The following is a 52615-nucleotide window of genomic DNA, read 5'->3' on the forward strand; positions in this document are numbered from 1 at the left end:
ACAGGCGCTTCGCGGCATTCAGGCCCAGCCGCGATACATAGCGCTCCATGCCGCCTCGGTAGAAATGCAGGCCCAGGCGGGCGGCCGGCATGAACATGTCGCAGTCCGGCACGCCGACGCGGAAATCGCAAGCCAGGCAGAGGTCGGTGGCGCCGCCGTAGACGCCGCCCTGGATCGCGGCGATGGTGACGGGACGCGCGGCCTCGATGGCGTCGATCACGTCGCCAAAGCTGGTCGCGCCTTCCTCGGCCTTGCCGCCCAGCGACCCGATGTCGTAGCCGCTGCAGAAGTACTTGCCGTCGGCGGCAAACCGCAGCACCAGAACGTCGGGCATGGCGTTCACGGTGGCCACGTGGTCGCGCAGCGCCAGCAGGTCGGTGGGCGCCAGCCGGTTTGCCACCTTGGGCCGGCGCAGCGTTATCGTGGCAACGCGGCCTTCGATAGTCAGCGAGGGTGAGGTATCATCCATTTCGTTATATCTGTTTGCCGTTTTAATATATCAAAAAAGGCTACAGATATTTTTATAAGGAAAGTAGAGGGTATACCCGTGCAATCGCTACAAGACCGCATTCGCGAAAGCGTGATTGCCGCCATTCAGGCGGGAGAACTCAGGCCCGGCGCGCAGATCGACGAGAAGCAGCTTGCCGAGCGTTTCGACAGTTCGCGCACGCCGGTGAGAGAGGCGCTGCTGATGCTGGCGGCGCAGGGGCTGGTGTCGATCGCGCCGCGCGCCGGCATGTTCGTGCACAAGCCCAGCGCGGCCGAGCTGGTGGCCATGTTCGAGACACTGGCGGAGATGGAGGGGGTGGTGGCGCGGCTGGCCACGCGGCGCATTTCGGCGGCGGGGCGCCAGGCCCTGGCCGACGCGCACGAAGCAGCCGGCGTGCCGGCGCGGGTGCGCGACGCGATGGCCTACGCCGAGGCCAACCGAACGTTCCACGAGGTGTTGTACCAGGCGGCGGCCAACCCGTTCCTGTCCGAGCAGATCGTCCAGCTAAGGCGCCGGCTGGCGATCTACTGGCAGCGCAAGGACTTGATCAACGAAGCGCGCGTCGCGACGTCGTACCGCGAGCACGGACACGTGGTCGAGGCCATCCTGGCGGGCCAGGCCGATGCAGCGGCCGAAGCCATGCGCACGCATATCTCGGCTGGCGGCAGGGCGCTGGCCGACCTGGTGCTGCTGGCCGATGCCTCGTCGGAATAGCGGAAGAAGGGTGTAGTAACCGGGCGCCGGGGCGCCCGGAAGACTAGCGTGGCGCGGGGACGGTGCCCTTGTCGCGTGCCAAGTTCAGGCGGCCTTCATAGGCCACCTCGCCGGTCTGGCCGTCGGCGTCGAAGCTGCGCTCGACGTAGTCGAAGCTGCCGTCGTGCCGGACGCGCAGCACGGTGCTGGCGCGTGTGCCGTAGCTCGGTGAGCGGATGAACGCCGACGACAGCAGCTTCTCCCATTCGGGTGCCACGCCGGTGCTCGGCAGTTCCCAGTCGGGCGCCTGCTTTTCATCGGCCAGCAACTGCAGGTAGGGCTCCGCGCTCGATCCGAGTTGTCCGCGATCGGCGGCCAGTACTTCGCACATGGCGCCCACGCGGCTGCGTACCTTTGTCCAGGGCGTGTCGAGCAATGCGTTCGACAGGCCGTACAGACCCGGCTTTAGCTTCTGCGGCTGGCGCGACTTCGAGCGATTGCTGTACCACCAGAGGTCGTGCAGGTCGCTGGCCAGTAGGTTGAAGCCGTTATAGGCGCCGTGCGCGCGGGCCAGGTCGTGCACGTATTCGTCGGGCGTCTGGTTGCCACGCAGGAAGCGCGACACCAGCTCGCCGCGCGAGCGCGCATCGGTACGTTTTTCGGAAGGGGCGCGGTAGTTCGTCAGCGCGGCAAAGCGCGCGCGCGAATCGTCGGGCCATTCGGGGGATTCGGCATTGGCCACGCCCATCCAAGTGCCGGCATCGCCAATCACCTCGGCCAGGTCGCGGCCGCCCAGCACTTCGGGGGCATCGTGCCACCAGTGCGCGGCTGCCGCCGGGCGGGCATAGAATTCGTCGCGGTTGCCGGCCACCACCAGGGCATAGTCCGGGTGCGATTGCCAGGCCACCAATATCAGGCACATGGGGGCTTCCTTTACTGCTTTGTCACGTCTGGCGAGCTACATCTCGCGTCACAGCACGTCCAGGTCGACGAACCGTTCGCTCATCCGATCGCCACTGATCCACTGCGCCAGCCCGCTCTGGCGCCACAGTCCGTCGAGCGTGGCATCGAAGGCGGGCGGCGCATCGGCGTAACACTCCATCCACGTCTGCAGGCCCGCGCGGGTCTCGGGTCTGCGCATCAGCGTACCACCAATCCCGGTCGCCTCGGCGACCGTTTCCATCCAGCGGTGCCAGTGCGGCAGGGCCTCGGCCGCATGCGCATCGGGCACCTTGAAGTAGACGTAGAGATGATCGCTCATGTCGAAGTTCCCGTGGCGTTCAGCCTGCCGCTTCGGCCTCGTTTGGCAGCGGTACTGCGTACGGCAGCGCACGCGTGGCCAGTGCCGATCCATTGGCGGCACCCAGGTGCAGGGCGCCGGCGGCGGCGTCGATCTTCAGTTCGGCCAGGCCATCCCAGCCGCCCAGCGGCGACGCGGCGGCGTTGACCACCATGCCGCACGGCTGCTCGGGGTCTTCGGGGCGGAAAATCTCGGTGGCGGCGGCCGGTACGGCGCCTTCGCCATGCACGCGCCACATGCGGCGCTTGAGCGTGCCGCGATACTGGCTGCGCGCCACCACTTCCTGGCCGGGATAGCAGCCCTTGCGGAAGTTGACGCCGCCAATCAGCTCGAAGTTGATCATCTGCGGCACGAACTGTTCCTGCGTGGCGGCGGCGATGCGCGGAATGCCGGCGCCGATGTCGAGCCAGTCCCAGAAGGCCGGCGCCACCGGGGTCAACGTGGCCGCAAGCGCCTGCTGCAGCGAATCGGCGCGTTCGGCGGCCGCAACGACCTGCCAGCGCGGCTCGCCTTCGGCGTCGGGCAGGCGGATCACGCTCACGCCATCGGCATGCGCGGTGGCCAGCGGGCCTTGCGGCACCGGCACGCCGGCCTGGCGCAGCGCGGTTTCCGCGCCGGCGCCAGCCACGCCCAGCACGCGGTGCGTGGCTGTCAGGTCCGTCAGCTTGGCCTTGGCGCGCAGCACGAACATGCTCAGGCGCTTCTGGATCGGCGGCTGGATATCGGCGGACAGTTGCAGCACGATGCCGTCGGCGTCGCGCCACATCAGGAAGCTGGCCATCAGCCGACCCTTGGGCGAGCAGTAGCCGGCCAGCCGCGCGGTGTCGGCGGTCAGGTCTTCCACGGCATTGGTCAGCTGGCTGTGCAGGAAGGTGGCGGCATCGTCGCCAGCCACGCGGATCAGGCCCAGGCCGGCGGGCGCGGTGACGATACCGGCGGCGGGCAGGGCGGCGAAGCTTTCAGCGAGAGACGGGAAATCGGAGGCGGACATGCAGACGGTCCTGGAAGGCAATCGGTACGGGTGAATGTGTGGCGCAACCGCGTGGGTGCAAGGCTGCAAGTAACGCTCGGTGACACATGGGCCACAAGGCTCCCGGTATTATATGGGCCTGTCGCCATTCCGGCCGGCCGCCCCAATGATCCCGACCCGCCGGCGGGGACATGGCGGCTGGTGCTCATTCCTACTCCATGAAACGTCTGTTCCTGCGCCTGGTCGGTGTCTTGCTGGTCTTCGCCATGGCCGCCGCCGGCGGCTTTGCCTGGTGGGCCAACCAGCCCCTGGGCCTGTCCGCATCCCCAGTCGAAATCATCGTCAAGCCCAATTCCGGCGTGGCCAGCGTCGGCCGCCAGATCCAGCGCGGCGGCGTAGCCATGGACCCGCGCCTGTTCCAGCTGCTGGCGCGCATCACGGGTCACGGCGCCGACCTCAAGGCCGGCGGCTACCAGTTCGAAACCGGCGTGACGCCGCTGGACGTGATCGAAAAGCTGGCGAAGGGCGAGGTCACGCACTACGTGGTCACCGTGATCGAGGGCTGGGAATTCCGCAAGATGCGCGCCGCCGTGGACGCCAGCGCCGCGCTCAAGCACGACACCCAGAACATGACCGATGCCGAACTGATGAAGGCCATCGGCGCGCCGGAGCCGTCGCCCGAAGGCATGTTCTTTCCGGACACCTACCTGTTCGCGCGCGGCAGCAGCGATATCGAGCTGTACCGCCACGCCTACCGCGCCATGCAGAAGCGGCTGAACGACGCCTGGAACGCGCGCTCGCCCGACCTGCCGTACAAGACGCCGTACGAGGCGCTGGTCATGGCGTCGATCGTCGAGAAAGAAACGGGCCAGGCGTCCGAGCGGCCGATGATTGCCGCCGTGTTCGTGAACCGGCTGCGCAAGAACATGATGCTGCAGACGGACCCGACCGTGATCTACGGCATCGGGCCGACCTTCGACGGCAACCTGCGCAAGAAGGATTTGCTGACCGACACCCCGTACAATACGTACACCCGGACCGGCCTGCCGCCGACCCCGATCGCGTTGCCAGGTCTGGCCTCGCTGGCCGCGGCCACCACGCCGGCGCCCACCGATGCGCTGTACTTCGTGGCCCGTGGCGACGGCAGCAGCCATTTTTCCAGCTCACTCCCCGAACACAATCGCGCGGTCGACAAGTACCAGCGCGGAAAGCCCTGATTTCATGCGCGGCAGATTCATTACTTTCGAAGGCATCGACGGCGCTGGCAAGAGCACCCATATCGAATGGGTGGCCGAGCGCCTGCGCGCACGCGCAACCGTGGTAACCACCCGCGAGCCCGGGGGCACGCCGCTGGGCGAAGACCTGCGCGGCTTGCTGCTGCACCGCAAGATGGACCTGGAGACCGAGGCGCTGCTGATGTTCGCAGCCCGTCGCGAGCATATCGCCGAAGTCATCGAGCCGGCGCTGTCGCGCGGCGACTGGGTCATCTCCGACCGTTTCACCGATGCGACCTTCGCCTACCAGGGCGGCGGCCGTGGCCTGCCGCGCGCGCGGCTGGAGGCGCTGGAGCAGTGGGTGCAGGGCGGCTTGCAGCCAGACCTGACACTGTTGTTCGATGTGCCGCTGGAAACCGCGGCCCAACGCCTGGCGAACGCCCGCGAGCCGGACAAGTTCGAGGCCGAATCGCGCGCGTTCTTCGAGCGGACCCGCGCCGAATACCTGCGCCGCGCCGCCGAGGCCCCGCAGCGTTTTCGCGTGATCGACGCCACGCGGTCGATCGAAGAGATTCGCGTGACGCTTGAGGAAATCCTCTCAAGCCTTTGATTCATTGTGTATATATGGTGGCGATGATGAGGCCGGGCGCCGCTCGGACAATACATGAAGCCATCGCGCTAACTGACTGATCCGGCATGCTTTATCCCTGGCAACGAGAAGACTGGCAACGGCTGGCCGCGCTGCGCGACCGGCTGCCGCACGCGCTGCTGCTGAATGGCCAGCAAGGCATTGGCAAGCGCGACCTGGCGCTGCATTTCGCCCAGGGCCTGCTGTGTGAAGCCGCGCTGCCCGACGGCCAGCCGTGCAATACCTGCAAGGCCTGCCACTGGTTCAGCCAGGGCAACCATCCCGACTTCACCGTGGTGCGGCCCGAGGCGCTGGAAGCCGGCGCGGGCGAGGCCGACGGCGATGCCGAAGGCGGCAGCAGCAAGAAGAAGGCGCCGAGCAAGATCATCCGCATGGAGCAGGTGCGGGCGCTGATCGAAGCCGTGGGCGTGGGTACCCATCGCGCCGGGCTGCGCGTGGTGGTGGTGTATCCGCTCGATGCGTTGCAGACCGAGGGCGCCAATGCGCTGCTCAAGACTCTGGAAGAGCCGCCACCGTCGACCGTGTTCCTGCTGGTGACCGACCGCCTGGACCGCGTGCTGCCCACCATCCTGTCGCGCTGCCGCCAGTTCGCGGTGACGCGCCCCACGGGGGCCGCCGCGCTGGACTGGCTGCGCAGCCAGGGCGTGGCCGACGTCGAGGCGCAACTGGCCCTGTCGGGCGGCGCGCCGCTGACCGCGCTGCACGCCGCCGAGGCCGAGGAGCAGCCGCTGCAGCGCTGGCTGGTAGGCCAGCTTGGCGGTGGCGCGGCGTTCGATGCGCTGGCGGCGGCCGAGCAGTTGCAGAAGCTGCCGGTGCCGGCCGTGCTGGGCGTGCTGCAGCGCTGGACCTACGACCTGCTGGCGATATGTGTGGGCACGGGCGCCGTGCGCTATTTCCCGAAGGAGCAGGCCGCGCTGGGACGTTGCGCTGCCGCCACCGACGCCCATCGGCTGCAGGGGTTTGCCGCGCGGCTGGTCAACCACCGCCGCAGCGAGAACCACCCGCTGGCCGCCCGGCTGGTGATGGAATCCGTTTTTCTCGATTACCGGCAGCTGTTTCGCTGAGGTTCCGCGGACGTTCCGCTGAAAGCCACAGCCGGCCGCAAAAACATAGGCATCGATGGGCACACGTGGTAAAAGTCGAGCCACGCTGTTCCCATATTCAATAGCCCGCACAAAGCGGGCAAAACCCAGGGGTCGAACATGAATGCACCAGTCACGATGCCGCCGCGTCCAGCGACGGCCGCGCCCGGACAACCTGCCGCACCCGCGTCCGCCACAGGCGGCGCGCCGCAGCGTCCGAACGTGTTGTCGCTGTCGATCAAGGATCAGGCCGGGCTCTATAGCGCCTACATGCCTTTCCTGTCGCGCGGCGGTATTTTCGTGCCGTCGAACCGGCCGTTCCGGCTGGGCGAACAGGTCTTCCTGGTGCTTTCATTGCTCGATCGGCCGCAGAAGTACCAGGTGCAGGGCACCGTGGCATGGATCACCCCGGCCGGCACGCCGCTGAAGACGCCCGGCGTGGGCGTGCATCTGCCGGACGACGACAATGGCCGCTCGCTGAAGCGCGCGGTCGAGGAGCTGCTGGGCAAGGCCATCGAATCGGGGCGGCCCACGCAGACCATCTAACCTCACGAAAAACGCGAAGCAAGCTTCGCAAGTTATTGGTTTTATGAGCAATATTGGCTTCACGGTGCGTCTGGCGACGCGCGACGACCTGCCCGGCATCGTCGAGATCTATAACAGTACGGTGGCGTCGCGCATGGTGACGGCCGATACGGAACCGGTGTCGGTGGCATCGCGCGAAGCGTGGTTCGAGGCGCACCGGCCCGAGCGCCGCCCGCTGTGGGTGTGCGATTCGGCCGATGGCCGCATGGCCGGCTGGGTGAGTTTTTCGGATTTCTACGGCCGCCCGGCCTACGGTGCCACGGCCGAAGTCTCGATCTATCTGCACGAGGGCTTCCGTGGCCAGGGGCTGGGCCGGTTCCTGCTTGAAGAGGCAATTGCCCATGCGCCCAAGGTCGGCGTGAACACGTTGCTGGGCTTTATCTTTGGCCACAATGCGCCGAGCCTGGCGCTGTTCGAGCGCCATGGCTTCTCGCGCTGGGGTGACCTGCCGCGTGTGGCCGTGCTGGATGGCATCGAGCGCGACCTGGTCATCCTGGGCCGCCGCCTCGACTGAGCGCGAGGTAAAAAACACACCATGTTTGTCGACTCCCATTGCCATATCGATTTTCCGGAACTGGCGCAGCGCCTGCCCCAGTTGCTGGAAAACATGAAGAACAACCAGGTCACCCATGCGCTGTGCATCTCGGTGACGCTGGAAGATTTTCCGCGCGTGCTGGCGCTGGCCGAGCAGCACCCGAACCTCTACGCGTCGGTGGGCGTGCATCCCGACTACGAGGAAGACGCCGAGGAACCGACGCTGGAACGCCTGGTGACGCTGTCCGCGCACCCGCGCGTGGTCGGCACCGGCGAGACCGGGCTGGACTACTACCGCCTGAACGGCCGCAGCGTGGCCGACATGGAATGGCAGCGCGAGCGTTTTCGCACCCATATCCGTGCCGCGCGCCAGACCGGCAAGCCGCTGATCATCCATACGCGGTCGTCGGCGGACGACACGATCCGCCTGATGCGCGAGGAAAACGCGCGCGAGGCCGGCGGCGTGATGCATTGCTTCACCGAAACCTGGGACATCGCCAGGCAGGCGCTGGACGAGGGCTTTTATATCTCGTTCTCGGGCATCGTCACGTTCAAGAGCGCCGCCGACCTGCAGGAAACCGCGAAGAAGGTGCCGCTGGATCGCATGCTGATCGAAACCGATTCGCCGTACCTGGCGCCGGTGCCGTATCGCGGCAAGACCAACGAACCGGCCTGGGTGCGCCATGTGGGCGAGTTCATCGCCCAGCTACGCGGGGTGCCAGTGGAAGCGGTTGCGGAACAGACGACCGAAAACTTCTTCCGGCTTTTCAAGCACATAGACAGGAATGCTCATGCTTGATATGAAGATTCGGCGGCTCGCCTCGGCAATGTCGCTGGTAGGCATGGTGGCCATGACCGGCTGCGCACTGGTGCAGGCCGCGCCGGCCGACGACATGCGCAAGGCCGTGGAATTCGACGACGGCAATACCGTGACGAAGCTGCTGTCCCGTGGCGTGGACCCGAACCTCGTGGACAACCGCGGCAATCCGATGCTGGTGGTGGCGCTGCGTGAGAAGTCGACCAAGGCGGCCACGGCGCTGATCAAGGCCAAGAACATCGACTTCGACAAGACCAATTCGGCCGGCGAGAACGCGCTGATGATGGCGGCGCTGAACGGCCAGCTCGACATGATCAAGCTGATGGTCGACGGCGAGGAAGCCGAGGTCAACAAGAAGGGCTGGGCGCCGCTGCACTATGCCGCGACCAATGGCCACAACGACGTGGTCAAGTACCTGGTGGATCACGCCGCCTATATCGACGCCGAGAGCCCGAACGGCACCACGCCGCTGATGATGGCCGCGCGGGGCGGGCATATCGATACGGTCAAGCTGCTGCTGGACGAAGGTGCGGACATGCGCCTGAAGAACCAGCAGGGCATGACGGTGATCGACTTCGCGGAGCAGTACAACCAGAAGGAAATCGCCACCGGCCTGAAGTCGCGCTGGCAAAAACTCTACGGCACCGTGCCGGCCGCCGCGCCGCAGCCCAAGCCGTACGTGCCGCCCAACGGGCAGCCGCAGCCCAAGCCGTACTAAGCGGCGACTGGCAGCACGGGAAACCTCAAGGAAACTCGCGTTCGGAGATCGTTACCGAGCGCGAGGTGCCGCCCGGCACCGCGTAGAGCTTGAAGACATTGCGGTTGGCGCTGGTGCCGGCCAGTTCCCGGACTTCGCTCAGGTCGAAGCGCTCGGAGCGGAAGATCTCGCCGGAGTCCAGGCTCTGGTAGCGCAGGTCGTAGGCGCCGGGCGAAATATTCTCCATCGTGAACGCCGACCCGCTGCGCACGAAGCTCGTGCGCACGGGCAGCGGGGCGTTGCCATCCACGGCCACCAGCTTCAGCAGCACGTCCGAGGCGCTGCCCGAATTGTCGACCGTCAGCGTCGACAGTCCATTCCCATTCAAGACCGGATAGCCGGGCAGGTAGCCCGAATGATCGGGCCATGGCGTGCCGCGCGGCGTCATGGATGGCCGCGCGTACTTGCGGTCGGTGCTGGCGGTGCTCGGCGCCAGCGACCGGGCCAGCGTCTGGGCGGTGCCTGTCGGGGTACTTGCCGGGGCGGTGGCTGCGGCCGGCCGGCTGCCGTCGCTGGCGGATGCCTCGCTGGTGGCCGACCAGTCGCCCAGCATGATCACGATGATGGCGCCAATCGCCGCGTAAAGGGCGAACGATCCGTACCGGGGCAGCGGAGTGGCCGGGCCGTCGGCGGCGCGGTTGCGGGTGGCGCGATCGGCGCGGGTCCGGCGCGGCTTGCGTGGGCGGGCGGGCGGCCCATCGACGTCGTCGGTATCGGTGGCCGGCGGTTCCGCCGCCTGGCGCGCGGCGGCGGCCTGGCGGGCGGCCTGCTGGCGTTGCGCGGCCTGGCGCTGCGCCTGGGCGGCCGCGGTGGCCGAGCGCTGCGCGTAAGCCTGGCGCTGCTTCTTGTCGGCTTCGCGCTTTTCCTCGGCGACGATCCACTGGTCGTGCTCTGCACGCCGCTCGGGATCGCGCAGCACGTCGTAGGCGGCATTCAGCAGCCGCATGACGCGGTTGGCTTCCTCGCTGTCGGCGTGCCGGTCGGGATGGTATTTCTGGCTCAAGGACTTGTACGCGGCCCGAATCACTTCGGCCGGCGCGTCGCGTGAAACCTTGAGGTTGTCGTAGTGGGTGTGCATCAAGCGGAAAGACGCATTGGCGGTGGTCGACAACAGATAACGGCAATCCGCCGCCATTTTCAAGTCAAAGCGGCAACTGACTGGGCTGCGCACCCAAGTTTCATGCAAATGGGGGATCTTTGTCTGCGGGGTGGCGAACAAAGCGCCGGGCGGCACAGGACGTGCCGCCAGCAGGGAGGTGCCAGGAGGGAGGCGCCAGGGCCGACCTGGCGCAAGCTTACAACGCCGTTGCCAGTCGCGCGAGGCCCGCGCGGATGCCATCCACGCCGATGCCGCCATAGCCGAACAGGATGCCGGGCCGCACCGGATGCGCGCCATACATCGCCGTCATGCCCGTCACACCCACGCCGGCCTGCGCGGCGCGTGCCACGACCTGGGCTTCATCCACGCCATCGGCCAGCGCTGCCGCCATATGCAGGCCGGCCGCCGACGGCAGCGGCGTCAGCCACGGCGACAGGTTGCGGTGCAGGCCGGCCAGCAGCGCCGCGCGCCGTGCCGCGTACTCCTTGTGCACCCGGCGCAGGTGCTTGCCGAAGTAGCCGTCGAGCATGAACTTGGCCAGCGCGGTCTGCGTCATTGTGCAGCTATGCCAGTCCACCACCTGCTTGGCCTTGCACAGCGCGCCGGCCAGCGGGCGGGGCGGAATCACGTAGCCGACGCGCAGCTCCGGGAAGATCGTCTTCGAGAACGTGCCCACGTAGGCCACCACATCGGCGTTGTCCAGGCCCTTGAGCGATTCCATCGGGCGTCCCTCGAAGCGGAACTCGCCGTCGTAGTCGTCCTCGATCACCAGCGCGCCCTGGCGCTGGGCCCAGTCGAGCAACGCCAGGCGCCGTTCCAGTGCCATCGGCATGCCCAGCGGAAACTGGTGGGCCGGCGTGACGTAGATCAGCCGGGCATTGGCCGGCAGCGCATCGACGACCAGGCCGTCGGCATCCACCGGCACCGAGACCACGCGGGCACCCAGCGCCGCGAAGATCGCGCGGGCGCGGGGGTAGCCGGGGTTCTCCATGGCCACCACGTCGCCCGGGCGCAGCACGGCGCGGGCCAGCAGGTTGATGGCCTGCTGCGCGCCCTGGGTGATGATCACTTCCTGCCAGGAACTCACTACCGCGCGGCTGAACGACAGGTAGCGCGACACCGCCATGCGCAGGTCCTGCTCGCCGGCGGGGTCGTGGTACACGCCACGGCCGCGCGCCTGCACGCGCAACGCGTGGTTGACGCAGCGGCGCCACTGGTCGAACGGGAACAACTGCTTGTCGATGGCGCCGCCGGCAAAGTCGAACTCCAAGGCGGGCGCGGCATGGGGGTTGGGCAGCGCATCGGGCAGCAGGTCCCAGACCGGGTTGGCCACCGGCTGCGCCGGCATGAGCGGCGGCGCGGGGGATAGCCGCGTCATCTCGTCGGCCACGAAGGTGCCGTCGCCGGTACGGGTGCGCAGGTAGCCCTCGGCAATCAGGCGCTCGAACACATCGAGCGTGGTCTTGCGCGAGACACCGAGCTGGGAGGCCAGTTCGCGCGTGGAGGGCAGCCGCTCGCCCGGCGCCAGCCGGCCCTCGACCACGCCGGCGCGTAGCTGGCGGTAGATCTGGCCGGCCAGGCCGTTGCGGCCTTCAAGGGTCAAGTGCACGTTCATGGATGGGGGCGTCTTCCGGGCAGGTGCGCGCGTGAGGGCAGGGATCGGATTCCGGGGGTACCGGTGCTTTCGGGTGGTTCCCGCAATCGCCGGCGATGCGCTGAATTCTAGTAACCGGCCCGGCGGCTGACAGTTGTACCTAAGGATGATTGCCGCGATTTTATTTAAGTTGTATCTGAAATGCAATTTTTAGGTGGTCACCAGAAATTCCGGAAAAGTGGCTATGTGCCGCACGCCGGCTTCCGCCTTAATCTCCGCACCAAACGCACGTTCGGTCACTCGCTGGCTGCTGCGTCCAAATGTCGTTCCGCCCCCGATGCCTGTCTCGCTCGCGAGCCTGCCATGAACACCGTTGCCATCCTGCTGTCAGCCTTCCTGCTCTCCGTCTTCGCCCTTGGGGCGTTCATCTGGTGCATGCAGAAGGGCCTTTTCGATACGTCTCCAGCCGCCGCGCGGGTGATCTTCAGTGAAGCCGAAACCGGCCACCCCGAAGACCCGGCCGCCGCGCAGGCGGGCCTGGCCGATCCGTCGCGCGAGGCCGCCGACCGGTCTTCGGCGCCCGTGGTCTTCCTGTTCCTGTGCTGCGCCATGGTGTGGCTGGTGGTGGCCTCGGCCGCCGGGCTGACCGCGTCGGTCAAGCTCCACGAGCCCGACCTGTTCGCGTCGGTGCCGTGGCTGACGTTCGGCCGCATCCGCACCATCCACCTGAACGCCGTGGCCTATGGCTGGGCGCCGATGGCAGGGCTGGGCATCGCCATCTTCATGCTGCCCCGGCTGCTCAAGACCGAACTGGTGGGCGCGCGCTGGGCGGTGCTGGGCGCGGCGCTGTGGAACGCCGGGCTGATCGCGGGCATCGGCAGCATCGGCGCCGGCATTTCCGATGGGCTGGAGTGGCTGGAAATTCCGTGGCAGGTGGACATCCTGTTCGTGATCGGCGGCGCGTTCGTCGGCTTTCCGCTGGTGCTGACGCTGGTGAACCGCAAGGTCGACCACCTCTACGTGTCGGTCTGGTACATGGGCTGCGCGCTGTTCTGGTTCCCGGTGCTGTTCCTGGTGGCCAACTTCCCCGGTCTGCATTTCGGCGTGGAGCAGGCCACCATGAACTGGTGGTTCGGCCATAACGTGCTGGGGCTGTTCTATACGCCGCTGGCGCTGGCGTCGATCTACTACTTCCTGCCCAAGGTCATTGGCCAGCCGGTGCGGTCGTACGGGTTGTCGCTGCTGGGCTTCTGGGCGCTGGCGTTCTTCTACGGCCAGGTGGGCGGGCACCACCTGGTGGGCGGGCCGGTGCCGGGCTGGCTGATCACGCTGTCGGTAGTGCAGAGCATGATGATGCTGATTCCGGTGATCGCATTCTCGATCAACCAGCACCAGACGCTGCGCGGCAACTTCCGCCGGCTGATCGATTCGCCGACGCTGCGCTTTGTCACCTTCGGCGGCATGATGTACACGCTGAGTTCGATCCAGGGGTCGTTCGAGGCGCTGCGCGTGGTCAACCGCGTGGCGCACTTCACGCACTACACCGTGGCGCATGCCCACCTGGGGCTCTACGCGTTCGTCAGCTTCGCGTTCTTTGGCGCCATCTACTTCATCGTGCCGCGCATCACGGGCCGCGAATGGCCGTACCGCTGGCTGATCTACCTGCATTTCTGGCTGGCCGTGGGCGGCATCGGCGTCTACTTCGTGAGCCTGACCATCGGCGGCTGGCTGCAGGGCCTGGCCATGCTGGACGCTGCACGCCCGTTCATGGATTCAGTGCTGCTGACCGTGCCTTACCTGAAGGCGCGCTCGCTGGGCGGCCTGATGATGCTGACCAGCCATCTGTGCTTCGCAGCCAATTTCGTCTGCGTGATCGTGGGCCTGGGGCCCAATCGCGACCGCCCGGCCATGTTCCACCAGGGCCGCAAGCCTGCACAGGGAGTTTGAACCGTGAACAACGAAAGCGTCCTGTTGGCGGGCGGCATGACCATGCTGGCGCTGGCGACCAGCGCGCTGGTGGTGGTGCCGTACCTGCAACTGCACGATGTCAAGCCGACCGAGGGCGTGAAGCCCTATACGGCGGCGCAACTGCGCGGCCGCGAGGTGTATATCGCCAATGGCTGCATCTACTGCCATTCGCAGCAGCCGCGCGACAGCAGCTTTGCCCCCGACGCCAAGCGCGGCTGGGGCCGCGCGGCAGTGGCTGGCGACTACTACTACGACAAGCCGCACCTGCTGGGCACCATGCGCACCGGCCCCGACCTGATGAACATCGGCGTGCGCCAGCCCAGCGCGGACTGGCACCTGGGCCACCTGTACCAGCCGCGTGCCTACGTGAGCGGCAGCATCATGCCCAGCTACCCGTACCTGTTCGACGTCAAGGACGCGCCCGAGCCCGGCGAGAAGGCCGTGCCGCTGCCGCCCGGCTATGCGCCGATTGGCAAGGTAGTGGTGCCCACGGGCGCTGCGCTGGACCTGGTGGCCTATCTGCAATCGCTGAACCGTACCGGGGCCGTGCTGCCCGCGCCGGACGGCGTGGCCCAGCGCTAGGCGGGCGGAGACCGACATGAGCGATAACAACGATCCGCGCGGCAACAAGACGCCCGAGGTACCGGAGGCTGGCGACGCGCGCCAGGCCACCGCGGCCCGCGCCCGCGAGTACGAGGACCCGCACGAAAACCGCATACCGATTCCGCGCTACGTGCTGGTCATGATCGCGGTGCTGGTGGCTTGGGGCGCGTGGTACATCGCCACGGCCCCCATCGACCAGCCTTCCGCGTTGGGCGACCGCCGCACCGTGGCTGACCTGCAAGGCCAGCCGAAGGGCGCCGGCGGCGCCGTGGATGGCGCCGCCGTGTACCAGAGCCGCTGCGTGGCGTGCCATCAGGCAACGGGCCAGGGTTTGCCGGGCGTGTTCCCGCCGCTGGCCGGATCGGAATGGGTGGCGGGCCCCGACACCAAGGTCGCCAGGATCGTGCTGCGCGGCGTGTCCGGCAAGCTGACCGTCAAGGGCACCGCCTATAACGGCGCCATGCCGGCCTTTGCCGATCAGCTCAACGACGCGGAAATCGCCGCCGTGCTGACCCATGTGCGCAGCCAGTGGGGCAACACCGCGCCGCCGGTCAAGCCCGAGACCGTGGCGGCAGCCCGCGCCGACACGGCCGCCATGACGGGGCCATTCGATGGCGACGCCGCACTCGGCACGCCGGGTAGCTGATCTCGGACCCTGGATCGCACTGGTCGCCGCGCTGCTGGTGGGCGCGGCGGCTATCCACGCGCTGACCTACGGGCTGTCCGCCTGGACACTCGACCAGCGGCGCGAAGTCCGTATCGCCCGCCAATCGCTGCACCTGCCGGCCATCGACGTGCACAGCCAGGACGGCCAGCGGGTGCGGCTCTTCGGTGGGCAGGGCGGGCAAGCCGGGCAGGGCAACCAGCCCGCCGTCTACATCGTCGATTTCATCTACACGCGGTGCCCCACGGTCTGCCGCGCGCTGGGCGCCGAGTTCGACCAGTTGTCGCGCCAGATCGATGCCGACGGCATGGCCGGCCGCATCGGGCTGGTGTCGCTGTCATTCGACCCACGCGATACCGCTAGCGACCTGCGCGGCTATGCCACCACGTTCCACGCCCGCGCGCCGGGCTGGCTGGTGGCGTCGGCCGAATCTCCCGTCGACATGAACCGCCTGCTGGCCGACGCCGACGTGATCGCGCTGCCCGACGGGCTGGGCGGGTTCGAACACAACGGCGGGCTCCATATCGTCGATGCGCAGGGGCGGGTGCTAGCAGTGCGTGCACTGGAAGATTTTCGCGACGCCTACGCGCTGGCACTGGCCCACGCACGCGGGAGCCAGCCATGACCGGCGGGCGCTTTCAACGCGTGGCGCGACTGGCCTGCCTGTTGTGCCTGTTGCCGGCATTGCCGCCGCTGCGCAGCTTTTTCGAAGCCTCGATGGCCATGTTGATGCTGGGTCTTCTGCCGTGCCTGTTCGCGGCGGGCTGCCTGCTGCCTGCCTGGTTCCCGGCGCGGCGCCGTGCGCGTGTGCTGGTGCGGCTGCGTCCCTATGCGCTGGCGCTGCTGGTGGCGGCATCGCTGGCCTACGGCGTCTGGATGCTGCCGATCGCCATCGACCTGTCCCGCATGTCCTGGCAGCTCGGCTTGATGCGCGACGTGTCGGCCGGCCTGGCGGGACTGGCCGCCGTGGCGGCCGTGCGCGTGGCGCCGTGGCCGCTGGTGTTGTTTTTTGGCGGCAACATGGTCTGGATGGGCCTGACTTTTGGCATGCTGTTCGTCGATGCGCAAACGCGACTTTGCGCCAATTACCTGCTGGGGGATCAGCGCCTGGCCGGCGCCGGGCTGATGGCCTGGTCGCTGGGGCTGGGCACGTGGCTGCTGGTCTGGGCGGCCCGGCGGGCGGAGGCGATTCCCACCGCTTCCAGAAAAACAAAAAAGAGGATCGGACTAAAGAATGTCGGCGGCCTGCCGATAAACGCGGCCAACGACGGGCATCGAAGTATCGATCCTGACAAGCATAAAAAAGGGGCCTGAACAGAGCCCCGTTTGACCGGTCACGCGCGGCACGGGCTGTGCGGGCCATTTGATAGGGGCGAGTGTGCTGAGAAGAATCAAGGCGGAACAGCTGCAGATTGGCATGTTCGTGGCAAGGCTGGGCGGGCCGTGGATCAACCACCCGTTCTGGCGGTCGCGCTTCCTGGTCACCAGCGACGAGCAGGTGGAACAGATCCAGGGCGCCAGCGTGCAGGACGTCTGGATCGACATCCTCAAGGGCAAGAACCTGCCAACGCCGGCCGCGCCCGAGGCGCTGGAGGCCGAGGCCGCCGACACGCCGGAGTCGAGCTTCGAGGACGAACTCGAACGCGCGCGCGAGCTGATCAAGACCGGCCGCGTGCTGATCGGCAACCTGTTCAACGACGTGCGCATGGGCCGCGCGCTGGAAACCAACGGCGCGCTGCTGCTGGTGGATTCGGCGTCCACGTCGCTGTCACGCCATTCGCAGGCGCTGCTGGCCATGGCGCGGCTCAAGGTCAAGGACGACTACACCTACCTGCATTCCTTCTCGGTCTGCGCGCTGATGATCGCGGTGGGCCGCAACCTGAAGCTGCCCGACGGCGAGGTGCGCGAGCTGGGGCTGGCGGGGCTGGTGCACGACATCGGCAAGCTGACGCTGCCCGAGTCGATGCTGATGAAGAGTGGCGATCTGTCTCCGGCGGAAGAGGAGCAGATGCGGCGCCACCCGTCGGCCGGCTACCGCATCCTGAACGAGGCGCGGCTTTACACCAACATCCCGCTCGACGTCTGCGTGCACCACCATGAGCGCGTGGACGGACGCGGCTATCCGTTCGGGCTGCTGGAGCACGAGATCAGCGTGCACGCCAAGATTGCCGCCATCTGCGACACCTACGATTCGCTGACCTCGCCGCGCCCGAACCACCAGGCGTGGTCGCCGGCGCGCGCCATGGAATACATCGCGGTGCGCGTCGACACGCTGTTCGACCGCCGCGTGTTCAAGGCGTTTACGCGCACCATCGGCATCTACCCGCTGGGCACCGTGCTGCGGCTGCGCTCGGGCCGGCTGGCCGTGGTGTGCGGGCAGAACGACGGCGAACCGCTGCAGCCACGCGTGATGGTGTTCTACTCGGTGCCCGATTCCCGGGCGCTGCCGCCCGAGGTGCTGGACCTGCGGCAGGGCGAGGACAGCGTGATCGCGTTCGAAGATGCCCGCCAGTGGGGCTTCAGCGACGAGCAGCTCATGGCGATGTACGCGCCCCACGCGCAATAGCCGCAAGCCCGGGGAATCGTCTGAATTTGTCGTTGGCGGCAATGGTTTGGTGGCGGCGGGGCGCATGGCTAGTAGACTTGTGGTCTGTCCGTCCCCGCACCATTGCATTACCTTCATGACATTTGACGCCCTGCTGGACCTGTTCCAGCAACGTATTCCCGCCCATCCCTGGGCCCAGATCTCGCTGTATGTACTGGCGCTGGTGGTGATCGCCGTGCTGGCCCAGTGGCTGGTGGCCCGCGTGGTGGGCCGGGTGGTCTATCGCGTGCTGAGCCTTTCGGGCAACCGCGAATGGGCCGCCGCGCTGATGCGCCATCGCACCTACCGCCGGCTCGGCTATGCGGTCTTCCTGGCCGTGATCGCGGTCGGTATCAGCCAGGTGCCCGACCTGGGCAAATTCTCGATCCTGATCGAACGGCTGGCGCATGCCGGCACCTGGGTCAGCGTCTTCCTGATGCTGTCCGGCGTGCTGGCGGCCTGGCAAAGCGTGTTCGCCAACAGCCGGCGCGCGCAGACGCGGTCGATCAAGGGCTATGTGCAGATCGCACAACTGGCGCTGTGGCTGGTCTGCGGCGTGCTGGTGCTGTCGATCCTGATCGACCGCTCGCCGCTATGGATGCTGTCAGGTATCGGCGCGTTGTCGGCGGTGCTGCTGCTGGTGTTCAAGGACACGCTGCTGTCGCTGGTGGCCAGCACGCAGCTCACGTCGAACGACATGCTGCGCATCGGCGACTGGATCGAGATGCCGCAGTCCAACGCCGACGGCTTCGTGATGGACATCGCGCTGCATACGGTCAAGGTCAAGAACTGGGACAACACCGTGACCACGGTGCCCACGTACAAGCTGTTTTCCGAGAGCTACCGCAACTACCGGCATATGTTCGAGTCGGGCGCGCGCCGTATCAAGCGCACGCTGCGCATCGACGCGTCGACGGTGCGGTTTCTCGATGACGAAGAGGTGAGGGCGCTGATGCGCTTCCGGCTGCTGCACGACTACCTGGAGGTCAAGCAACAGGAAGTGGAGCAGACCAACCGCGTGCTGCTGGGCGAGAACACCGACCCCGTGAACCGCCGCCGGCTGACCAACCTGGGCACATTCCGCGCCTACGGCATCGCGTTCCTGCGCGCGCATCCCGATATCCACCAGGACCTGCTGCTGAACCTGCGCATGATGGAGCCCGACTCGCAGGGCATTCCGATCGAGGTCTACTGCTTCAGCAACCGTACTGGCTGGACGGACTACGAGCGCATCCAGGGCGACATCTTCGACCACCTGTTTGCGATCCTGCCGGAGTTGGGTCTCAGGCTGTACCAGGCGCCATCGGGCGCGGATCTGGCGGGGGTGCGGGAGAATTCGATGCGCGGCGCACAGGCGGCGCTGGCTGCGGCGGCGATGGATTCGGGGGCGCGGGAACCGACGCAGGTGCAGACGGATCGGGCGGATCGGATTGCTTGAGGCTTTCCCGCTTCGCTTGTTTTGATTTTCTCCCCTCTCCCGCAAGGCGGGAGAGGGGCAGGGGGTGAGGGCACGGCAGTTCAAATTGCCGGTATCGCGTCTTGAGGCGCTGGCCCTCACCCCCAACCCCTCTCCCACGACGTGGGAGAGGGGAGCAAACAATCAGTTGGCAAGCAACGATTTACGCCTTGCGCGGCTTCACCTTCCCAGCCGATTCCTTTGCGCGGGCACGCGCCGTATCCACATCCGCCGCATACGCCAGTGCCACACCCATGCGGCGCTTGGTGAACGACTCGGGCTTGCCGAACAGGCGCAGCTCGGTTTGCGGCACGCGCAGCGCTTCGTCCACGCCGTCGAACACGATGCCTTCGGCGTCCACACCACCGTAGATCACGGCGCTGGCGCCGGGGGCGCGCAGGCTGGTGTCCACCGGCAGGCCCAGGATGGCGCGGGCGTGCAGTTCGAATTCGTTCTGCCACTGCGTGATCATCGTCACCATGCCGGTGTCGTGCGGACGCGGGCTGACTTCGCTGAACCAGACCTGCTCGCCCTTGACGAACAGTTCCACGCCAAACAGGCCCTGGCCGCCCAGGTCGGCCGTGACGGCGCGGGCGATGTGCTGGGCGGTTTCCAGCGCCTTCGGGTGCATCGGATGCGGCTGCCAGCTTTCCACGTAGTCACCAGCCACCTGCACGTGGCCAATCGGCTCGCAGAATTGCGTGCCGACCTGGCCATCGGCGCCCATCGCGCGCACGGTCAGCAGCGTGATTTCATAGTCGAAATCGATGAAGCCTTCCACGATGATGCGGCCATGGCTGACCCGGCCGCCAGCCATTGCGTAGTCCCAGGCTGCCTTGACGCCCTCGGGGCCGTCGATCTTGCTCTGGCCCTTGCCCGAGCTGCTCATGACGGGCTTGACCACGCACGGATAGCCGATGCCGCCGTCGATGGCGGCCTGCAGCTCTTCGAGCGAATCGCAGAACTTGTACGGGCTGGTGGGCAGGCCCAGCGTCTCGGCGGCCAGGCGGCGGATGCCTTCGCGGTCCATCGTCAGGCGGGCGGCGCGGGCGGTCGGGATCACGCGGACCACGCCAGCGGCTTCCAGCGCTTCGAGCATCGGCGTGGCGATGGCTTCGATCTCGGGCACCACCAGGTCGGGGCGTTCGGCCTCGATCAGCGCCTTGAGCTGTTCACCGTCGCTCATCGTGATGGTGCGCGCGTGATGGGCCACCTGTTGGCCGGGCGCATTCTCGTAGCGGTCCACGGCGATGGTTTCCACACCCAGGCGCTGCAGCGCGATCAGCACTTCCTTGCCAAGCTCGCCCGAGCCCAGCAGCATCACTTTGGTGGCGGACGGAGAAAGAGGGGTTCCAAGGGTGGTCATGGCGGGGGCTCGCGGCAGGAAGAAAAGACGCGATTGTAGCAAGGAGCCCGGCCAGTTTTGTCGGTTGCTCCCCTCTCCCGCAAGGCGGGAGAGGGGCGGGGGTGAGGGCGCGGCGGTTCAAATTGCGATCGTCGCGTCTTGATGCGCTGGCCCTCACCCCCAGCCCCTCTCCCGGAGGGAGAGGGGAGAACTACAAACAGCGATCAAACGATCAAACGATCAATACGAGATCTTCGCGCTCAGGCTGATGGCACGCGGGTCGGCCGGCTGGATGTAGTTTTCGTACTGGAAGCCCCAGTAGCGCTTGTTGGTCAGGTTGGTCAGCGCCGCGCGCAGCGTCAGTTCCTTGCCGGCCACGCGGGTGTTGTACGTGGCGCCCAGGTTGAACACCGTGTAGCCGCCCAGCGTCAGGTCGCCTGCCGCGCGGGCCTTGGTGGTGCCGGTGTACTTGCCGTCGACGCCAACCTTCAGGCCCGGCACGTAGGGCACGCGGTAGGCCAGGCGGCCGGTCATGATGAAGTTCGGTGCGCCAGCCACGCGGTTGCCGATGTTCTCGGCGCCCTTGCTGTACTCGCTGTCCAGGTACATCGCGCTGCCGCCCACTTCCCACTGCGAACCGAAGCGCGTGGAGCCTGCCACTTCCAGGCCCTGGTAGATCGACTGGCCGTCCTGCACGAACGTCGGCAGGGCGTTGGCGCCGTTCGACTGGCTGAACTCGCTGCGGCGTTCGATGCGGAACAGGGCGGCCGTGGCGTTCCACTGGCCCTGGTCGGTCTTCACGCCCACTTCGTACTGGCGGCTCTTGGCCGGCGTCAGGCCCTGGCCCGCGTTGGCGTACGACGTGCCGACGATGCCGCCGCCGTCGAACGACTCCACGTAGCTGGTGTAGAACGTGGTGGTGGCCCACGGCTTGTACATCAGCGCGGCGGTGGGGGTCAGCAGGCCGTTCTTGGTGTAGCTGGTGTCGCCCACGCCGCCAACGGTGTAGCTGTTCTGCTCGAAGTTCGTCACGCGCAGGCCAGCCAGCACCGACCACTGGTCGTTGAAGTGCATCGTGTCGCTGACGAAGGCGGCCTTCTGCGTGGTGTCGCCGGCGCGGTACTTGGTGAAGCCGGTCTGGCTCCAGTACAGGTTGGTGTACGGCGCGTTGATGTTGCCGTCGGCCAGTTGCGTGTAGACCGAGTTGGTGCTGTAGCGGTCGATCTGCTTCTGCCAGCTCAGGCCAGCCACCAGCTCATGGCGGAACGGGCCGGTGCGGAACTTGCCCTCGACCATCGTCGTCCAGTTGCTGAACTGCTGGCTCTCGGCGCCGTCGTAGCGGAAGTCGGTGTAGTCGCCGGCCGCATTGGACAGGAACAGCGTGGTCTCGTTACGGCTGCGCGACTGCTTGCTGAAGCTGTAGATCGTGCTGACCGTCCAGTCCTGGTTCAGGTTGTAGCGCAGACCGGTCTGGTAGACCTGCAGGTTCGAATAGAAATGCGCGTCGTTGTTGGCCAGCAGGCCGCCACGGCCGTTGATCACGCCGGGGATCTGGCCGTTGGTGGGCAGGCCACCAACGTAGAACGACGGCGTGGCGCCCCAGGTATTGCGGTCCTGGTAGATGCCGTCGAACGTCCAGGTCAGGTCGCGCGTGATGCGTGCATCCAGGCCCAGCGACACCGAATTGCGGTTGATGCCCACGGCGTTGGCCGGCTTGCCTTCTTCGTGCGTCACGTTCAGGCGGTAGCCGAACATGTTGTCGGGGCCGGCACGGCCGCCCAGGTCGACGTGCTCGGTCCAGACGTGCGAGCTGCGATAGCCCAGTTCCACGCTGGCTGTGAACTGGTCTGTCGGCTTCTTGGTGACGTAGTTGATGGTGCCGCCGGGGTTGCCAAAGCCGTACATGAAGCCCGACGCGCCCTTGAGCAGTTCCACCTGTTCAAGCTGGTCGTACGGCAGGGTCAGGCCGTAGCTGATGAACGGCATGCCGTTGATCTTGTACGCGTTGCGCCAGTCCAGTTGCAGGCCGCGCACCGTGGTGTAGGCCGCCCAGGCATTGTTGCCGTTGCTGTTGTCCGAGACCGAGGCGTCGTTGAAGAACACGTCGCCGATCTTGGTCACCTGGCGGTCGGCCAGGTCTTCGCCGCTGACCACGACGGTGGAAAACGGCGTGTCGAGCTGCGACTTGCTGCCCAGCGCGCCGCCCGATGCCTTTTTCTGCAGTTGCGGGCCGATATCCACGTCCTGCTTGGCGCTCACGGTCACCGAGGGCAGCGACTGGTCCGCAGGGGCGGTCTGGGCCAGGACGGTTCCGCACAGCGGAAAACCGGCCAGGACGGCCATGCGGGCAAAGGCGGCGAGGGGACGGACGCGCGAAGGCGCGTGTTGCCGGCGGGATGCCGGCGACTGGCAGGACGTCATGATGCGGATTGGCTCGTAAATAAGAATGTAAACAGTAATGCGAACTACTCGCATTACTGTTCGAAGGGCGAATGATGCGAGCCAGCCCTTATGCCGTCAAGGGCTCAGGCCGCCAATTGGCAGGAAATCCGGGGTTTCTTGTCATATTTCCAACATGTATCCGAATGTCTGCCAACCGGACAAAGTTGGACGCCGGGGTGGGCGCCGAGGTGGGCAGCTAGCGCAGGCCGAGCAGGGTTTCCAGCGTGCGCGCCAGCGTGACCAAGCGCGGTGCGACGCGTTGCTGGGCCGCCGGAAAGGTGCCGGGCCGCGCGCGTACGCCGCTGTTGACCACGAACCATTGCCCGTCCACGGGCTTGCACAGCGGAACGGCGAACGCAAAGACGTCATGCCGCCACTCGGCGCGATTCGAGCAGTAGCCCGCCGTTTCCAGATCCTCCCGGGCCTGGGCCAGTCCCGGGCCGGCCCGGTGCCAGGCATCGGGGTCCGCCAGCCGCAGCCGGTTCAGTATCGGGTCGCGCAGTTCGGCCGGTACGCGAGAGAGCCACGCCTTGCCCATGGCGGTGGTCAGCATCGGCATGGCTGCGCCGATGTCGGGCGGCACCACCAGGTTATCGGTCGATCGCGCGGTTTCCACGTAGATCATCTGCGTACGGTCGCGAACACCCAGCGACACCGCGCCGCCCACTTCATCGGCCAGTGCCTTCATCAGCGGCCGCGCCACCTGGCGAATCTGCATGCTGGCCAGCAGCGGATAGCCGGGCGCCAGCACCGGTGCGCCCAGGCGGTACTTGCCCAGCGCCGCCTCGTGGCGCAGGTAGCCCAGCACGGCCAGCGTGTGGGTCAGCCGCGCCACCGTGGATTTGGACAGCCCGGTGCGCTGTACGAAGTCGCGGTTGCCCAGCAGCGCCTCGCCGGGGCGGTAGGCCAGCAGGATGTCGATGCCGTTGGCCAGCGTGCGCGCGAACTGGCGGTCGCTTGGGTCGATCGTGTCGTCGTGATCGGTCGGTTGGCTCAGGGTCATGCCAGCAAGCCCTCCACGTCCGCCACCAGCTCGATCAGGCGCGGGCCCATCTCGCGTTCGAGCTTGCCCGGGGTCATGCGCGCGGCGGGCACGCCGCAGTTGAAGATCAGCACCTCGCCGTCGATCGGGTGATTCATGGGCACCGCCACCGCATGCACGTCCGACAGCCAGTCGCCCGCCGACCGCGTGAACCCCAGCGTAGCCAGGTCGTCGACGGCGGATGGAATCGCGTGCGCGTGGCGCTGCCATTCGTCCGGCTCCGTGTCGTGCAGGCCGGCCAGCACGGCGGCGCGCACGTCGGCGGGTGCCTGCGCCATCCACGCGCGCCCCATGGCCGACGCCAGCATCGGCAGCGCCGCGCCGATATCGGGCCGGAACGCGATGGCGTCGTGGCCCCGGCTGGTTTCCACGTAGACCATGCGCAGACGGTCGCGCAGGCCCAGCGACACCGAGCCGCCCATGCGGTCGGCCAGTGCCTTCATCAGCGGCCGCGCCACCTGGCGCACGCGCAGGCTCGCCAGCAGCGGATAGCCGAGCGACAGCGCCGTGGAGCCCAGCCGGTAGCGGCGCAGCCGGGTGTCGTAAAGCAGCAGCCCCCGGGCGGCCAGCGTGTAGGTCAGCCGGCTGATGGTGGCCTTGGACAGGCCCGTGCGTTCGGCCAGTTCCTTGTTGCTGAGCACGGTTTCGCCCACGCGAAAGCACTGCAGCAGCGCCAGGCCATGGGCCAGCGTGGTGGCGAAAGCGGGGTCCGGGTGGTGATGGGGAGAACGGGGCGTGGTCATGGGAGACATCCTAACCAGCGCAGTGTGCGCCCCGGCGGTCCAATGTTCAAGATAGCGAAACAACAGTGACGGCATATCGAAGGCCGGGCGTACGCTCGCGCTCAATCCCAGACCCGAACATGGAGCGAGACGATGATCCGAGATGCCGAAGCCTTCCAGCCTTTCCTGCAGTCGCTGCGCCGCTTTGTGCGCGACAAGCTGGTGCCGCGCGAGGCCGAAGTCGCCGAGCGCGACCTGGTGCCCGACGACCTGGTCGAGGCGATGGCGGCCCAGGGCATGTTCGGCTATTCGATCCCCGAAGCCTACGGCGGCGCCGGCATGACCACCGAGGAATTGGTGCTGGCGGCGATGGAACTGTCGCAATGCTCGGTGGCGTTCCGCGCCCGCGTGGGCACCAATACCGGCATCGGCTCCGAGGCGCTGGTGGCCGACGGCACGCCCGAGCAGAAGTCGCGCTACCTGCCGCTGCTGGCCAGCGGCGAGCTGACCGGATCGTTCGCGCTGACCGAGCCCGACGCCGGGTCTGACGCCACCGCGCTCACGACCACGGCCGTGCGCGACGGCGACCACTACATTCTCAACGGCACCAAGTGCTTCATCACCAATGCGCCGATTGCCGGCCTGTTCACGGTGATGGCCCGCACTGATCCGGACAAGCCCGGCGCGGGCGGCATCTCGGCGTTCATCGTGCCGCGTGGCACGCCCGGGCTTACCACGGGCCAGCCGTACCAGAAGATGGGGCAGGCCGGGTCGCCGGTGTCCGAAGTCCATTTCGACAACTGCCGCGTGCCGGCCGCCAACATTATCGGCGGCGAGGAAGGGCAGGGTTTCCGCACCGCGATGAAGGTGCTGAACAAGCAGCGCATCCACCTGGCCGCGCTGTGCACCGGCCCGGCCATCCGCATGCTGGAAGACGCCGTGCGCTTTGTCACCGAGCGCAAGCAGTTTGGCCAGTTGCTGGCCGACTTCCAGCTGGTGCAGGCGCTGATCGCCGACTGCCAGACCGAGATCCACGCGGCCCGTGCGCTGATCCTGGACACCGCGCGCAAGCGTGACGACGGCCAGGACGTGACGATGGAGGCGTCGATCTGCAAGTACTTCGCCTCGGAGATGTGCGGCCGCGTGGCCGACCGCTGCGTGCAGCTGTTCGGCGGCTACGGCTACATCGCCGACTACGGCATCGAGCGGTTCTACCGCGACGTGCGCCTGTTCCGGCTCTACGAAGGCACCAGCCAGATCCACCAGATCAACATCGCGAAGCGGACCTTCGCGCAGGCCGGCGGCCGCTGAACCGCCACCCAAAAAGACAACGACGGAGACAACCCATGTTCAAGCCCATCCTGATCGGCGCCGGCCTGCTGTGCGGCGCGGCCATGCTCCCCGCGCACGCGGCCGAGCCCGATGCCAAGTATCCCAGCAAGGTCATCCGCCTGGTGGTGCCATTCGCCCCGGGCGGGTCCACCGACATCGTGGCGCGGATCATTGCCGAGCCGTTGCGCGAGGAGCTGGGCCAGACCGTGATCGTGGACAACCGTCCCGGCGCGGGCGGCAATATCGGCGGCGACATCGTGGCCAAGGCCGCGCCTGACGGCTACACGCTGCTGATGGCGGCTGCGGGCCAGATCGCGATCAACCCGAGCCTGTACACGAAGATGAGCTACGACCCGGCGCGCGACCTGACCGCCGTGACGATGATCGCGCGCGACTACAACATGATGGCCGTCAACGCATCGCTGCCGGTCAAGAACGTGCGCGAGTTCGTGGCCTATGCCCGCGCCCATCCGGACCGCATCACGTTTGGCTCGCCCGGCAACGGCAGCGTGGCGCAACTGGCTGGCGAACTGATGAACCGCTCGACGGGGCTCAAGATGCAGCACGTGCCGTACAAGGGTAGCGGCCCGGCCGTGGCCGACCTGATCGCCGGCCATATCACGCTGATGATCGACAACATGCCGGCCATCTGGCCGCACGTGCAGTCGGGCAAGCTGCGCGCGCTGGCGGTGACCAGCGAGAAGCGCGCCCCGGGTGCGCCCGACGTGCCCACGGCCGAGGAAGCCGGCTTGAAGGGCTATGTGGTGCCGGCGTGGAAGGGCGTGATGGCGCCCGCCAATACGCCGCGACCCATCGTCGACAAGCTCAACCACGCGCTGGTGCGCGTGCTGGCGCGGCCCGAGATCCGCAAGCGTTTGATCGAACAGGGCGCCGAGCCGGTGGGCAACACGCCCGAGCAGTTTGCCCAGCAGATCAAGACTGACACCGCCTGGTGGGCTGCGCTGGTCAAATCCACGGGCACCACGCTCGACTGACGATGGAGAACGCTGTCATGCAAGCAGGCAACCAGGGGCCGCTGGCCGGCATCCGCATCCTCGACATGGCCACGGTGCTGGCCGCGCCGTTTTCCAGCACGCTGTGCGCCGACATGGGTGCCGAGGTGGTCAAGCTGGAACTGCCCGACGGCAGCGACCCGCTGCGCGGCCTGGCGCCCGTGAAGGGCGACCTGCCGCTGTACTGGAAGGTCACCAACCGGGGCAAGCGCGGCATCTCGCTCGATGTACGCAAGCCCGCCGGGCGCGAGCTGTTCCTGAAGCTGCTGCCGGAGTTCGACGTGCTGGTCGAGAACTTCCGCACCGGCACGCTCGACCGCTGGGGGCTGGACCTGGAGACGCTGCACCGTGCCAATCCCCGACTGTCGGTGCTGCGCCTGACCGGCTTTGGCCAGACCGGCCCCTATGCCCAGCGCGCCGGGTTTGCGCGGATCTTCGAGGCCATGAGCGGCTTCACGAACCTGACCGGCGAACCCGGCGGTGCGCCGCTGCATATGAACTATCCGATGGGCGACATGGTGGCGGGCCTGTTCGGCGCGTTTGCCATTGCCAGCGCCATGGCCGAGCGGCGCCGTCCCGGCAACGAGAACATGCCCGGGCGCGAGATCGACCTGGCCGCCACCGAGGCGCTGTTCCGCATGCTGGAGCCGCTGGCCGTGGAACACGAGCAACTGGGTCAGGTACGCCAGCGCGCGGGCAATCGTGCCACGTACACGGCGCCGTCGAATATGTACGCCACGGCGGACGGGGAGTGGGTGTCGCTGGTGGCGTCGTCGGGAGCGATCTTCCGCCGGCTGTGCCAGGCGATCGGGCGGCCGGCGCTGGCCGACGACGCGCGCTTTGCCACCAATCCGTTACGTGTGCAGCACCTGGAAGCGCTCGATGCAGAGATTGCCTGGTGGTTCGGCGCACATGACTACGCCGACGTGGCGCAGGCGCTGGCGCGGCACGAGATTCCGTTCAGCAAGATCTTCTCGATTGCCGATATCGTCGACGATCCGCACTTCCAGGCGCGCCAGGCCATCGTGCGGCTGCCGGACCCCGACCTCGGTTCGATTCCGGCACCGTGCGTGGTGCCGAGGTTTTCCGGGCATGCGCCGGCCCCGGCGCGCAGCGGGCCGGACGTGGGGGAACATAACGAAGAGGTGTACGGCGCGCTGGGGCTGACCGCCGACGATATCGCCGGGTTGCGCCGCGACGGCGTGGTCTGAGGGCCGGCGCCGGTCAGGCGTCGATCACCCGCCGCGCGAACCGTTCCAGGTAGTCCATTAGCAGGTCCGCGCCGCGCGCGGCCTCGGCCTCGTTGCCGCTGGCAATGGCGCTGGCCATCGCGTGGTGGGCCTGCGCGCCTTCGGCGATCTCGCCCTCGTGCTGGTAGGCGTACCAGAAGCGGCGGCACTGCACGATCAGCGGAATCACGGCTTTCACGGCCGACCGGTTGCGGCAGGCGGCGTGGTTGATATGGTCCAGCGCCTGGTCGGCCGCCATGTACTCGTCCAGGTTGCCGCGCTGGGCCGCCTTGACCATCTTCTGGGCGCTGGCCAGCAGCGCCTTGCGCTGGACGTCGGTGGCGCGGCGCGCGGCGCTGGCGGCGATCAGGCGCTCCAGCACGCGCCGCGTGGCAATCACATCCAGGTGGTCCATCACGTCGATGGTCGACACCATCAGGCCGCGCCGTGGCTGCTGCACGATCAGGCCCATCGACACCATGCGCATCAGCGCCTCGCGCACCGGAGTGCGGCCCAGTTCGGTCATCTCGGCCAGATCGGCCTCCACCACGGGGCTGCCGGGCGCGATCTCCAGCTTGGAGATCATCGTCTCGATGCGGTCGTAAGCAATATCGGCGGCGCGCCGCTTGCCGTTTTCGGGCGCGTGCGCGGCAGTACCCAGGGAGCTGGAAGGATTAGGCATCTCGAGGACGAAAGCGACAGGGCCGCCAGCCGGTGGGCTGGCGGTGGCGGACATTATGCCGCAGCGGGCCGGGCGCTCAGAGCGTGGCGCCGATCTTGCGCAGTTCCGGAATGGCGGGGGCCTTGGCCATCCACAGTTCGTCGAACTTCTTCACCACCGGCTGCGGGTCGTAGCTCGACGCGCTCTTGAACGTGACCGACGACTGCTTGAGCTTTTCCACCAGGCCCGCCTCGGTGGTGACGATGTCGTTGATCTGCGCGGTCAGCGCCTGGTTGACCAGCCCGCGCACGAGGTCGCGGTCCTTGGCGTCCAGGCCCTGCCAGATCCGGCCCGATACCAGCGGTGCGAACGGCATGAAGAGCGCGTTCATCGGCAGCAGCGCCTTCGAGATCTTGTCGTAGCGCTGGTTCCAGGACAGCTCGATGTCGGCTTCCAGCCCGTCCACCTGGCCGTTGGTCATGGCGTCGAACACGGCCGGCGTGGGGATCGGGGTGGGCGCGGCGCCCAGCATCGAATAGAAGTCGCGATAGACCGGCGTCGGGTTGATCCGCAGCTTCATGCCCTTGAGGTCGTCGGGGGTGTTGATGTCCTTGGTGGCAAACACCACGCGCATGCCCGTGATGCCCCAACCCAGCCCGATGGTGCCGGTCTCGCGCGGCAGCGCATCCAGCAGCTTCAGCGCGGCCGGCGTGCGCACCAGCTTGGCCACGCTGGCCGTGGAGCGCACCAGGTACGGCGCGTTGATGGCGGCCACGCTCGACACGCGCGAGCCCAGTTCGGCCGCCTGGATCCAGCCCATGTCCAGCGCGCCCGACTGCAGCTGCTGCATCATCGCCGACTCGTTGCCGAGCTGGCCCGAGTGGAACACGGTCACGCTGAGCCGGCCGTCCGTTTCCTTCTTCAGCGATTCGCCGAACGCCACGGCGGCGCGGTTCCACGAGTGGCCGGCCGGCGTGATCAGGCCCAGCCGGAATTCCTTGGTCGTGGCGGCGCGCGTGGCCGAGGTGATCACCATCGGCGCTGCGGCGGTGGCGATGGCGGTGGTCTTCAGAAAGCGGCGGCGGGTGAAAGTGGACATGGCAGGCTCCTGGATGGTCGATGGACGGTCGATGGGATGGGGTAGTTACTTCAGCAGCCCGATGGACAGGCTGGGAAACAGCGAGAGCAGCACCAGTCCAACGCAACTGATGATGAAGAAGGGCAGGGTGATCATGAACATCTTGCCGGGCTTGGCGCCGGTGACAGCCGACGCCACGAAGAACGACAGCCCCACCGGCGGCGACATCAGCCCGAGCACCAGGTTGATCACGATCACCACGCCAAAGTGGCGCGGGTCGATGTGATAGACCTCGGTGGCCACGGGCAGCAGGATCGGCACGGTCATGATCAGGCCCGGAATGCCGTCGATCACGGTGCCGATGATCAGCAGGATCACGTTGGCCAGCAGCAGGAAGGCCACCGGGCTGTGCGCCACGGTCTGGATCCACGTGGCCACCATCTGCGGGATCTTTCCGTAGATCAGCAGCCACGAGAACACCGCGGCAGCAGCCATCAGGAACAGCACGATGGCCGAGTAGATCGCCGAGCGCAGCAGGATGGCCGGCAGCGTGCGCATGTCGAACTCTTTCGTCACGTAGCGTCCCACCAGCGCGGCGGACAGCGCGCCCACGGCGGCGGCCTCGGTGGGGTTGGCCAGGCCGGCCAGGATCGAGCCGACGATGACGATGGGGATCAGCAGCGTCGGGCTGGCCTGCAGCACGGTGGTGGCGCGCTCGCGCAGCGTGCGGCGGGCGCTGCGCGGATAGTTGTAGAACAGGCCCATGACCGCGATGATCACGAAGAACAGCACGGTCAGCAGCACGCCGGGCAGGATGCCGGCAATCAGCATGTCGCCCACGGCCACCTGGGCCAGCACGCTGTAGACCACGAACATCACCGACGGCGGGATGATCGGCCCGAGCATGCCGCCGTAGACGGTCAACCCCGCCGCGAAGGTCTTGTCGTAGCCTTGTTTTTCCATCTCGGGCACCATGACCTGCGCCATGATGGCCACCTGGGCCGTGGCCGATCCGATGATCGACGACACCAGCATGTTGGCCAGGATGTTGACGTAGGCCAGCCCGCCCTTGACTGAGCCGACGAACGCCATGGACAGGTCGACCAGCCGGCGCGTGATGCCGCCGCTGTTCATGATTTCGCCAATCAGGATGAACAGCGGGATGGCGATCAGGCCGTAGCTATCAACGCCCGCGAACATCTGCGTCGGAAACGACTGCAGCAGCACGGTATCGCCGGTGGCGAAGATGAACGCCAGGCCCGACAGGCACAGGCAGATGCCGATGGGCACGCCGGCCAGCATGACGGCGCAGAAGAATAGTGTGGTAGTCATGACGTGGGCTCAGTTGACCGCTCAGTGGACGCTCAGTTGACCGATTCGGCCGAGCCGACGTGAAATTCGGGATAGGTCCGGCGCGGCGCCAGGTCCAGGTCTTCCAGCAGGTTGGCCAGCGCGTGCAGGCTCAGCGTGCAGGCGAACAGCGGCATGATCAGTTGCAGCACCCACATCGGCCATTCCAGCGTCTGCGTGTGCTCGGTGTAGAGGAAGTTGAACGACTGGGCCGCGTATTCCTTGGCATCGAAGCCGTACCGGACGATGCCCACCGGGTCCATCCACAGCCAGCACATGGCCACCATGGCCAGGCCGAACACCAGCACGCCGCCCGTGGCAATGACCTTTGACGCGCGGGCGAGTCGGGGCGGGAGTTGTTCGGTCAGCAGCCCCACCGCGAAGTCGAGCCGCAGCCGCGTCATGATCGACGCGCCCACGAACGTGAGCCACACCACCGAGTAGATCGAGGCTTCGTCCACCCAGTAGAGCGGCAGGCCCGCGTAGCGCGTCACCACGTTCAGCAGGATCAGCACCACCAGCAGCGTCATCAGCCCGCCAAGCGCCAGGCGCTCCACGGCCAGTACGGCTTCGGATGCGCGCAGCACCCAGCGCACCGGGCGCGCCACGGGCGCGGCGGCCGATGCGGCGTCCGCCGCAAGGGAAGATAGTTCGGGCATTGCTGAAAACTCCTGTTCGTGGAAATCGGCCAGGCCGGAGGCGAGCAAGTTGGGTGCCAATGCGCGCCGCCGGCCCCGTCGGGGCTTCAGGCCGTGTTCAGGCCACCGACTGGTACTGCGTGGGGCGCGTGGCCAGCGCCTGGCCCACCACGCGTTCGATGAACGCGCGCTCCTCGCCCACCAGCGGCAGGCGCGGACGGCGCATGTGCTCGGTGCCCACGCCGACGATGGCGTCGATCAGCTTCAGGTTCTGTACGAGCTTGTTCGACACATCGAGATGCAGCATCGGCGTCATCCAGCGGTACAGCTTCAGCGCCTCGGCGTAGTTGCCGGCGCGCATCAGGTCGAACAGCGCCACGGTCTCGCGCGGGAACGCGCAGCCCACGCCGGCCAGCAGGCCGTCGCAGCCCACCGCCAGCCCTTCGAAGGCCAGGTCGTCCACACCCATGAAGATCTGGTAGCGGTCGCCCACGGTGTTGCGCAGGTCGGTCACGCGGCGGATATCGCCAGTACTTTCCTTGACAGCCGCGATCCACTTGCAGTCGGCCAGTTCCACCATGTGCTCGGGCTTCAGGTCCACGCGGTACGCAACCGGGTTGTTGTAGACCATCACCGGCTTCTGGGCCGCCTCGGCCATCACGCGCACGTTCTGCATGGCTTCGCGTGCGTCGGCCACGTAGATCACCGACGGCATGACCATGAAGCCGGCCACGCCCAGCTTGTTGGCGCCGTCGATATAGCGCAGCGCCTCGCGCGTGCTGGTCTCGGACACATTGGCCAGCACCGGCACGCGGCCATCGGCGGCTTCCAGCGCGATGCGCGCCACGTCGAGCTTTTCTTCCAGCGTCAGCGTGCTGGCTTCACCCAGCGAACCGCACGTGACCAGGCCATGGATGCCATTGCGGATCTGGAAGTCGATATGGCGGATGGTGCCTTCGGCGTCGATGCGCTCGTCGGCGTGGAACTTGGTCGTGACGGCCGGGAAGATGCCGGTCCAGCGCGGATTGCTCATGAGGAACTCCTCGGTTGGGAAGAAAGGGGCCGCGTCCGTCGCGGCATCGAAATATCTTTTTAATATATTAAGGATATCTTTGAGAAATAATCCAGCAAGATCGATGCCAGTGGAAACCCGGATAGGCGGCGGACGGGAAAACGGCGTCAGGCGGGGGTTTCAGCGGGAATTGGCGGAAGGCGGGGCGCCGGAGGTGCGCGAGCAGTCAGGTGCGCGAGGTGCGCGCTTGGGGCGCGCATGCACCGCCAGCGGCAGGCATGCACCGATGCGGGTCATCGGCCCAGGAAGGGCCGAGGCGGGGGGATCAGGACGGGACGATGAAGAAGGGCGAGCGAGGCGGGGAAGGACGGCTCAGGGCGTGAACGCCCCGGTTTGCACGTCGCCCTCGCGCAGATAGCGGTTGATCAGCACCCCGGTGGGCGTGGTCTTGGTCTCCGCCAGCCGGAACGCGGCGGGCCGGGTGGCGTCGTCGTACAGGCGCTTGCCCGCGCCCAGCAGTACCGGGTAGACCAGCAGGCGCAGTTCGTCGACGAGGTCCGTGGCCAGCAACTGGCGCATCAGGTCGCTGCTGCCGATCACCAGCAGGTCGGGGCCGTCGGCTTGCTTGAGAGCGCGCACGGCGGCACCCGCATCGGCGCCCAGCGCGCGGCTGTGCTGCCACGAGAGGCTGGCCGGGTCGTGCGTGGCCACGTGTTTCTGCGCCTGGTTGAGCAGGTCGGCGATGCCCCGGTGCGGCGCGTCGGCCGCCACATGCGGCCAGTAGTTGGCAAAGATGTCGTAGGTGCGGCGGCCCAGCAGCAGCTCGAACGGGTTGGCCAGCGCGCCACCCATCACTTCGTCCGATTCGTGGTCATAGGGCACGGTCCAGCCGCCCAGCACAAAGCCGCTGCTGGTGTCCTCGTCCGGCCCACCGGGCGCCTGCACGACGCCGTCAAGGCTGATGAACACGGCATGGACGAGCTTTCTCATGGCAGGGCTCCAGGGTGGGTCGACAGCGGCAGCAGTGTGGTCCTCAGGCGGCGGGCGCCAGCGCGGCGGCGATGGCATCGAGCAGTTCCTGCAGCCGCAGCGGCTTGCCGCAGACGGCATCGAAGCCCGATTCGATGGCAGCGCGGCGGTCCTGCTGGCGCGTGAACGCGGTCAGCGCCACGGCCGGCGCGCGTTGCAGGCCCTCCACCGTTTCCCGCACACGGATTTCTCGGATCAGGTCGTTGCCGTCGCGGCCGGGCAGTCCGATATCGCTGATGATCAGGTCCGGCGCGCCTTGCGCCACTGCGTCCAGCGCTTCGTCGCTATCGCGGGCCGTGCGCACGCGCGCGCCGTAATCCACCAGGATGGCGGCCAGCGCCGCCGCCGCATCGGCGTCGTCTTCCACCACCAGCACGTCCAGCGCCGTCAGCGGCACCGTCTGCTGCGGCACCGGCACGTCCTCGCGCGGCGCGCTGACTTCGGGGGCGCCCGGTTCCGCCAGCGGAATCAGCACTTCGAACGTGGCGCCCTGGCCCGCGCCGGCGCTGAACGCCTGCACCGTGCCGCCGTGCATCTCGGCCAGGTTCTTGACGATGGCCAGCCCCAGGCCCAGGCCGCCGTGCTTGCGGCGGTTGGTGTCTTCGCTCTGCGTGAAGCGGTCGAACAGCATCGGCAGGAAGTCCGCCGGAATGCCGCGCCCGTTGTCGATCACGCGCACGCGCAGATGCTCGGTGTCCGAAGACAACACCACCTGCACCGTGCCGTCCTCGGGCGAGAACTTGATCGCGTTGGACACCAGGTTCCACACGATCTGCTGAAAGCGCGCGGCGTCGATCCAGACCGCGTCGGCGGTGCCCGGCGCCACGTGCAGCTCCAGCGTGACCTGGCGCTCGGCGGCCTGCGCTTGCATACTGTCCAGCGCGCCGCGCACCACCTCGGTCACGTTGGCGCGCTCGCGCTCCAGCTTCATCTTGCCGACGTTGAGCATCGACACATCGACCAGATCGGCCACCAGCCGCCGCTGAATCGCCACATTGCGTTCCACGGCGGCCAGCCCGCGCCGGCCTTCCTCGGAATCCACGTGGCGCGACAGCACGTGCGTCCACACCGAAATCACGTTCAGCGGGTTGCGCAGTTCGTGCGACAGGATCGCGATGAAGTCGTCCTTCATGCGGTTCAGCCGTTCCACGGCGGCACGCGCTGCCTGCTCGCGCTCGATCAGTTGCTGGCGCTGGCGTTCCAGGTTGACGTGGTCGGTGATGTTCGACACCACGGCCACCTTGACGCCGGTTTCCAGCACCGGCGAAATGCTCCACTCCAGGTGCATGGTCTCGCCGTAAGCGTCCTGCAGCGGGAACGTGCCCTGCCAGCCGTCCAACCGCGCCTGGCCCGTGGCCTCGTCGACGCGGTCGCGGCTGTCGGGCGGCGCGAACGCGGCCACCGGCTGGCCCAGCAGGTCGGCCTCGGCGCGCTTGAGCATCGTCAGCATGGCCGGATTCACGTCGACAAAGCGGCCGGCCAGGTCCAGCGTGCAGATGCCGCCGATGGCCTGGTGGTAGATGGCGCGGAAGCGGGCTTCGCTCTCGCGCATCGACCGCTCGGCCGCGCTGGCGCGCAGCAGCGACGCGATGGTGGCCACCAGCACGGCCGGTTCGGCCGGGTGGATCAGGTAGGCGCTGGCGCCGGCATCGAGCCCGCGCACCTTGTCGTAGTCGGCCACGTACGTGGCCGACAGATGCACCACGGGCACGGTGGCGGTTTCCGGGCGGCTGCGCAGCGCACGGCAGACCTGGAACCCGTCGATATCGGGCAGGTTGACGTCGAGCACCACGGCCGACACGCTGGTGTCTGCGCGCTGCAGCGCCTCCTGGCCGCTTTCGGCCTCGATCGTGCGATAGTCCGCGCCCCGCAGCACGCGCACGGTGGCGTAGCGCGTGACGGGGTTATCGTCCACCACCAGCACCAGCGGTGTTGCCGGGGCGGCGGTCGGCTGGAGGGCCGGGTCGAGTTCATCCGGCATGGTCGTCTCCAGAAGCGGATGGGCGGCGCGGCGCATCGGGCTGGGTGGTCGGCAGCGTGGTGGGCAGTGTCACGAAGAAGCGCGAACCCACGCCCACCTCGCTCTCGAAGCCCACGTGCCCGCCCAGTAGTTCGGCCAGCCGCTTGGACAGCGCCAGTCCCAGGCCCGAGCCCCGATAGCGGCGCTGCAGCGGCGAATCGATCTGCACGAAATCCTGGAACACCTCGCCGTGCGATTCGGGCGGGATGCCGATGCCGGTGTCGCGCACCGAGAACGTGATGGTGTCTTCCTTCTCGCAGGTCGCCGACACGCGCACCTCGCCGCTGGGCGTGAACTTCAGCGCGTTGGAGATGTAGTTGCGCAGGATCTGCGACACCTTGCGGTCGTCGCTGAACAGCTTCGGCACGCCGTGCGGTTCCTCGAAGGTCAGCGACACGTCGGGGTTGGTCAGCACCGGCTTGAACATGCCGCGCAGCGCGTCGAACAGCGCCACCATGTCGAACCAGGCCGGCGACACGTCCACGCGGCCTGCCTCCAGCCGGGCCAGGTCCAGCAGGTCGTTGACCATCTCGGCAAACTCGGCGGCCGTGTCGCGCACGAACTTCACCTGCTTTTCCTGTTCGGGCGTGAGCGGGCCGTCCACGCGGTCCATCAGCAGGCGCGTGATGCTCTGGATCGATACGATGGGCGTGCGGAACTCGTGGCTCATGTAGGCCAGGAAGCGGCTCTTGAGCTCGGTAGCCTGGCGCAACTGCTCGGCCTGCATGTCGAGCTCGGAGTACAGCGCCACCACGCCACGGTTGGTTTCCTCGATTTCCGCGCGCAGCGCTTCCACTTCCTGCGTGCGGGCATCGAGCGCGGCGCGCAGGGCGGAAAGGTCGTCGGGCAGGGGAGCGGGGGCGTTCATCTCAAATCTCCGCGCGGCGTATCACCACGACGGTGGCGTCGTCACGTCCGCGGCTGAATTTCCACAGGACGAAGGCGGCCACGATGGCCGGATCACGCTGCAGCACGGTGGCGTCGTCGAACCGCCAGCGCGACTGGATGCCGTCCGAGTGCAGTACCACCAGCGCATGCGGCGGCCATTCAACCTCCTGCTCCTGCACGCTGCGCATCTGCACGCCCACCGTGCCGCTCTGGCTGACCAGCGTGCGATCGGCGATGCCCGATATCACGCGGCCCAGGATATTGCCCGCACCGGCAAACCGGATGCGCTGGCTGCCGCCGTCGATGCGGTACGCGCCCACCGCCGCGCCGCGCGTGCCGCGCATCGCGCCATGGGCCCGCTCCAGGTAGCTGGCCGGGGCCGCGCCACGCTGGCCGTCGAACGCCGCCAGCGCCGCCGCGGCTGCGTCGGCTGCCTCGGGGCCGTGGCCCAGGCCGTCGGCCACCACCACGTCGGCGCGCAGGTCGTGCACGGCTACGTCCCAGCCGTCGCCGCTCACCGTTTCGCCCGGCGCGGCCAGGCATATGCCGCCCACGATAAAGCCGTTGACGGGACGGCGGGGCTTACCGGCCGTATCGCGTTCGCGGTAGAAGCGCGCCAGGATCAGGCTGCCTTCGCCGGCGCGCGTGTGCACGTCGAAGTCGTCGGCCAGCCGGCTCACGGCACCCAGGCCCTGGCCGGCGCTGCCGCCCGTGGAATAGCCGTCCTGCATGCACGCTTGCAGGTCCGCCATGCCGGGGCCGTCGTCGATCGACAGCAGTTCGATGGCCAGGCTGCCGTCCACCTCGCACGCGGCCAGCAGCAGGCGGCCGCCCCGGGCGTGGCGGATGAGGTTGTTGCCGAGTTCGTTGACGGCCACCGCCAGGCGGCCGGACTGGATGGCGTCGAAGCCGAAGCGCGCGGACATCTCGGCCGCGTGGCGCCGTGCCTCGCCCACGCGGCTGGGGTCGCCCATCGGCACCGCATGATGCGGCCCGAGGTTTCTACTTCCACCGAGTGATGCTGACACAGGTTCCCTCGCCAACTTGCGTGCGGATCGCGAATTCGTTGACCAGCCGGCGCGTGCCGGACAGGCCCATGCCCAGGCCGCTTCCGGTGGTCCAGCCATCGACCAGCGCCTGTTCCACGTCGGGAATGCCCGGCCCGTGGTCCTCGAAATGCAGCCGCAGGCCGCGCCGGACGCCATCGGACAGGATTTCCCAGCGCATTTCGCCGCCACCGCCGTACACCATCGTGTTGCGCGCCAGTTCGCTGGCCGCCGTAATCATCTTAGTCTGCTCCACCAGCGAGAACTTCAGCTGGGTGGTGAGCGTGCGTACCACGGCGCGCGCCTGCACGATGTCGCGCTCGTCGCGCACCGGTGCGCTGCCTTCGGGGGCCAGTTCGGTTGCCAAGTCAGGTCACCCGTGTGTTGTCCAGCAATGCCATGCCGCGCTCCACATTGAGCGCGGTCTTCACACCGCCCAGCGACAGCCCCAGCTCCACCAGCGTGATCGCCACGGCCGGGCGGATGCCCACCACCACCGTGGTGGCGCCCAGGATGCGGCTGATGTCGGAAATGCTGACCAGCATGCGGCCGATGAACGAATCGACCATCTCCAGCGCCGAGACGTCGATCAGCACGCCATGCGCGCCGGTTTTTTCCACCTTGGTGGCCAGGTCTTCCTGCAGTTGCAGGGCGGTCTGGTCCTGCATGTCGATCTGGATGGTGACCAGCAGGTACTTGCCCATCCGCAGAATTGGAATTCGCTCCATGGCTGGCTCGTGCGGGTCAGGTGGCGGCGCGCACAACCGTGTGGCCGGTCATGCGCATGGCGCTGGCCAGGGCGTCGGCCAGCGTGGACTTGGTGATGATGCCCTGCAGGTCGATGCCCAGGTGCACGATGGTCTGCGCGATCTGCGGGCGAATGCCGCTGATGATGCTCTCCGCACCCATCAGGCGGATGGCGGTGACGGTCTTCATCAGGTGCTGGGCCACCAGCGTGTCGACGGTGGGCACGCCCGTGATGTCGATGATCGCCAGCTCCGAGCCCGTTTCCACCAGCCGTTCGAGCAGCGTTTCCATGACCATCTGCGCGCGGCTGCTGTCCAGCGTGCCGATCACGGGCACGGCCAGCACCCCGTCCCACAGCTTGATCACCGGGGTGGAAAGCTCCAGCAGTTCATGCTGCTGGCGCACGATGATGTCCTCGCGCGTCTTCTGGTACGTGGAAACGGTCCACTGGGCCATGCGGTCGGCAATCGCGGAGATGGCCCAGATCACGTCGATCTGGCCTTCCACGACGCCGGTCTGGCGCTGCAGCGCGTCAAAGATCGGCCGCTTCAGCGCCAGGATGAAGCCGCTGGTCACGTCGGCGGTCTCGCCCTGGGCGGCGCGGTCGCGCGACAGACGCGCCAGCGTCTCGCGCAGCGCGGTCCATGGTCCGGCCGAGAAGTTGCCGGCGTCGCCATCGGCGCGCAGGCCGGCTTCCAGGCCGCGCAGGATGGCTTGCTGCTCGCTCGCCACGTTTTGTGTCAGGCCCCGGCCCTCGGCGTAGTTATGGTATTCCGCGGTCCAGCCCCGCAGGATGGCGTCCTGTTCGTCGCGCAGGAGATCGGCAAGTCGCTGGTTTTCGGTGCGCATGGGCAGTAGTTTTGATGGATTGGGTAGCCGGGCGCGGGACCGCGCTGGCGGGGCGCAACGAAATCATTCTAGGAGAGATTGATAGCTCACACTATCGGCCGGCGGCTGATTGACGGCAAAGCAAAAATCGGCATGGGGCACGGCGCGGCCGGCCGCACGCCTTATCGGTAACAAATCCGGCCACTGTGAGAATGCGCCGACAAGCGAACGGGAGCGTTCCGGCTGTCGTGGGCGGGGCACCGGGCCTAGGCTGCAAGCATCGGACGTGGCAAGGGAGCTTCCGTGGACTGGCTGGATGCGCTGCAATGGCCGGCGATGGTCGTGACGGTACTGGCAACCTGGCTGGTGGGTAGCGATGCGGCCCGCCGGCGCAAGTTCGGCTTCTGGCTGTTTCTGGCCAGCAACGCGATGTGGGTCGGCTGGGGCTGGTACACGGGCGGCTGGGCGCTGGTGGTGCTGCAGTTCGCGCTGGCGGCGCTCAATATTCGCGGGCAGGCCAAGGCCGACCGCGCGCAGCAGGGTGGCGACCCGGGCCAGGAACGCGCGCCGGGCTGACGCCGGGTAGATTCACTGGGATGGACTTTCATGGCATCGGACCTGATCGTGTCGACGCCGCAGGGCCTGTACTGCCCGCCCGGCGACTTCTATATCGACCCCTGGCGGCCGGTGGCGCGGGCCGTCATTACGCACGCCCATGCCGACCATGCGCGCTTTGGCCATGGCAGTTACCTGTGCGCCGAACCTGGCGGCGGCGTGCTGCTGGCGCGGCTGCCCGGCATCTCGCTGGAGACGCTGCCGTACGGCCAGCGCATTACCCACCACGGCGTCACGCTGAGCCTGCATCCGGCCGGGCACGTGCTGGGATCGGCCCAGGTGCGGCTGGAACATGGCGGCCAGGTCTGGGTGGCGTCGGGCGACTACAAGGTAGAGCCCGAGGGCACCTGCGCGCCATTCGAGCCGGTGCGCTGCGACACCTTCATCACCGAAAGCACGTTCGGCCTGCCGATCTACCGCTGGCCGCGCGAGGCCACGCTGATGGCCGAGATCTTCGACTGGTGGCAGGCCAACGCGGCGGCAGGGCGGGCCAGCGTGATGTACTGCTACGCGTTCGGCAAGGCCCAGCGCATCCTGAACGGGCTGATGCGGCATGCCGGCGCCGAACTGGCCATGCCCGGCCCGATCGTCGTACATGGGGCAATGACGGCGCTGAACCAGGCGTACGCGCAGGCCGGCGTGGCGCTGCCGCCCACGCTGACCACGGCGGACCTGCCCGCGCGCAGCCCGGCGCTGCGGCGCGCGCTGGTGGTGGCGCCGCCGTCGGCGCAGCGGTCCACGTGGCTGCGCCGCTTTGGCGATGCATCCGACGCGTTCGCCAGCGGCTGGATGCAACTGCGCGGCACGCGGCGCCGGCGCGGCGTCGATCGTGGCTTTGCGCTGTCGGACCACGCGGACTGGCCGGGCCTGCTGTCGGCCATCGCCGCCACGGGTGCCGGTCGCGTGATCGTCACCCATGGCAACGTGCCTGTGATGGTGCGCTACCTGTGCGAGCAGGGGCTGGACGCGCAGGGCTTTCGCACCGAATTTGGCGATGACGACGATGCGACCGGTGCCGCCGCCGATGGGCAGGCCCCCGCTGATACGCCAGAGGGCACCGCATGAAGGCGTTCGCGGACCTGTACAGCGAGCTGGACGGCACCACGTCCAGCAACGCCAAGCTGGCCGCGCTGGCGCGCTACTTCCGGGCCGCCGCGCCCGCCGATGCCGCCTGGGCGGTCTACTTCCTGTCGGGCGGCAAGCCGCGCCAGATCGTGCCCGTGGCCGCGCTGCGCGCGCTGGCGCAACGTGCGGCCGGGCTGCCCAAATGGCTGTTCGAGGAAAGCTACCAGGCCGTGGGCGACCTGGCCGAGACCATCGCACTGCTGCTGCCCGACGCCGAACACGTCGATACAGCCGGGCTGGCCGAATGGGTCGAGCAGCGCCTGCTGCCGCTGCGGCAACTGGCGCGCGGCCAGCCGCCCGAGACGGTGGCGGCGGCGCTCGACGCCTTATGGCCGCCGCTCGACGCACGCGGCCGGCTGGTGCTGTTCAAGCTGATCACGAGCAGTTTCCGCGTGGGGGTGTCGAAGCTGCTGGTGACGCGCGCGCTGGGCGAGGTGGCCGGCATCGACCCCAAGCGCGTGGCCGAGCGGCTGGTCGGCTATACCGATGTCTCCACGCCCCCGTCGGCTGCGCGCTTCCTGGCCCTGATCGCCCCCGATGACGGTGGCGAGGGGAGCGAAGGCGCCATGGCGGCGCGCGGCGGCCAGCCGTATCCGTTCTTCCTGGCCCATCCGCTCCAAATCCCGCTGGACGAGTTCGACGCCACGCTGGGCCCGCCGGGGCGCTGGCAGGTGGAATGGAAGTGGGACGGCATTCGCGCGCAAATGGTGCGGCGCGACGGACAGGCGTGGCTGTGGTCGCGCGGCGAGGAACTGATTACCGAGCGCTTTCCCGAACTGGCCGAAGTCGCGCAGCAACTGCCCGACGGCACCGTGCTCGACGGCGAGATCATCATCTGGATCGACGGCCGGGTGCAGCCGTTTGCGCTGCTGCAGCAACGGATTGGCCGCAAGACCTTGAACGCGAAGCTGCTGCGCGAGGCGCCGGCCATCCTGATGGCCTACGACCTGCTGGAATGGCAGGGCCAGGACTGGCGCGCCCGCCCGCAAGCCGAGCGCCGCGCGCAACTGGCGCGCGTGGTGGCCGACCACGTACATCCGGCGCTGGAACTGAGCCCTCTCGTCGAAGCCGGCGATTGGCCGCACTTTGCCCGGCTGCGCGACACCTCGCGTGCGCTCGGCGTGGAAGGCTTCATGCTCAAGGCGTGCGATGCGGCCTACGGCGCCGGCCGCACGCGCGACGTCGGCATCTGGTGGAAATGGAAGATCGACCCGTACACGGTGGATGCTGTGCTGGTCTACGCGCAGCGCGGCCACGGGCGCCGCGCCAGCCTCTATACCGATTTCAAGTTCGCGGTCTGGAACGCGCCGCCCGGCACGCCGGACCGGGCGCTGGTGCCGTTCGCCAAGGCGTATTCGGGGCTGACCGACGAAGAGATGCGCGCGGTGGATGCCATCGTGCGCCGCACCACGGTGGAGTCGTTCGGCCCGGTGCGCAGCGTCACGCCCACCCAGGTGTTCGAGCTGGGCTTCGAGGGCATTGCCCGCAGCGGGCGCCACAAGAGCGGCATCGCCGTACGGTTTCCGCGCATGCTGCGCTGGCGCACGGACAAGCCCGTGGAGGATGCCGACACGCTGGCCACGCTCGAAGCGATGCTGCAAGTCGTGCCGGCCCAGGATGCCGCATGAAGCGCGATGAACCGGCCATGGGCGCCGAAGACATCCCGTTCGTGCAAGCCCCGCCCGTGGCCGAAGCGCTGCCGGCGCTGTTCGCGGCGCTGCACTGGCAACCGTTCGATTTCCAGCGCGCGGTGTGGCAAGCCATCGCCGAGGGCAAGAGCGGGTTGCTGCACGCCACCACCGGCACCGGCAAGACCTATGCGGCGTGGCTGGGCGCGTTGCTGGCGCTGGCCGAACCGCCCAGGCGCGCGGGCACGCCGCCACCACCGTTGACCGTGCTGTGGCTCACGCCGATGCGCGCGTTGGCCGCCGATACCACGCGCGCACTGCAGGCGCCGCTGGCCGAACTGGGGCTGGACTGGGCCGTGGCGCTGCGCACGGGCGACACGGGCAGCAGCGAGCGCGCGGCGCAGGCGCGGCGGCTGCCCACGGCGCTGGTCACCACGCCTGAAAGCCTGTCGCTGCTGCTGACCCGCGCCGATGCGCGCGAGGCGCTGGGCCGCGTGCGGCTGGTGGTGGTCGACGAATGGCACGAACTGATCGGCAGCAAGCGCGGCGTGCAGGTGCAACTGGCGCTGGCGCGGCTGCACCAATGGCAGCCCGACCTGTGCGTGTGGGGCCTGTCGGCCACGCTGGGCAACCTGGACCATGCGCGCGATGTGCTGCTGGCCGGCGTGCCCGACGACCGCCGCGTGCTGGTGCACGGCCATACGCCCAAGACGCTGATCGTCGATACGCTGCTGCCGGATACCGCCGGCCGTTTCCCGTGGGCCGGCCACCTGGGCCTGTCGATGCTGCCGCACGTGTTGCGCGAACTGGACGCCAGCAGCACCACGCTGGTATTCCTGAACACGCGCTCGCAGGCCGAGATCTGGTATCAGGCCATGCTCGATGCCCGTCCGGACTGGGCCGGGCAGATCGCACTGCACCATGGCTCGCTGGACCGCGCCGTGCGCGAATGGGTGGAGCTGAACCTCAAGAACGGCGCATTGCGCGCGGTGGTCTGCACGTCGAGCCTGGACCTGGGCGTGGACTTCCTGCCCGTGGAGCGCGTGCTGCAGATCGGCTCGCCCAAGGGCGTGGCGCGGCTGCTGCAGCGGGCCGGGCGCTCGGGCCATGCGCCGGGCCGGGCGTCGCGCGTGACCGTGGTGCCTACGCACAGCCTGGAACTGGTGGAGTCGGTGGCGGCGCGGCTGGCCATCGAGGCGGGCAACATCGAGGCCCGCGAATCGCCTGACAAGCCGCTCGACGTGCTGGTGCAGCATCTGGTGACCGTGGCGCTGGGCGGCGGCTTCCAGTCCGACGACCTGCTGTGCGAGGTGCGTCAGACCTGGGCGTATCGCAGCCTGAGTGACGACGAGTGGCGCTGGTGCCTGGATTTCGTGCGGCAGGGTGGGCCGACGCTGACCGCGTATCCCGACTACCGCCGCGCGATGCCCGACGCGGACGGCATCTGGCGCGTGCCCGATGCCCGGCTGGCGCGGCGCCATCGCATGAGCGTGGGCACCATCGTCAGCGATGCGTCGATGCAGGTGCGGTTCTGGACGCGGGCCGGCGGCGGCGCGTCGCTGGGCACCGTGGAGGAAGGCTTTATCGCGCGACTCGCGCCGGGCGACTGCTTCCTGTTCGGCGGACGGCTGTTGGAACTGGTGCGCGTGCAGGAGATGACGGCCTACGTGCGCCGCGCCACCGGCAAGCGCCCGTCCGTGCCGCGCTGGAACGGCGGCAAGATGCCGCTTTCCACCGAACTGGCCGAAGCCGTGGTGGCCACGCTCGACGCGGTGCGGGCCGGGCGGCTGGACCCAGCCACCACGCCCGAACTGCCGCTGATCGCGCCGATCGTCGAACTGCAGGCGCGCTGGTCGGCGCTGCCTTCGCCCGACACGCTGCTGGCCGAAAGCCTGCACTCGCGCGAAGGCTGGCACCTGTTCCTGTACCCGTTCGCGGGCCGCTCGGTGCATCTGGGGCTGGGCAGCCTGCTGGCATGGCGGCTGGGCCAGAAGGTGCCGGCCACGTTCTCGGTGGCCGTGAACGACTACGGGCTGGAGCTGCTGGCGTCGGGGCCGGTGGACTGGGGCCGATGGCTGCCCGAGGTGCTGGCCGAGGAACGCCAGCGCGACCTGGCCGCCGGCGTGCTGGGCAGCCTGAACGCGGGCGAACTGTCGCTGCGCCGCTTCCGCGAGATCGCACGGGTGGCGGGGCTGATCTTCCAGGGCTACCCCGGCGCGCATCACAGCGCGCGGCAACTGCAGGCATCGTCGAGCCTGTTCTACGAGGTGTTCCGCAAGCACGACCCCGGCAACCTGCTGCTGGGCCAGGCCGAGCGCGAGGTGCTGATGCAGGAACTGGACGCGCACCGGCTGGCCGACACGCTCGCACGGCTGGCCCGGCTGCGGCTGGATCTGCGTGAACTGCGCCGGCCGTCGCCGCTGTCGTTCCCGCTGATTGTGGAGTTCCTGCGCGAAAAGCTCAGCACCGAGAATCTGGCCGACCGCATCGCGCGGATGCTGGCCGAACTGGAGCAGGCGGCGGCGCGGCCCGGCGATTCTGGCGAGGGCGGCAAGGGGAGTGGCAAATATAGTGGGCCAATGCACGACACGCCGCTCGGCGTCGACGCGGCGCGCGTGGCCGAACTGGCGCGCTTTGGCATGGCCGATCACGCGGGACCGGCGGGGCCGCGCAAGCCCAGGCGTCCGCGCAAGCCATCCAAGCCGCTGCCGCCACTATGACCATGACGATGACGGCTACCGACGTCGGCGCCCAGGTGGTGGACGTGGCTGGCGAGACACTCTGGCTGCTGCCCGAGCACGCGGTCTGGTGGCCGCGCGCCGCCATGCTGCTGGTGGCCGATGTGCATCTGGGCAAGGCCGCGACGTTCCGCGCGCTGGGCCAGCCCGTGCCGCACGGCACCACGGCAGCCAACCTGGCGCGCCTGCTGGACTTGGCACGCCGCTTTCCGGCAAGGGAACTGGTGGTGCTGGGCGATTTCCTGCATGCGCGGGCCGCGCGCACGGCGGCCGTGCTGCTGGCACTGCACGACTGGCGCCGCGCCATGCCCGCACGCGTGCACTGCACGCTGGTGCGCGGCAACCACGACACCCATGCTGGCGATCCGCCGCCCGAGCTGGGCATTGCCGTGGAGACCGATCCGTTCGTGGTGCCGCCGTTCGCGCTGTGCCATGAGCCGGGCGCGCGGGCGGAAGGCTATGCGCTGGCGGGCCATCTGCACCCGGCCTGCGTGCTGCGCGGCCGAGGAGCCGACGCGCTGCGGCTACCGTGTTTCGTGGTGGGCCAGCAGGGCATGATCCTGCCGGCGTTCGGCGTCTTTACCGGGCACGCCACGGTACGCGCGGGGGAGGGCGAGGCGATCTACGTGGTTGGCGACGGCCGGGTGTGGGCATTGCCGGCGGGCGGACGGAATGCGGGGTGAGGTGGCGGGGTGACGTTATTCGCCGCCAATCACCTTCAGCAGCGTTTCCAGTTCCACGGGCTTGACCAGATGCACGTCGAAGCCTGCGGCAGCGGTTTCCGCGCGGTCGGACGCCTGGCCGAAGCCGGTCAGCGCCACGTATCGGGTACCCGACAGCGCCGGCATGCCGCGCAGCGTGTGGATCACGGCAAAGCCGTCCATGCCGGGCATGGCCAGGTCGATCAGCGCCACGTCGGGGCGCACGCGCGCAGCGGCGTGGATGGCTTCCATGCCGTCGTAGGCGGTGGTCACCTCGTGGCCCGACATCTCCAGCAGGATCGACATGCTGTCGGCCGCATCGCGGTTGTCGTCCACCAGCAGCACGCGCCGGCGGCGGCGGCTACCGGTGGCGCCGCCATCGGCGCTACTGGGTGCGTCGGCCGACGCCGCCAGCGGTAGCTGCACCGTGAACGTGGCGCCCAGGCCCGGCCCCGCGCTGGCGGCGGTGATGGAGCCGCCGTGCATTTCCACCAGCGACCGGCACAGCGACAGGCCGATGCCCAGGCCGCCCTGCGCGGTGCTGCCGGGCCGGTCTTCCTGCACGAACAGGTTGAAGATCGACTCCACCGCCTCGTGCGAGATGCCGCGGCCATGATCGATGACCTGGATGACCAGCGTCCGGTGGCGCGTGGACGCCGAGATGGCAATCTGCGCGCCCGGCGACGAGAACTTCGACGCATTGAGCAGCAGGTTTTGCATGACCTGGCTTAGCCGCGTGCGGTCGGCGAACAGCGGCATCTGCACGTCGTCGGTGGTCACGGTCACCGTCTGCGCCTTGGCGGTCAGCGCCGGATCGGCGGCCTCGATGCCCAGCGCGATCACGTCGCGTGCGTCCAGCGGCTCCGGCCGCAGCTCGATCTTGCCGGCCGCGATGCGGCCCACGTCGAGCAGGTCGTCCACCAGCCGGGTCAGGTGCGACATCTGGCGCTCCACCAGGCCGACGCTCTTGCGCATGGCGCCGGGGTCGTCCGGACGCATCTGCATCACGGTCAGCGCGTTGCGGATGGGCGCCAGCGGGTTGCGCAGTTCATGCGAAAGCGTTGCCAGGAATTCGTTCATGCGCCGTTCCGATTGCTCCAGTTCTTCCAGCCGCTTGCGCTCGCTCATGTCGCGCGTGACCTTGGCAAAGCCGCGCAGCTCGCGCTTTGCATCGTAGACGGCCGTGATGGTGACGTTGGCCCAGAACAGCGAGCCATCCTTGCGTACGCGCCAGCCTTCGTCCTCCACGCGCCCCTGCTCGCGGGCGATCATCAGTTCGCGCGCGGGCTTGTTGGCCGCCACGTCATCGGGTGGGTAGAACACCGAGAAGTGCTTGCCCAGGATTTCGTCGCGGCGGTAGCCCTTGATGTACGACGCCCCGGCGTTCCAGCTCATGACGTGGCCCTCGGGGTCGAGCATGAAGATGGCGTAGTCCTTGACGCTGTCCACCAGCAGGCGGAAGGTTTCCTCGCTCTGGCGCAGCGCCTCGGCGGTGCGGCGCTGCTCGGTCATGTCGCGCGTGACCTTGCCGAAGCCGATCAGCTTGCCGTCGGGGTCGCGCAGCGCGGTAATGACCACGTTGGCCCAGAACTGGGTGCCGTCCTTGCGCACCCGCCAGCCTTCGTCCTCGAAGCGGCCCAGCCGCGCGGCACTATCCAGTTCCGACTCGGGCCACTTGCGGGCCTTGGCTTCCTCGGTATAGAACCGCGAGAAATGCTGGCCCAGGATTTCCTCGCGCCGCCAGCCCTTGATGCGGGCGGCGCCGGCGTTCCAGCTCATGACGTGCCCGGTGGCATCGAGCGAAAAGATGGCGTAGTCGCTGATCGTTTCGACCAGCGTACGGTACGAAGCATCTTCGTCGGAGACGCGGTGCGGGGTGGGCGCACGGGCGGTGCGGGACATGATTGGGGGGAACTGGCATGCCTCAGTGAAGGTTGCCTGAGAGGATAACCCGATTGGGCGCGGCGTCGGCAAGTGTGTTGCAAATCCGGCATCCAGGCCCTTCGAATACCGGCCGAATTCACCCGATCGGAGGACGCCGGCACCGCGTGCCAGTCGGATAAAAGCTGACAGACCGGGCGCTGCCATTGGGTTAGACTCGCGAGATTGCCTGCCCGATATCCCGACACGCCATCCAGGCGGCGGGGATCGGATGCCGGATCCAGGGAGACGCCCCGCATGTATGCAGAGTCAGCGCTAGACCGCCGTACCTCAGATCTCCCCGGCGAGCCCGCCGCGACGGGCGCCACCGGCGCCGTGCCGTTGCCCGATGCCCCGGCCCGTGACCTGCGGCGCGTGCCCATCCATCCCGATCACTGGTACCCCGTGGCCTGGTCGCGTGAAGTCAAGGCTGGCCGCGCCCATGGCGTGCGGTTTGCCGGCGATCCGATCGTGCTGGTGCGCACCGCCACCGGCAAGATCTTCGCGCTTGAAGACCGCTGCGCGCACCGCCAGGTGCCGCTGCATGCGGGCGTGGTGGAAGGCGAATCGATCCGCTGCTGCTACCACGGCTGGACGTACGACTGCTCGGGCCGCTGCATCGACGTGCCTTACCTGGGCAAGGAACGGCTGCCCAACGGCGTGCGCGCCTATCCGTGCCAGGAACGCGCCGGACTGATCTTCGTGTTTCCCGGAGACCCCGGGCTGGCCGAGCAGAAGCCGCTGCCGGCCTTTGCTTCCGTATCCGACCCCAAGTACAAGACGCGTCGCCTGGGCCGCGAGGTTAAGTGCCACTATTCGTTCATGCACGAGAACCTGATGGACATGAACCATCAGTTCCTGCATCGCAAGCAGATGGGCATGATGCGGGCGCGGTCGCTGGGCCGTCGCCGTGGCGAGGGCTTTGTCGAGGTGGACTATGTGTTCGAGCGCGAGGGCGGCAAGCAGCCCGTGGGCGAGGCGCTGGTGTTCGGCAAGGACGGCGGCCAGAACAACAAGGACGTGATGACGGTGCGCACCGGCTATCCGTACCAGACGCTGCAGATCGTCTCCGGCTCGGGCACGCTGGTGATGGACCTGTGGATTGCCTACGTGCCGCTGGACGCCGCGCAGCGCACCAACCGCACGTTCGGCACGCTGTCGATCCGGCGTCCGGGCGTGCCGTTCGCGCTGGATATCGCGTGGCCGCTGCTGGTCTGGTTCACCGAGCGCATCTTCAAGGAAGACCGCGAGATCGTGGAAATGGAGCAGGCCGCCCACGACCAGCAGGGCGAGGACTGGAATCACGAGGTGTTCCCGGTGATCAAGGAACTGCGCAACCTGCTGCGCGAATGCGGCGCGCGCACCGTGATCCCGATCCAGCCCATCCCGGCCGGTCAGCCGTAACTCACTGCGCCGACCGGGCCGTAGCCTGACTCAGGCGCGCGCCTGGGTCAGCGTCGGGTAGTCGGTGTAGCCCTGCGCGGGCGCGCCGGGGCTGCCGTACAGCGTGGCCGGGTCTACCGCGTTCAGTTCGGCCCGCTGTTGCAGGCGTTCTACCAGATCCGGATTGGCGATGAACGCGCGGCCGAACGCCACCGCGTCGGCGGCGCCGGTATCCAGCACGGCTTGTGCGGCATCCTGGTCGAACCCGTCATTGGCGATGATCGCGCCACCAAAACCCTTCTTGAGCTGCGGCAGCAGCGCGCCTTCTCCCTGCGTTTCCCGTACGAACAGGAAGCCGATACCGCGCTTGCCCAGCGCCTCGGCCACATAGCCGAAGGTCTGCGCCGGCTGGCTGTCGGCCATCGAATGGCTGGGCGAACGCGGGGCCAGGTGCACGCCCACGCGGTTCGGGCTCCAGACGGCCGTCACCGCATCGGCCACTTCCAGCAGGATGCGCGCACGGTTCTCGATGGTGCCGCCGTAGGCGTCGGTGCGGGTGTTGCTGCCGTCCTGCAGGAACTGGTCGAGCAGGTAGCCGTTGGCCGCATGGATCGTCACGCCATCGAAACCGGCCGCCTTGGCATTGGCGGCGGCGCGGCCGAAATCGGCCACCACCTGGGCGATTTCTTCAACGGTCAGCGCGCGCGGCACCACGAACGGGCGCTGCGGGCGCAGCAGGCTGACGTTGCCGCCGGCCGCGATGGCGCTCGGTGCCACGGGCGTGCGGCCGTCGAGCAGGCTCGGGTCCGAAATGCGGCCCACATGCCACAACTGCGCCACGATGCGGCCGCCAGCGCGATGCACGGCTTCGGTCACCTGCTTCCAGCCCGCCACCTGTTCGTCGGCCCACAGGCCCGGCACGTTCGGGTAACCCACGCCTTCGGGCGACACGGGCACGCCTTCGGAAATCAGCAGGCCGGCGCTGGCGCGTTGCGCGTAGTACTCGGCCATCAGTGCATTGGGAACGTGGACCGGATCGGCCGCGCGCAGCCGCGTGAGCGGCGCCATCACGATACGGTTGGGCAGGTGCAGGTCACCAATGTGGAGCGGATCGAACAGGGTAGTCATATGGATATGCGTGCTGGCTATAAGCTATCAAAATGAAAGTATCGAAAGAATAGCAGCGCGCGGTATGATCGCTATCGTCGTTTTTGTACATGTCCATTGTTTGGGCTGGAACAATCGCGGGAGGGGCACGATGCATGTCACGCAAGCTGCGCCCGGCTGGCTGGGCCGGCCCCTGATGACGCTGTTGGCACCCTGGCTGGCGTCGCTGTTTGCACTGCTGTTGACGGCCTGCGCGGGCCTGCCGCAGCGGCCCGAACTACCGCCCGAGATGGCGCTGCAGGACACCACCGACACGGCCCTGGCGCGCGGGCTGGCGCCGAAGCTGGCGGCCCATCCGGGGCAATCGGCCTTCTATCCGCTGCTGTCCGGTACCGACGCACTGGCGATGCGGATCGCGCTGGCGCGCACCGCGCAGCGCAGCCTCGACATCCAGTACTACATCTTTGACGCCGACGGTACGGGCCTGACGCTGATGGCCGAGATCATGGCCGCGGCCGACCGGGGCGTGCGCGTGCGGGTGCTGCTCGACGATATCCATCTGGCCGGGCAGGACCAGGCGCTGTCCGCCGTGGATGCCCATCCGAATGTGGAAGTGCGGGTGTTCAACCCGTTCGCCAGCCGCAAGATGCGGTTGTTCGAATACGTGACCGACTTCCGGCGCATCGACCGGCGCATGCACAACAAGTCGATGACGGCCGACAACCAGCTCACCATCGTGGGCGGCCGCAATATCGGCGACCAGTACTACGGCGCCGCCGACACCGATTTCACCGACCTCGACCTGCTGGCCGCCGGCCCCGTGGTGCCGCAGGTATCGGCCGTATTCGACGATTTCTGGAACAGCCAGGCCGTGTACCCGCTATCGGTACTGGCCAAGCCGCTCAGTGGCGACGAGGCTGCCAAGCAGCAGCAGACGCTGCGCACTTACCTGGACGAGCACGCCGTGGCCATGCGCGCCACGCCCTACGGCAAATCGGTGCTGGAGACCGGCATCGTCCAGTTGCTGCGCGAGAACAAGCTGCCCGAGTACTGGGGCCAGGCCACCGTGATCGCCGACCGCGCGGCCAAGGTCCTGCATCCGCCCGACGACGATTCCACGCACGCCATCCCCAAGCTTGTGAAGGTCCTGGAAGGTGCCCAGCACGACCTGACGCTGATCTCGCCATACTTCGTGCCGCCCGACTCCGCGATGACATGGCTGGTCGACATGCAGAAGCGCGGCGTGCAGGTGCGCATCCTGACCAATTCCTACGGCGCCACCGATGTGTCCGCTGTCCACGCCGGCTATGCGCCCAGGCGCAAGGCCTTGCTTCAGGCTGGCGTCATCCTCTACGAACTGAAACCGACCGCCTATGCGGAACTGGTGAAGCAGAAGAAGCGCCATGGCCCCGGCGGCAGCAGCCGCGCGAGCCTGCACGCCAAGACCTATATGGTCGACCGTCACGAGCTGTTTATCGGATCACTGAACCTTGACCCGCGCTCGGCGCGTCTGAATACGGAGATGGGCATCGTGGTCGACAGCCAGGCGCTGTGCGCCATGCTGGGGCAGGGCGTGGACGACGCGCTGCTGGACGCGGCCTACCAGGTGGTGCTGGCCGACGACGGCGAGTCGTTGCAATGGGTGACGCGCGAGGATGGGGTGCTGCGGACGTACACCAGCGAACCAGATATGAACGCCTGGGACAAGTTCAAGCAGGGGGTGTTGAGGGTGTTGCCGGTGGAGGAGGAGCTTTAATCAGGGCTTTGTTTGGCTCCCCTCTCCCACGAGTGGTGTACGTACCGGGGACATGGGTAACGGGTGTTCGGATACATAGGTAACACGTGATCTACGCGCATCAGGGTGCGCGTAGATCGATTTCTCCGATCTCGAAGCGGCTGAACCAGACCGCGAAGCAG

49 protein-coding genes (1 of these 49 cut by a window edge) are annotated in these 52615 nt (G+C 67.8%); 25 read left to right on the forward strand and 24 right to left on the reverse strand.

Translation table 11 applies throughout. The features are described 5' to 3' along the window. A protein-coding gene (locus tag MFF62_RS27760; RefSeq protein ID WP_238266569.1) for an enoyl-CoA hydratase/isomerase family protein crosses the window boundary here: on the reverse strand, positions 1-469 show its 5' portion. The gene continues 293 nt to the left of window position 1, outside the view; the window shows 469 of its 762 coding nt (coding positions 1-469); the start codon lies at positions 467-469; its stop codon lies beyond the left edge, outside the window. 78 nt (positions 470-547) lie between these two features. Between MFF62_RS27760 and MFF62_RS27765 the strand changes: the two genes are divergently transcribed. Further along, positions 548-1204, forward strand: a complete 657-nt coding sequence (locus MFF62_RS27765; RefSeq protein WP_238266570.1) for a GntR family transcriptional regulator — start codon at positions 548-550, stop codon at positions 1202-1204. Positions 1205-1247: 43 nt separating this feature from the next. On the opposite strand, the gene MFF62_RS27770 is transcribed toward MFF62_RS27765, so the two are convergent. From MFF62_RS27770 to ygfZ, 3 genes are read right to left on the reverse strand one after another with little or no spacing between them, the layout of a single operon-like run. Further along, positions 1248-2105 (reverse strand): NRDE family protein, encoded by an 858-nt coding sequence (locus MFF62_RS27770; protein ID WP_238266577.1) that lies wholly within the window; start codon positions 2103-2105, stop codon positions 1248-1250. A 48-nt stretch (positions 2106-2153) separates the two neighbouring features. Next, entirely contained in the window at positions 2154-2444 is a 291-nt protein-coding gene (locus MFF62_RS27775) for a DUF4936 family protein (protein WP_238266579.1), read from the reverse strand. A 19-nt stretch (positions 2445-2463) separates the two neighbouring features. Then, positions 2464-3474 carry a CAF17-like 4Fe-4S cluster assembly/insertion protein YgfZ gene (gene ygfZ, locus MFF62_RS27780; RefSeq protein WP_238266581.1) on the reverse strand — a complete coding sequence of 337 codons (1011 nt, stop codon included), beginning with the start codon at positions 3472-3474 and terminating at the stop codon, positions 2464-2466. 197 nt (positions 3475-3671) lie between these two features. On the opposite strand from ygfZ, the gene mltG reads away from it, so the two are divergent. The 7 genes from mltG to MFF62_RS27815 all read left to right on the forward strand — a co-directional run bounded on the left by mltG (position 3672) and on the right by MFF62_RS27815 (position 9052). After that, complete coding sequence (gene mltG / locus MFF62_RS27785) at positions 3672-4670, forward strand: endolytic transglycosylase MltG (protein ID WP_238266584.1); 999 nt, start codon at positions 3672-3674, stop codon at positions 4668-4670. A 4-nt stretch (positions 4671-4674) separates the two neighbouring features. Then, on the forward strand, positions 4675-5277 hold the full coding sequence (gene tmk, locus MFF62_RS27790; protein WP_238266589.1) for a dTMP kinase: 603 nt from the start codon (positions 4675-4677) through the stop codon (positions 5275-5277). An 86-nt stretch (positions 5278-5363) separates the two neighbouring features. Further along, complete coding sequence (locus tag MFF62_RS27795) at positions 5364-6380, forward strand: DNA polymerase III subunit delta' (protein WP_238266590.1); 1017 nt, start codon at positions 5364-5366, stop codon at positions 6378-6380. Positions 6381-6518: 138 nt separating this feature from the next. Next, positions 6519-6944, forward strand: a complete 426-nt coding sequence (locus tag MFF62_RS27800) for a PilZ domain-containing protein (protein WP_238266592.1) — start codon at positions 6519-6521, stop codon at positions 6942-6944. 43 nt (positions 6945-6987) lie between these two features. After that, entirely contained in the window at positions 6988-7497 is a 510-nt protein-coding gene (locus MFF62_RS27805; protein ID WP_238266594.1) for a GNAT family N-acetyltransferase, read from the forward strand. A 21-nt stretch (positions 7498-7518) separates the two neighbouring features. Next, positions 7519-8316, forward strand: coding sequence for a TatD family hydrolase (locus MFF62_RS27810; protein ID WP_238266596.1), 798 nt, complete (start codon positions 7519-7521; stop codon positions 8314-8316). Continuing rightward, positions 8309-9052 (forward strand): ankyrin repeat domain-containing protein, encoded by a 744-nt coding sequence (locus tag MFF62_RS27815; protein WP_238266598.1) that lies wholly within the window; start codon positions 8309-8311, stop codon positions 9050-9052. The genes MFF62_RS27810 and MFF62_RS27815 overlap by 8 nt, the downstream gene beginning before the upstream one ends. Before the next feature lie 25 nt (positions 9053-9077). On the opposite strand, the gene MFF62_RS27820 is transcribed toward MFF62_RS27815, so the two are convergent. Together MFF62_RS27820 and pdxR are read right to left on the reverse strand one after the other, a co-directional pair. After that, positions 9078-10169, reverse strand: a complete 1092-nt coding sequence (locus MFF62_RS27820; RefSeq protein WP_238266687.1) for a J domain-containing protein — start codon at positions 10167-10169, stop codon at positions 9078-9080. A gap of 217 nt (positions 10170-10386) precedes the next feature. Beyond that, on the reverse strand, positions 10387-11805 hold the full coding sequence (pdxR, locus tag MFF62_RS27825; RefSeq protein WP_238266600.1) for a MocR-like pyridoxine biosynthesis transcription factor PdxR: 1419 nt from the start codon (positions 11803-11805) through the stop codon (positions 10387-10389). A 342-nt stretch (positions 11806-12147) separates the two neighbouring features. Here pdxR and MFF62_RS27830 point away from each other — a divergent pair, with 342 nt between their 5' ends. The 7 genes from MFF62_RS27830 (at position 12148) to MFF62_RS27860 (ending at position 19041) form a co-directional block, all read left to right on the forward strand. After that, the gene (locus MFF62_RS27830; RefSeq protein WP_238266601.1) at positions 12148-13731 is read left to right on the forward strand and encodes a cbb3-type cytochrome c oxidase subunit I; all 1584 of its coding nucleotides are present in this window, start codon (positions 12148-12150) and stop codon (positions 13729-13731) included. 3 nt (positions 13732-13734) lie between these two features. After that, on the forward strand, positions 13735-14334 hold the full coding sequence (locus tag MFF62_RS27835; protein WP_238266606.1) for a cbb3-type cytochrome c oxidase subunit II: 600 nt from the start codon (positions 13735-13737) through the stop codon (positions 14332-14334). A 16-nt stretch (positions 14335-14350) separates the two neighbouring features. Further along, positions 14351-15001, forward strand: a complete 651-nt coding sequence (locus MFF62_RS27840; RefSeq protein ID WP_238266608.1) for a c-type cytochrome — start codon at positions 14351-14353, stop codon at positions 14999-15001. After that, positions 14967-15644, forward strand: coding sequence for an SCO family protein (locus tag MFF62_RS27845; protein ID WP_238266610.1), 678 nt, complete (start codon positions 14967-14969; stop codon positions 15642-15644). The genes MFF62_RS27840 and MFF62_RS27845 overlap by 35 nt, the downstream gene beginning before the upstream one ends. 59 nt (positions 15645-15703) lie before the next feature. Continuing rightward, the gene (locus MFF62_RS27850) at positions 15704-16333 is read left to right on the forward strand and encodes a hypothetical protein (protein ID WP_238266612.1); all 630 of its coding nucleotides are present in this window, start codon (positions 15704-15706) and stop codon (positions 16331-16333) included. Positions 16334-16397: 64 nt separating this feature from the next. After that, complete coding sequence (locus tag MFF62_RS27855) at positions 16398-17585, forward strand: cyclic di-GMP phosphodiesterase (RefSeq protein WP_238266614.1); 1188 nt, start codon at positions 16398-16400, stop codon at positions 17583-17585. Positions 17586-17700: 115 nt separating this feature from the next. Then, positions 17701-19041, forward strand: a complete 1341-nt coding sequence (locus MFF62_RS27860; protein ID WP_238266617.1) for a mechanosensitive ion channel family protein — start codon at positions 17701-17703, stop codon at positions 19039-19041. A gap of 181 nt (positions 19042-19222) precedes the next feature. Here the strand turns inward: MFF62_RS27860 and purT are convergent, their stop codons facing one another. The 4 genes from purT to MFF62_RS27880 all read right to left on the reverse strand — a co-directional run bounded on the left by purT (position 19223) and on the right by MFF62_RS27880 (position 24631). Next, positions 19223-20425, reverse strand: coding sequence for a formate-dependent phosphoribosylglycinamide formyltransferase (gene purT / locus MFF62_RS27865; protein ID WP_238266619.1), 1203 nt, complete (start codon positions 20423-20425; stop codon positions 19223-19225). 219 nt (positions 20426-20644) lie between these two features. After that, positions 20645-22825, reverse strand: a complete 2181-nt coding sequence (locus tag MFF62_RS27870; protein WP_238266621.1) for a TonB-dependent siderophore receptor — start codon at positions 22823-22825, stop codon at positions 20645-20647. Positions 22826-23042: 217 nt separating this feature from the next. Then, positions 23043-23849 (reverse strand): IclR family transcriptional regulator, encoded by an 807-nt coding sequence (locus MFF62_RS27875; RefSeq protein WP_238266624.1) that lies wholly within the window; start codon positions 23847-23849, stop codon positions 23043-23045. After that, a complete protein-coding gene (locus MFF62_RS27880; RefSeq protein ID WP_238266625.1) occupies positions 23846-24631 on the reverse strand; it encodes an IclR family transcriptional regulator in 786 nt (261 codons plus the stop codon). The genes MFF62_RS27875 and MFF62_RS27880 overlap by 4 nt, the downstream gene beginning before the upstream one ends. A gap of 132 nt (positions 24632-24763) precedes the next feature. Here MFF62_RS27880 and MFF62_RS27885 point away from each other — a divergent pair, with 132 nt between their 5' ends. The 3 genes from MFF62_RS27885 to MFF62_RS27895 are packed head-to-tail and all read left to right on the forward strand — an operon-like array spanning position 24764 to position 28166. Then, entirely contained in the window at positions 24764-25921 is a 1158-nt protein-coding gene (locus tag MFF62_RS27885; protein WP_238266627.1) for an acyl-CoA dehydrogenase family protein, read from the forward strand. 35 nt (positions 25922-25956) lie between these two features. After that, positions 25957-26937, forward strand: a complete 981-nt coding sequence (locus tag MFF62_RS27890) for a Bug family tripartite tricarboxylate transporter substrate binding protein (protein ID WP_238266629.1) — start codon at positions 25957-25959, stop codon at positions 26935-26937. 17 nt (positions 26938-26954) lie between these two features. Beyond that, positions 26955-28166 (forward strand): CaiB/BaiF CoA transferase family protein, encoded by a 1212-nt coding sequence (locus tag MFF62_RS27895; RefSeq protein ID WP_238266631.1) that lies wholly within the window; start codon positions 26955-26957, stop codon positions 28164-28166. A 13-nt stretch (positions 28167-28179) separates the two neighbouring features. Here MFF62_RS27895 and MFF62_RS27900 read toward each other — a convergent pair whose 3' ends face one another. The 12 genes from MFF62_RS27900 to MFF62_RS27955 form a co-directional block, all read right to left on the reverse strand. Then, complete coding sequence (locus MFF62_RS27900; RefSeq protein WP_238266632.1) at positions 28180-28866, reverse strand: GntR family transcriptional regulator; 687 nt, start codon at positions 28864-28866, stop codon at positions 28180-28182. Positions 28867-28942: 76 nt separating this feature from the next. Beyond that, positions 28943-29944, reverse strand: a complete 1002-nt coding sequence (locus MFF62_RS27905) for a TRAP transporter substrate-binding protein (RefSeq protein ID WP_238266634.1) — start codon at positions 29942-29944, stop codon at positions 28943-28945. A gap of 45 nt (positions 29945-29989) precedes the next feature. Then, positions 29990-31255, reverse strand: coding sequence for a TRAP transporter large permease (locus tag MFF62_RS27910; protein WP_238266636.1), 1266 nt, complete (start codon positions 31253-31255; stop codon positions 29990-29992). Positions 31256-31287: 32 nt separating this feature from the next. Further along, positions 31288-31932, reverse strand: a complete 645-nt coding sequence (locus MFF62_RS27915; RefSeq protein ID WP_238266637.1) for a TRAP transporter small permease — start codon at positions 31930-31932, stop codon at positions 31288-31290. Positions 31933-32029: 97 nt separating this feature from the next. Next, positions 32030-32944, reverse strand: coding sequence for a dihydrodipicolinate synthase family protein (locus tag MFF62_RS27920; protein ID WP_238266638.1), 915 nt, complete (start codon positions 32942-32944; stop codon positions 32030-32032). A gap of 351 nt (positions 32945-33295) precedes the next feature. Further along, positions 33296-33913, reverse strand: coding sequence for a dihydrofolate reductase family protein (locus MFF62_RS27925; RefSeq protein WP_238266640.1), 618 nt, complete (start codon positions 33911-33913; stop codon positions 33296-33298). 43 nt (positions 33914-33956) lie between these two features. Further along, on the reverse strand, positions 33957-35933 hold the full coding sequence (locus MFF62_RS27930; RefSeq protein WP_238266647.1) for a hybrid sensor histidine kinase/response regulator: 1977 nt from the start codon (positions 35931-35933) through the stop codon (positions 33957-33959). Then, complete coding sequence (locus MFF62_RS27935; protein ID WP_238266652.1) at positions 35923-36840, reverse strand: ATP-binding protein; 918 nt, start codon at positions 36838-36840, stop codon at positions 35923-35925. The genes MFF62_RS27930 and MFF62_RS27935 overlap by 11 nt, the downstream gene beginning before the upstream one ends. Before the next feature lies 1 nt (position 36841). Beyond that, positions 36842-37834: an ATP-binding SpoIIE family protein phosphatase gene (locus tag MFF62_RS27940; protein ID WP_238266656.1), complete on the reverse strand. Its 993-nt coding sequence runs from the start codon at positions 37832-37834 to the stop codon at positions 36842-36844. Positions 37835-37862: 28 nt separating this feature from the next. Then, positions 37863-38273 (reverse strand): anti-sigma regulatory factor, encoded by a 411-nt coding sequence (locus tag MFF62_RS27945; protein ID WP_238266658.1) that lies wholly within the window; start codon positions 38271-38273, stop codon positions 37863-37865. A gap of 1 nt (position 38274) precedes the next feature. Beyond that, the gene (locus tag MFF62_RS27950; protein WP_238266661.1) at positions 38275-38634 is read right to left on the reverse strand and encodes an STAS domain-containing protein; all 360 of its coding nucleotides are present in this window, start codon (positions 38632-38634) and stop codon (positions 38275-38277) included. Between the two features lie 16 nt (positions 38635-38650). Further along, positions 38651-39502, reverse strand: coding sequence for an STAS domain-containing protein (locus tag MFF62_RS27955; protein ID WP_238266663.1), 852 nt, complete (start codon positions 39500-39502; stop codon positions 38651-38653). Between the two features lie 282 nt (positions 39503-39784). Between MFF62_RS27955 and MFF62_RS27960 the strand changes: the two genes are divergently transcribed. From MFF62_RS27960 to pdeM, 5 genes are read left to right on the forward strand one after another with little or no spacing between them, the layout of a single operon-like run. Next, positions 39785-40057: a hypothetical protein gene (locus MFF62_RS27960; RefSeq protein WP_238266665.1), complete on the forward strand. Its 273-nt coding sequence runs from the start codon at positions 39785-39787 to the stop codon at positions 40055-40057. 30 nt (positions 40058-40087) lie between these two features. After that, positions 40088-41161, forward strand: a complete 1074-nt coding sequence (locus tag MFF62_RS27965) for a ligase-associated DNA damage response exonuclease (RefSeq protein ID WP_238266667.1) — start codon at positions 40088-40090, stop codon at positions 41159-41161. Then, positions 41158-42849, forward strand: a complete 1692-nt coding sequence (locus MFF62_RS27970; protein WP_238266668.1) for an ATP-dependent DNA ligase — start codon at positions 41158-41160, stop codon at positions 42847-42849. Before MFF62_RS27965 ends, MFF62_RS27970 begins: the two co-directional genes overlap by 4 nt. A 17-nt stretch (positions 42850-42866) precedes the next feature. After that, positions 42867-45569 (forward strand): ligase-associated DNA damage response DEXH box helicase, encoded by a 2703-nt coding sequence (locus tag MFF62_RS27975; protein ID WP_238266689.1) that lies wholly within the window; start codon positions 42867-42869, stop codon positions 45567-45569. A gap of 8 nt (positions 45570-45577) precedes the next feature. Then, complete coding sequence (pdeM, locus tag MFF62_RS27980; RefSeq protein WP_238266671.1) at positions 45578-46270, forward strand: ligase-associated DNA damage response endonuclease PdeM; 693 nt, start codon at positions 45578-45580, stop codon at positions 46268-46270. A gap of 15 nt (positions 46271-46285) precedes the next feature. Here pdeM and MFF62_RS27985 read toward each other — a convergent pair whose 3' ends face one another. Then, positions 46286-48190 (reverse strand): PAS domain-containing hybrid sensor histidine kinase/response regulator, encoded by a 1905-nt coding sequence (locus MFF62_RS27985; protein WP_238266673.1) that lies wholly within the window; start codon positions 48188-48190, stop codon positions 46286-46288. Positions 48191-48466: 276 nt separating this feature from the next. On the opposite strand from MFF62_RS27985, the gene MFF62_RS27990 reads away from it, so the two are divergent. Beyond that, the gene (locus MFF62_RS27990; RefSeq protein WP_238266675.1) at positions 48467-49612 is read left to right on the forward strand and encodes an aromatic ring-hydroxylating oxygenase subunit alpha; all 1146 of its coding nucleotides are present in this window, start codon (positions 48467-48469) and stop codon (positions 49610-49612) included. Between the two features lie 30 nt (positions 49613-49642). Here MFF62_RS27990 and MFF62_RS27995 read toward each other — a convergent pair whose 3' ends face one another. Continuing rightward, positions 49643-50719: an alkene reductase gene (locus MFF62_RS27995; protein ID WP_238266677.1), complete on the reverse strand. Its 1077-nt coding sequence runs from the start codon at positions 50717-50719 to the stop codon at positions 49643-49645. Positions 50720-50849: 130 nt separating this feature from the next. Between MFF62_RS27995 and MFF62_RS28000 the strand changes: the two genes are divergently transcribed. Continuing rightward, the gene (locus MFF62_RS28000) at positions 50850-52454 is read left to right on the forward strand and encodes a phospholipase D family protein (protein ID WP_309295922.1); all 1605 of its coding nucleotides are present in this window, start codon (positions 50850-50852) and stop codon (positions 52452-52454) included. Positions 52455-52615: the final 161 nt, after the last annotated feature.

Source organism: Cupriavidus pauculus, from assembly GCF_022179805.1.
GTDB lineage: Bacteria > Pseudomonadota > Gammaproteobacteria > Burkholderiales > Burkholderiaceae > Cupriavidus > Cupriavidus pauculus_E.

Coding starts and splice junctions, on each gene's coding strand:
- MFF62_RS27770 (WP_238266577.1), bottom strand. CDS start 2,105: ATGTGCCTGATATTGGTGGCCTGGCAATCGCACCCGGACTATGCCCTG.
- MFF62_RS27775 (WP_238266579.1), bottom strand. CDS start 2,444: ATGAGCGATCATCTCTACGTCTACTTCAAGGTGCCCGATGCGCATGCG.
- ygfZ (WP_238266581.1), bottom strand. CDS start 3,474: ATGTCCGCCTCCGATTTCCCGTCTCTCGCTGAAAGCTTCGCCGCCCTG.
- mltG (WP_238266584.1), top strand. CDS start 3,672: ATGAAACGTCTGTTCCTGCGCCTGGTCGGTGTCTTGCTGGTCTTCGCC.
- tmk (WP_238266589.1), top strand. CDS start 4,675: ATGCGCGGCAGATTCATTACTTTCGAAGGCATCGACGGCGCTGGCAAG.
- MFF62_RS27795 (WP_238266590.1), top strand. CDS start 5,364: ATGCTTTATCCCTGGCAACGAGAAGACTGGCAACGGCTGGCCGCGCTG.
- MFF62_RS27800 (WP_238266592.1), top strand. CDS start 6,519: ATGAATGCACCAGTCACGATGCCGCCGCGTCCAGCGACGGCCGCGCCC.
- MFF62_RS27805 (WP_238266594.1), top strand. CDS start 6,988: ATGAGCAATATTGGCTTCACGGTGCGTCTGGCGACGCGCGACGACCTG.
- MFF62_RS27810 (WP_238266596.1), top strand. CDS start 7,519: ATGTTTGTCGACTCCCATTGCCATATCGATTTTCCGGAACTGGCGCAG.
- MFF62_RS27815 (WP_238266598.1), top strand. CDS start 8,309: ATGCTTGATATGAAGATTCGGCGGCTCGCCTCGGCAATGTCGCTGGTA.
- MFF62_RS27820 (WP_238266687.1), bottom strand. CDS start 10,169: ATGCACACCCACTACGACAACCTCAAGGTTTCACGCGACGCGCCGGCC.
- pdxR (WP_238266600.1), bottom strand. CDS start 11,805: ATGAACGTGCACTTGACCCTTGAAGGCCGCAACGGCCTGGCCGGCCAG.
- MFF62_RS27830 (WP_238266601.1), top strand. CDS start 12,148: ATGAACACCGTTGCCATCCTGCTGTCAGCCTTCCTGCTCTCCGTCTTC.
- MFF62_RS27840 (WP_238266608.1), top strand. CDS start 14,351: ATGAGCGATAACAACGATCCGCGCGGCAACAAGACGCCCGAGGTACCG.
- MFF62_RS27845 (WP_238266610.1), top strand. CDS start 14,967: ATGGCGACGCCGCACTCGGCACGCCGGGTAGCTGATCTCGGACCCTGG.
- MFF62_RS27860 (WP_238266617.1), top strand. CDS start 17,701: ATGACATTTGACGCCCTGCTGGACCTGTTCCAGCAACGTATTCCCGCC.
- purT (WP_238266619.1), bottom strand. CDS start 20,425: ATGACCACCCTTGGAACCCCTCTTTCTCCGTCCGCCACCAAAGTGATG.
- MFF62_RS27870 (WP_238266621.1), bottom strand. CDS start 22,825: ATGACGTCCTGCCAGTCGCCGGCATCCCGCCGGCAACACGCGCCTTCG.
- MFF62_RS27875 (WP_238266624.1), bottom strand. CDS start 23,849: ATGACCCTGAGCCAACCGACCGATCACGACGACACGATCGACCCAAGC.
- MFF62_RS27880 (WP_238266625.1), bottom strand. CDS start 24,631: ATGACCACGCCCCGTTCTCCCCATCACCACCCGGACCCCGCTTTCGCC.
- MFF62_RS27885 (WP_238266627.1), top strand. CDS start 24,764: ATGATCCGAGATGCCGAAGCCTTCCAGCCTTTCCTGCAGTCGCTGCGC.
- MFF62_RS27890 (WP_238266629.1), top strand. CDS start 25,957: ATGTTCAAGCCCATCCTGATCGGCGCCGGCCTGCTGTGCGGCGCGGCC.
- MFF62_RS27895 (WP_238266631.1), top strand. CDS start 26,955: ATGCAAGCAGGCAACCAGGGGCCGCTGGCCGGCATCCGCATCCTCGAC.
- MFF62_RS27900 (WP_238266632.1), bottom strand. CDS start 28,866: ATGCCTAATCCTTCCAGCTCCCTGGGTACTGCCGCGCACGCGCCCGAA.
- MFF62_RS27905 (WP_238266634.1), bottom strand. CDS start 29,944: ATGTCCACTTTCACCCGCCGCCGCTTTCTGAAGACCACCGCCATCGCC.
- MFF62_RS27910 (WP_238266636.1), bottom strand. CDS start 31,255: ATGACTACCACACTATTCTTCTGCGCCGTCATGCTGGCCGGCGTGCCC.
- MFF62_RS27915 (WP_238266637.1), bottom strand. CDS start 31,932: ATGCCCGAACTATCTTCCCTTGCGGCGGACGCCGCATCGGCCGCCGCG.
- MFF62_RS27920 (WP_238266638.1), bottom strand. CDS start 32,944: ATGAGCAATCCGCGCTGGACCGGCATCTTCCCGGCCGTCACGACCAAG.
- MFF62_RS27925 (WP_238266640.1), bottom strand. CDS start 33,913: ATGAGAAAGCTCGTCCATGCCGTGTTCATCAGCCTTGACGGCGTCGTG.
- MFF62_RS27930 (WP_238266647.1), bottom strand. CDS start 35,933: ATGCCGGATGAACTCGACCCGGCCCTCCAGCCGACCGCCGCCCCGGCA.
- MFF62_RS27935 (WP_238266652.1), bottom strand. CDS start 36,840: ATGAACGCCCCCGCTCCCCTGCCCGACGACCTTTCCGCCCTGCGCGCC.
- MFF62_RS27940 (WP_238266656.1), bottom strand. CDS start 37,834: ATGGGCGACCCCAGCCGCGTGGGCGAGGCACGGCGCCACGCGGCCGAG.
- MFF62_RS27950 (WP_238266661.1), bottom strand. CDS start 38,634: ATGGAGCGAATTCCAATTCTGCGGATGGGCAAGTACCTGCTGGTCACC.
- MFF62_RS27955 (WP_238266663.1), bottom strand. CDS start 39,502: ATGCGCACCGAAAACCAGCGACTTGCCGATCTCCTGCGCGACGAACAG.
- MFF62_RS27965 (WP_238266667.1), top strand. CDS start 40,088: ATGGCATCGGACCTGATCGTGTCGACGCCGCAGGGCCTGTACTGCCCG.
- MFF62_RS27970 (WP_238266668.1), top strand. CDS start 41,158: ATGAAGGCGTTCGCGGACCTGTACAGCGAGCTGGACGGCACCACGTCC.
- MFF62_RS27975 (WP_238266689.1), top strand. CDS start 42,867: ATGGGCGCCGAAGACATCCCGTTCGTGCAAGCCCCGCCCGTGGCCGAA.
- pdeM (WP_238266671.1), top strand. CDS start 45,578: ATGACGGCTACCGACGTCGGCGCCCAGGTGGTGGACGTGGCTGGCGAG.
- MFF62_RS27985 (WP_238266673.1), bottom strand. CDS start 48,190: ATGTCCCGCACCGCCCGTGCGCCCACCCCGCACCGCGTCTCCGACGAA.
- MFF62_RS27990 (WP_238266675.1), top strand. CDS start 48,467: ATGTATGCAGAGTCAGCGCTAGACCGCCGTACCTCAGATCTCCCCGGC.
- MFF62_RS27995 (WP_238266677.1), bottom strand. CDS start 50,719: ATGACTACCCTGTTCGATCCGCTCCACATTGGTGACCTGCACCTGCCC.
- MFF62_RS28000 (WP_309295922.1), top strand. CDS start 50,850: ATGCATGTCACGCAAGCTGCGCCCGGCTGGCTGGGCCGGCCCCTGATG.